The organism is Nocardia abscessus NBRC 100374 (genome assembly GCF_000308455.1).
Taxonomy (GTDB): domain Bacteria; phylum Actinomycetota; class Actinomycetes; order Mycobacteriales; family Mycobacteriaceae; genus Nocardia; species Nocardia abscessus.
The window spans coordinates 1-57,671 of sequence record NZ_BAFP01000025.1; the positions used below are offsets into that span (position 1 = coordinate 1).

The window sequence follows — 57,671 nt, forward strand, 5'->3', positions numbered from 1 at the left end:
CCTGTCCACGGCAGTGTTCCGGGCACCGAGCTCACCGGTGGAACAGGCGGTAGCCGACGTCTACGCCGGCCTGCTCGGCGCCACCGACATCGGCCTCGACGACGACTTCTTCGCCCTCGGCGGCAACTCGCTGCTGGCCACCCGGGTGGTCGCGCGGATCAACGAAGCACTCGATGCCGATCTGGCCGTGCGGGAATTGTTCGCCGCCCCGACCGTGGCCGCGCTGGCCGCCCGCGTGGTGCCCGGCGCCGGCGGCGGGCGCCGCCCACTACTGGAACGCGCCGAACGCGGCGAACCGATCCCGCTGTCGCTGGCCCAGCAACGCATGTGGGTGCTCAACCAATTCGACCCCGCCTCCCCCGCCTACAACATCCCCATGGCGATCCGGTTGAGCGGCGCACTGGATGTCTCCGCGCTGCGGTATGCGCTGGCCGACGTCCTCGAACGCCACGAATCGCTGCGCACCCGCTACCCCGCCGGCGGACCCGGCGGGCTCCCGTTCCAAGAAATCCTCACCGTCGCCCAAGCCATGCCCGCCGGGCTGGAAGTCACCATCACCGACGACCCGATCACCCGGATCACCGAACTGATGTCCACCGGCTTCGACGTCACCGAACACGTCCCGGTGCGGGCGCTGCTGCTGGAAACCAGCCCCGAAGAACACCTCCTGGCGGTGGTCGCCCACCACATCGCCGCCGACGGCGCCTCCATGGCACCCCTGGCCCGCGACCTGGTCACCGCCTACCTCGCCCGCATCGGCGGCAACTCCCCCCGCTGGGCGCCCCTGGAAGTGCAATACGCCGACTACGCCATCTGGCAACGCCAAGTGATCGGCACCGACGACGACCCCACCTCCGTCGCCGCCCGCCAACTCACCTACTGGCGCAGCCAACTCGACGGACTGTCCGGCGAACTGGAACTGCCCCTCGACCGCCCCCGCCCCGCCGTGGCCAGCATGCGCGGCGCCAACACCGGCTTCGCGGTCTCCCCCGACATCCACCACGCCCTCACCACCCTGGCCCGCGAACACAACTGCACCCTGTTCATGGTCGTCCACGCCGCCCTGGCCGTCCTGCTGGCACGACTGTCCGGCGAGGCGGACGTCGCGATCGGCACCCCCATCGCCGGACGCGGCGAACGCGCCCTCGACGACCTGGTCGGCATGTTCGTCAACACCCTCACCCTGCGCACCCGCGTCGACGCCGCGATGCCGTTCACCGCCCTGGTCGACCGCGCCCGCGAAACCGACCTGGCCGCCTTCGCCAACGCCGACATCCCCTTCGAACGCGTCGTGGAAGTCCTCACCCCCGCCCGCGCCACCACCCACAACCCCCTGTTCGGGGTCGTCCTGTCATTCCAGAACAACGAACAACCCACCCTGCAACTGCCCGGCCTCACCATCACCACCCTCGACACCGGCACCGTCGCCGCCAAATTCGACCTCCAAGTCAACATCCACCCCCACCACCACCCCGACGGCACCCCCGGCGAACTCGACACCATCATTACCTACGCCACCGACCTGTTCGACGAACCCACCATCCACACCCTCGGCCACCGCCTCCAACGCATCCTCACCACCATCGCCACCAACCCCCACACCCTCATCGGCGACATCGACATCCTCGACCAAGCCGAGCGGGAGCTCGTCACCACCACAGCGAAACCCGCCGCCCCGACGCCATCGAGCACAACCGCGGCAACCGCACTGACTCAGGCACTGGTGGCCGCGGTCGAGGACGATCCCGATGCCCCCGCCATCGTGTCCGGCGGCGAGGAGCTGACCTACCACGACCTCGAGACTCGCTCGTCGCGGTTGGCGCGGGTGCTCATCGCGCGCGGCTGCGGACCCGGCGCGGGCGTGGCGGTGCGGCTGGACCGTGGGACCGAAGCGGTCGTCGCCACCTGGGCCGTACTCAAGGCAGGCGCCGCGGTGGTGCCGGTCGACGCACTCGACGCGGCACTGCCGGACGAGCTGGAGATCAAGGTCGGTCTCACGGTGGGCAGCACCCGGTCCAGTGACGCACCCGACTGGCTCGCCCTCGACGACCCCGCCGTGGTCGCCGAGATCGCCGCCGAATCACCCCGCCCGGTCACCTACGCCCACCGCACCGGTGCGTTGCGCGGCGGCGACCCGGCGTTCGTCGGCGCGCGGACTCTCAGCTACGACGATCTCGCCACCGCAGCCGAGGAACTGCGCACCCGCGCCGAACTCACCTACGAGTCCAGCATCCTGCACCAGGGTGACCCGAAATCCTCTGCCACCCTGATCGAACTGGTCGCCTGCGGGACCGTCGGCGCGGCGATCGTCCTGGACGGCGACGGTGAAGTGCTGGAAGACGAATGCGTGACCGGTTGATCGCGCACCGGCATGGAGATCGCGCATCGGATGGGGCGGGTGGGTCGATGTCGTTCAGGCAGTGGCACTGTCGGGGTCGGCGAGCAAGTCGAGGGCGATGTCGACGATGAGGTCCTCTTGCCCGCCGACCAGTCCCCGGCGTCCCACCTCGAGCAGGATCGTCCGCACATCGATGCCGTAGCGCCGCGACGCCGCTTCGGCGTGCCGCAGGAAGGACGAGTAGACCCCGGCATATCCGAGCGTGAGAGTTTCCCGGTCGACGCGCACCGGGCGATCCTGCAGCGGCCGCACCAGATCGTCGGCGGCGTCTTGCAAGGCGAACAGATCACAGTTGTGCTTCCAGCCGTGCAGGTCGGCGACGGCCACGAACGGTTCGATCGGGCAGTTACCCGCTCCGGCGCCGTGCCCGGCGAGCGAGGCGTCGACGCGGGTGACGCCTTCTTCGACCGCGACAACGGAATTGGCCACCGCCAGGGAGAGATTCTCGTGCGCGTGGATGCCGATCTCGGTGCTCGGATCGAGCACCTGGCGGTAGGCGCGGACACGGTCACGGACACCGTCCATGGTCAACCGGCCGCCGGAATCGGTGACGTAGACGCACTGCGCCCCATACGATTCCATCAGCCCGGCTTGTTCTGCCAGGCGAGCCGGTTCGGCCATGTGCGACATCATCAGGAATCCGGAGACGTCCATGCCGAGTTCCCGTGCGGTGGCGATGTGCTGGGCGGACACATCGGCTTCGGTGCAGTGGGTGGCCACCCGCACCGACCGCACGCCCAGCCGGTAGGCCTGCTCCAGTTCTCTGATGGTGCCGATGCCGGGCAACAACAGCGTGGTCAGCCGAGCGTGCGTGAGGTTGGCGGCCGCGGCTTCGATCCATTCCCAGTCGGTGTTACTGCCCGGGCCGTAGTTCAAGCTACCTCCGGCGAGGCCGTCCCCGTGGGCGACTTCGATACCGTCGACCCCCGCGGCGTCGAGCGCCGCCACGATCCGGCCGACGTCCTCGGGAGTGATGCGGTGACGCACCGCGTGCATGCCGTCGCGGAGCGTGACGTCTTGGATGAACAGTTGTCCGGTCATCGGAGAGCTTCCTGTCCTGCCGGTGCGGCGGCGATCGTGTCGGCGATGGATTCGGCGTAGCGCACCGCGGCCGAGGTCATGATGTCGAGGTTGCCCGCGTATGCGGGCAGGTAGTGCGCGGCGCCTTCGACTTCGAGGAATACCGTCACCTGATGGGTCGGCGCGGCCACCGCGCCCGCGCCGAGCAGGGTGTGCACGGGTTGGTCCTGCGGCACGGCGGTGATCTGGACCTGTTGCTTGAGCCGGTAGCCGGGCACGTAGGCGGCCACGTGCGTGACCATTCGCTCGACGGATTCCCGAATCGCGTCGTGGGTGGCCGAATCCGGGGCTGTGACCAGGCACAGCACCGTATCGCGCATGATCAGCGGCGGGTCCGCCGGATTGAGGATGATGACGGCCTTGCCGCGGCGGGCGCCGCCGACCGTTTCGATCGCGTGCGCGGTGGTCTCGGTGAACTCGTCGATATTGGCGCGGGTACCGGGGCCCGCGGATTTCGACGCTATGGACGCGACGATCTCGGCGTAGGGCACAGGGGCGACGCGGGAGATGGCGGCGACGATCGGGATGGTCGCTTGCCCGCCGCAGGTGACCATGTTGACGTTGCGGGCATGCCGGTGTTCGTCGAGGTTCACCGCCGGTACCACGAACGGGCCGAGAGCGGCCGGGGTCAGATCGATCAGGCGCTTACCGAGCGGTTCGAGCAGCGCGGCGTGGGCGGCGTGGGCCTTGGCGGAAGTCGCGTCGAAGACCACGTCGATCTGGTCGAAGTTCGGCAGCTCCAGCAACCCTCGGACGCCGTCGGCCGTGGTCGGGACGCCGAGCCTGCGGGCGCGGGCGAGGCCGTCGGATTCGGGGTCGATGCCGACCATCACGCCCATCTCCAGCACCTCGGAGTGCCGGATCACCTTGATCATCAGATCGGTGCCGATGTTTCCTGATCCGATGACCGCGACTTTGAGCGTGGCGGGGCTGGGATTCATGGGTCTCACTCCTGGATGAAGGTCGCGGTCACCGAGCCGAGGCCGGTGATGTCCGCGGTGACGGTTCCCGGGGCCTCGATCGGGGCCATCGGTCCGAGCGCTCCGGAGAGCACGATCTGGCCTGCCCGCAGCGGCCGGCCGAACTCCCGCGTTGTCCGTGCCAGCCAGGCCAGCGCATGCAGCGGGTCGCCGAGACACGCGGCGCCGGTTCCGGTCGACACCCCGACGCCGTCGATCGCCATCTGCATCCGCACCGAAACGGGGGCGAAGGAATCGAGGGTGCGGCGCTCGGTCCCGAGGACGAACAGGCCGCTGGAAGCGTTGTCGGCGACGGTGTCACCGAACGTGATATCCCAGCCTGCGATGCGGCTGTCGACGATCTCGAGCGCGGCCACGGCATAGTCGACCGCGCCGCGAATCTGCTGCGCGTCGAGCGGGCCATCGGCCAGGTCCTGGGCCAGCACGAACGCGATCTCGGCTTCCACCTTCGGTTGCAGCAGCCTGCTCAGCGGCACGGGCGTGCCCTGCCGGTAGTGCATGTCGTCGAACAACACTCCGAAATCCGGTTGGTCGACGCCGAGCTGCCGCTGCACCGCAGGGGAGGTCAAGCCGATCTTGCGTCCGACGACCTCGGCGCCCGCCGCGATGCGCTCGACGGTCAGCCGCTCCTGCACCGCGTACGCGGCGGCCACGTCGTCGGCGCCGATCAGATCGCGTACCGGGGCGCACGGCGTGCCGGAGCGGGCGGCGGCGCTGAGCAGGTCGGCGGCAAGCGCGGTGGCGTCTGCTGCCGCGGCGCGTCGGTCGAGGCCGGAAGGTGTTGGCATATGCAGTCCCGAGATTCGTGAGGAGGGGCGAGGCAGTGGTCTCACTGTCGCCGCGGGTGGGAGGGGCCCGCCAGCATTACGTTCCACTGAGTCGAACGCTGCCGGTAGAGTTGGTGCGGACCGAAAGGGTGGAGGCCGACGATGTCAGCTGCGTCCACAGGTCGTCCGGTAGACGGTTCGACCGTGCTGGGAAAGATCATGGCGGTGCTCGAGGCGTTCGCGATCGATGACAGCGCGTTGAGTCTGGCCGAGCTCGGGCGGCGGACCCGCATCCCGAAGGGCACCTTGCACCGGGTCCTCGCCGACATGGTGGCGGTGCGACTGCTGGACCGGACCGAGGCCGGGTATCGGCTCGGGGGACACCTGTTCGAACTGGGAATGCGCGCGTCGGTCGAGCGGAGTTTGCTCGAGGTGGCCATCCCGTTCCTGGAGGAGCTGAACGCGCGTATCCACGAGACCGTGCATCTGGGCGTTCTCGACGGCACGGATGTCGTGTACCTGACGAAGATCGGCGGACGCAGGCAGGCCAGCGCCCCGTCCCGGATCGGGGGCCGGATGCCGGTGCACTGCACGGCAATCGGCAAGGTGCTGCTGGCCAACGCCGATGCCGCGCTCCGTGACCAGGTACTGGCCGGACCGCTCCGTCGCTACACCCCGCGCACGATGATCCTACCGGGCACGCTGCGCAACCAGCTCGATCGGATCGCGGCCGAAGGCGTGGCGTTCGAATTCGAGGAATCGACTCGCGGTCTGGTGTGCGTGGCCGCCCCCGTCCGCGACGCGGACCGGGTAGTGGCCGCGATCAGCGTGGCAGGCCCGTCCCACCGGTTCCACCCCGACGCCCACGCGGCGTCGGTCCGCGCGGCCGCCGACGGGATCGGACTCACCCTCACCCGGCGGGCCCGGCTGCTCACCACACCCACCGCCTGAAACCGTCGGGTATCCGTCGCGGAATCTTTGCCCGCATCGCGCGACGCTCGCAAGAAAGCCCCCACAGGCAGGGACAAGCACGACAGCACTCTAGTTCGCTAGGGGTTCCCAGAAGGTATATCCTTCTGTTACATTACCGATGCGGAGCCTATATAAACGGGTTTGCTCCTGGTCCGAACGACAACGCTGTCACCGGACATCCGCCCCGACAATGACGTCGGAGGTCGACAACGACGTCGGCCATGCAATGGACGCACACCCGCCGGATACCGTTTCAGCCCGTCCTCCGTGGCATCGCTCGCGAACAGTTCGGTCGACACCGGGTCATCGGAAAGCCGCACCGATGTCCCGGTCGTGTCGGGCTGCGCGGCACGGAAAGGGCTGGAACAATCCTGGGCGACCGCCGACCCGATCGGATATTGAGCCAGAGGAACCCATCGACATGCCGATCAACTTCTTGAGCGGGCTCGATTTGATCGCCGCGCTCGACGTGCGCAATGTCGAAGCCCATCTCGCCGATGCCGTCGAGGGCTGCACTGCGTGCGCCACCACCTCCCGGCCGGGAGCCGGGTGCCCGGCAGGCATCGCCGCCCGGATCCGCACCGACGCCGCGGTGGGCACGGCACCGTCTTCGCTGACGGCGATCGAGATCATCGACAAACTCCTCGCGCTGCGCCGGTCACCGGAACCCGAAGGTTCCGGCGCGTAACGCGCGTACACAGCCCGTCTCGCCGGGACTGAACACCATAACGCCGCAGCCCCAACAGCTCATCGAGGCACTGCGCAGGCCCGATGCTCGGCGCGCACCGAAGCGCACATCGCCGAGAGCACCGACTACGTGATCGAGATGCTCGAGAAGCGTGACCTGTGGCCCAGGAGGGGTGGCAGCGTGAATCCCGCGACCGGTCGGACCGCACGCCTCGGTGTGTCGTACTCCACGCCTGTGCAGCGCACCGCAACTGGGAGGGCTGGGGTCAACCGGATGTCGCGGCCTGGTTTCAGGGGAATCGGTGACCCATCACATCCGCCCACCATGCGCTCGTAGAGCTGGACTCCGGCCAGATGATCCGGTCCGGGTCTTCGTCGTCGGTGATGGGCACGTTCGCTTCCTCGATCACAATGCATTCCTCTGCGCCGTACATCCTCGAGAAGAGGCACCTCGTTCTCGTGCGGCGCGATCTATGTCGCGCCGTCGTTCGAGCGGCAGGGGCGCCCCGATGGGTACCGGCACGACCGCGCTGTCGAGCCGATACGTGCGGCGTATACCACGCACGACCGCAAACAAACCGTTCTTTCGGTACTCACTTCGCGGATCTACCGGGCGCTTCTCGGTCGCGCACCTCCGTGTGCGTCCGGACGCGCGGCCGCTCGGCTGTGTCTACGCCTGCTCCGGCGACTCGACGGAGACCGGCTCGTCGCGGACCCACGCATCGGTCTGGGTGAGCCAGAACAGGTAGGCCAGAGCGGGTAGCACGGTGACCGCGGCGACGGCGACGACGGCGAGCAGTCCGAGCAGGGTCGCTCGTGCGCCCGCGGCATCGGCGATGAGCATCTGGTCGACGAGGATCCACGGCGTCTGCGCCACCGCCCACCCGATGACGATCGCGGCGACCGCGGCCGCCGCGGGGACCCGCGCCCACCCGTAGCGGCGACGGTAGACCAGGACCAGGGTGAGCACGCCCGCGGCGGCCGAGAGCGCGATCAGGGGCAGAGCGCGCCCGAGAAGTCCGGCACCGAGGGTCGGTGCGTCGTGCCGGATCGGCGCGATCGCCGCGATCGCGACCGCACCGGTCACGCCGCCGACGACCAGCGTGCGGGAACGCAGGTAGTCGGCGAGTGCGTGGTCACCCGAACGCGCGGCGTCGGCGGTGAGGAAGACCCCGGCCAGGAAGGCGGACGTTCCCACGGCCAATGTGCCGCCCAGAAGGGAGGTCGGATTCAGCCACGACCGCACCACGTCGCCGTAACCCTCGGCGGGCACCCGGCCGGAGGCGATCGCGCCGACGGCGGTCCCGAAGAAGAACGGCGTGATGAGCGACGCACCAGCGAACAACGCGCCGAACAGGCGCGCCTGGCCCAGTGTCGCGGAGTACTTGCGGAACGCGAAGTTCGCCCCGCGCAACACGATTCCGAGCAGAGCCAGACTCATCGGAATGAACAGGGTGGTCATGACGGCCGCGAACACCGTCGGGTAGGCCGTCCAGAGGAACACCAGGATGTAGATCAGCCAGACGTGATTGGCTTCCCACACCGGGCCGATGCTGTGGTCGATGAGCACCCGCAGGCGGCTGCCGCGCCGGGGGCCGCCCGCGGTCAGATCCCAGAAGCCGGAGCCGAAGTCCGCGCCACCGAACAGCGCGTACAGCACCACCCCGGTGAACATCGCCGTCGCGACCACGTCCGAGAGATCCATCGGTCACGGCTTTCCGACGCTGCGGGCGCGCTGCGCCTGGTCGACCGGCGATGCTCCGGGCCCATAGGGGGCGGTGATGGTCGCGGCTCCGGCGCGCCAGCGGCGGGCCATGGAACGCAGGACGACGATCGCACCCACCGTCATCCCGACATACACCAGCAACACGCTGATATAGCTCCACCACAGGCCGCCGCTCGAGCTGGCGGCGTCGGTAGTGCGCAGCACCTGCCACACCGTCCACGGCTGGCGTCCCACCTCGGTGGCGATCCAGCCGCATTCGAGCGCGAGAACCGCCAAGGGCCCGGCGGCTACCGCCGCCCACAGGAACCAGCGCGAGTCCAGTAGGTCGCGTCGCCGCCAGCGCAGCAACCAGAACACGAGCACCATGAGCGCGAGCAGGGTGCCGATGACGACCATCGTCTGGAAGGCGAGGTGGGTGATGTTGACCGGTGGCCGATCCCCGAGGGGGACCGAGTCCAAACCGGGTACAGGGGCGGTCAGCGAGTTGCGGGCGATGATGGACCCCAGGCGGGGAATCTCGAGCGCTCCCCTGATCTCACCGTCGACCAGTACGCCGCCCAGCCGCAGCGGGGCAGGCCCTTCGGTGGTGGTGGCCAGTTCGAACGCGGCCAACTTCGCCGGTTGCGTATCGTGCACCCGCATTCCGAGAACGTGCCCGATGAGAGGTTGTGCGAGGGCGGCGACCGTAGCGAAGACGAAGGGGACCGTGAAACCCAGCCGATGGTGGTCATCGCGCCGTCCCCGCAGCAGACCGGCCGCGTAGACACCGGCCACCAGGAATCCGACGAGCATGAACGCCCCGACCCACATGTGCGCGAACTGCAGGTAGACGCCGTCGTTGAACATCGCCCGCCACGGATCGACATCGGTCACCTCGCCGTCGACGAGCCGGAATCCGGTCGGATTGTTCATCCACGCGTTGACGCTGATCACACAGAACGTGCCGACCACCCCCGCGACGCCCATCGGGACGAGCATCGCGAGGTGTCGGCGCGGCGGCATGCGACCCCATCCGTAGAGGTAGATGCCCAGGAAGATCGCTTCGATGAAGAAGGAAAGCCCTTCGAAGGCGAACGGCAAGCCCAGCACGTCGCCGTAGCGGCCCATCAGCCCCGGCCACAGCAAGCCCATTTCGAAACTGAGCACCGTTCCGGAGACCGCGCCGATGGCGAACAGGATCGCCGATACCGTCGCCCACCGCTTGGCCAGCCCCAGCGCGACGGGGTCGTCGCGGACGATGCCACGACGATGCACGACGTAGATCATGGCGGGAAACGCCACCCCGAAACAGGCCAGCACGATGTGCCAACCCAGTGAGAATGCCATCTGCTGGCGCGCGGGCAGCAGACCGGGCGGCTCCGCTGCCGACGCTTGGTAGAGCGCGACGAGCGTGCTCGACACCATGCCGGCCCCTTCCCACGGTCTCGGGAGCCGGATGCCTGCGCACTCCGGCCTTTCGCGTGGTATCCCCCATTTGCACCGCACCAACCAGGCAAGTCGCCCAGGATCAGGCATCGGCCGGTCGCGCCCAGCGGTCCCGGTCGTGGGCAAGATCAGGCGTCGTCGTATACGGGCGACCCCACATGTGCGGCCGCGGTATGCCCACCCGAACACATGCTGCCCCTCGGCTGCGCCGTCCGGATTCCGACCGGTCGGGTCCGGAGGGCCGGAATCCCCGGCCCGCCCGACCGGCGGATCGTTCTATCTCGGGCCGCCGAACCGGGGATAGCCACGGGCGTCGACCGGGACGTCTGCGCCGAGACCATCGACGTCGCCACCACGATTGCCGGGCACCTACGGCGATCGATCCGACACTTTGCCCCATCACGTCCTGCGGTACCGAAGCAGTCCGGCGCGTCAGGCCCCCGAAGTGATGCGCCAAGCGTTGCGTTCGCGGATGTTCAGGATGAGACCGGCGATATTCCACGCGTCGTCCGCACCGCAGTGGTGACGGCCCTCCAAGGGCAGCCCGGCGATGTGCAGCGCTCCGGCCATCCCTTGACGGCGATTCAACCCGTAAGCCTCTGAAAATAGCTGCTTGGCATTGGTATGCCGCTGCCCGAAGGGATATTCGACGCCGGTGGCGGCGCACTGCCGTTCGAGCTGTTTGCGGTCGTAGTCACCCCAGCTCGCCCACGGCCGCAGCCCGGCCGAGTGCTCGCGCGCCAGCAAGCGGCACGCATCGACGAACTCCATGCCGGTGTCGACCTCGGCCTGCGTGAGTCCGGTGAGTTCGGTGCAGAACTCGCTGACCGTCGACCGGGCAGGCCGAACCAGGATACGGTGCTTGCCGATCCGCTCTCCCGCGTCGAAATCGACCACAGTCAATCCGATCTCGATGATCTCACTGACCGCGCCCGCGGGAACCTTCCCCGCCCAGCACGTCGCCTCGACATCGACCACATTCAGCAGTCCGGAAAACCCGTTCACACGCTGAGCGTATGGACCGAAGCATCGGGCTCAAACCGTTTTGGCTCGTGATTCTCAAACACTCTTCCGGCGGCACTCATGGTGTCGCCAGAGCGGGTGGCCACACCGCTGGTTCGATATTCGCGGGCTTCCCTTCGCCGCCTTCGCTCCAGTCGAATTCGGGCGGCGGTGGGCCCCACTGCCGTGGTTCGGTGAAAATGACTCGTTCGGAGCCGAAGTCGACTAGGGCGAAGCTGGTCCGTCCCGCGAACCCAACTTGTGCGAACGAGGCGTTGCCGGTGAAGGTCGCCCCGTGAAACCAGGCGGGCCCGGTGAAGCGCGCACTACGGAACGAGGTGGTTTCGGTGAACGTTGCCCCCCGGAACAATGCTTCGCTGCCGAACGCCGCCTTTTCGAACGAGGAGTCTCCGGTGAAGGTCGCCCCGTAAAACCAGGTATCTCCGGTGAAGGTCGCCCCGCTGAACGAGGCAGCTTTGGTGAAGGTCGCCTCGTGAAACGAGCTGCCACGGCTGAAGGTCGCCCCTTGAAACCAGGCACCGCCGGTAAAGGTCACCCTGTCGAGCCGTGCGTCGCTGGTGAAGGTCGCCCCGCCGAACGCGGCGTCGCCGGCGAAGATCGCCTCGTGGAACCAGGTCCAGGAACTGTTGTCGAAGGAGGCTCCGTGGAACCAGGCGTTGCCGGTGAAGGTCACACTGCGAAACGAGGTGGTTCCGCCGAAAGTTGCCCCGCGGAACAATGCGTCGTTGCTCAACATCGCCTTGTCGAAGGAGGTGTCACTGCTGAACGTCGCCTCGCTGAAGGAGGCGTCGCCGATGAAGATCGCCTCACTGAACGACGTGTCGCCGCTGAACGTCGCCTCACTGAACGACGTGTCGCCGCTGAACGTCGCCTCACTGAACGACGTGTTGCCGTTGAAGGTCGCCTTGTGGAACCACGTGTCGCCGGTAAAGGTCGTCTTGTGGAACCAGGCGGTTCCAGCGAAGGTCGCCCCGCTGAACTGGGCGCCACCGATAAAGGTGGCGTGGTCGAATCGAGCGATGCCAGAGATCGTGACGTTGTCGAAGCCTACGACTTCCAGATGCGCGGTGCGGAAGTCGAAATTGCTGGCCGACCAGGCGTACTCGGACTCAGGCTGCAGATGCTCTGCGATCACACGCACGATGGTCGTGCGGACTTCACGATCGTTCTGCCGATATTCGAAATGTTGTTCGTTCTCGGGGCCGGACCGCTCTCCGGCCGGATATTTGCGGATGTCCTTGGTCTGGTGGTTACCGCCGAGTGCCGGACTGTACGGCAGCCGAAGGTAGCCGCACAACACGTCGATGCATTGCTGGCGGCGAGGGCCGTCGGTTTCGTCGGCAACGCCCGCCATGGCGTACACCCCGGCGATGCGCACCGCAACATCGGTCGCGCCGAGCTGGGCGGCCGCGGCACCGAAGCGTTCCACGAATTTGCTCTGCTCGAGATCGCGTTGCCGCCTGTAAGCGATCACCAATGCGACCACACCACCGACCCCCGCGACAACAGTCAGTGCCACTCGAGTGACGTCGATCCGAGCTGCGCCCTTCGCATCATCGATAGGCGTGATCAATCGCAGAAAGCTGTAGGCCACACACGCCACGATGAGCCCGCCGATTAGGGCGTAGCGGATAGCAGCGAATAAGCTGATTTGCCCCGCGCGGCGACCGAACGCCGACAATCTGGTCTTATTCCTCCGCGTCCAGGGCACAGTGGAACTGGTACGTCTCTGTGCGCCGATAGCGCTCATCCACCCGAGCATCGCTCGATTGTGCTCGAAGCCACGCTGTCGCGTGCGATACTGCGCAGTTTCGCCAACGTCACCGGAGGCGGTATCGTCGCGATGAAACGGCCGAGGCAGATTTAGAGATCTCGACAGTCGGAAGGTCACCAGGTCAGGACGGGTTTGACGACCGTGCCGTCACGCTGCTGGGCGAGCGCAAAATTGATGTCGGTGTGCGGGTATCTGGTGATTAGCCGATCGATCGGGAAGCGGCCGGCGGCATGCAAGTCCAGCAGGTGGGGGATGAAGGTCGCGGGCAACGCGTCGCCTTCGAGGCAACCCCGAATCACTTTGCCGCCCAATACGATGTCGCGCAGGTCGATCGGAGGGACTCCGGCACCGAGACCGACCGCGACCACGGTGCCGCCGATCGCGACTCCGGCGGCCGCCGCGGCGAGCACCTTCGCCGATCCCGTGGTGTCGAGTGCGTGGGTCGCCCCGCCGTCGGTCAGCTTGCGAACCGCGGGCACGATGTCGTCGACCGCCGGATCCAGGGCCGCGGTGGCGCCGAGTTCGCGCGCCAATGCCCGCCGGAACGGTGACGGCTCGATCACGACCACTTCGGCGACCTCGGATGCCAGCGCCGCCAGCACACCGGCCATGCCGACCGCGCCCGCACCGTAGATCGCGACCCGGGCATCCCGGTCCGGCGTCAACACATTGAGCACCGCTCCGGCGCCGGTCAGGAACCCGCAGCCCAACGGAGCCACAACCGCCGGATCGACCTCGGTGTCCACGACCACCGTGTTGTCGACCGTGGTCAATGCGTACGCGGCGAAGCTGGATTGGCCGAAGAACCCGTCCCGCACCGGCGTTCCCGCCACGGTGACCCGGCGCGTCCGGTCCGCCCGGGCGCCGAACTGGTTGAGTTCCACCGCGCGCACGCAATACGCCGGGCGAGCCGCTCGGCAATTCCGGCACGTACCGCAGTGCCGGAAAGTCAGCACGACGCGGTCGCCGGGCCGCACGCCGGTCACCGCCGCGCCGACAGCCTCCACCACTCCGGCGCCCTCGTGCCCGAGCAGCACGGGATGGTCGGCGCCCCCTGCCGCACGGGTGATCAGGTCGGTGTGGCAGATGCCGGTGGCTTGTACCCGCACCAAAATCTCGTCGTCGCGGGGCTCATCGATCTCGACGGCTTCGATGGTGAACGGCGCGGCAGGATCGCGGGAGAGCACCGCGGTGGTGGTCACCATCGCTCAGATCCGCTCGAGTAGGAAGTAGAAGTGCTCACCATCGACCAGCACCACCTCGGGCCGGCCGTTCATGATGCCCATCAGCGTGTTGTCGTCGAGCCATTTGAAGTGGTCGAAGACCGGGCGACTGTCGTAGACCATGGTGGCGGTCACCTCGCCGCGGAATTCGATGTTCCACAGCGTCGCTTCCCCGCCACCGCCGAGTTCGACATTGGAGAACAGCGACCCGTCCTCGGCGCGGCAGATCAACGGCTTCGCATCGAGCAGGCTGTGAAAAGTCTTGCCGTACCAGCGATTCACCGTCAGCGCTTTGCGCAGCGGATGCTCGGTCGGGAACGCCGCCCCCTTCCACTCGCCCAGGACGTCCTCGGCACGCGCGACCGGCAACTCGGCCCACAGCGCATCCAGCTCGGCCGCCGACACCCCGGTCTCCCGCTCGGCGAGATCCCGCCATCCACTCCGTACAGAGCCCATATCCATCCTCGTTCCCGACGCGGTTCCAGAACCTTTTGGTTCGGAAACTCTATATCCGAACCAAAAGGTTCGGCAAGATAGGATGCCGCCATGCGCGCAGCAGGTCAGGCCACCCGGGAACGAATCCTCGTCGCCGCGAAGGCGGAGTTCGCCCGGTACGGCATCGCCGGTGCGCGGATCAACCGGATCGCCGAGGCGGCCAAAGCGAGCAAAGACCGGCTCTACGCGTATTTCGCAGGCAAGGACGAGCTCTATGCCGCGGTCACCGAGGAATGGGTCACCCAAACCACCGACGAAACCGCCCTCGACGCCGCCGACCTGCCCGGTTACGTGGGCAGGCTGTTCGATCACTACATCGCGCACCCCGACAACGCCCGGCTGCAGGCCTGGGCCGAGATCGAACAGACCCACAATCCCGCCGCCGAAGACGCCATCCGCCGCATCATCGCCGGAAAACTCGCCGAGATCCGCCACGGACAGGACCGAGGCTTGATCACGGAGGCGTTCCAGCCCATCACTCTGATCGTCATGTTGACCGATCTCGCCCGCACGGCGGCCATGCACGCCACCCGCACCGACCACCACAACATCACCGAACGCCGTGCCGCCACCGTCCTCGCCGCCCGCCGACTGGTCAGCCCGGACGCACCCCGCACCGAAGACCGTCGCTGACTTCGCCGGGGCTTGCCGACTCCACCCACAAGGTGGTGGGCTAGTAGAGCGTCACATCACCCACGCCCGTAGCGCTCGCAGCGTGAGAGGAAGGCGGTCCAGCAGGTAATCGCGCGGATGCCCGGCCGAAGGCGGGGCCGAGACGACGATGGAGCAACGCATGGACGAGACCGAACGCGCACCGCGGCTCACGGCGTTCCCGCGCATCGATGACTACGGGTTCATCTCCGATTGCGAAGTCACCGCCCTCATCGCCCCGAGCGGAGCCATCGAGTGGATGTGTCTACCGAGGATGGACTCCCCCAGTGTCTTCGCTGCGATCCTCGATCGCTCCGCCGGCTCGTTCCGGTTCGCTCCTGCCGACTTCATGGTGCCCACCGACCGTCGCTACATCCCCGGCACCATGGTCATGGAGACGAGCTGGCGCAGCGGCGACGGGTGGGCGACGGTGCGGGATGTCTTGCTGGTCGGGCCGTGGCGGCACCAGACTCCGGGCCGCAGCGCCCATCGGCGCACCCCCACGGACTACGACGCCGAGCACATCCTGCTGCGGACGGTGCACTGCGAGACCGGCCAGATCCATTTCAATCTCGATTGTCAACCGGCCTTCGACTACGGCAGATATCGCGCGCGTTGGGACTACCTCGCCAGTTATTACCTCGCACAGGCCAGCGCCGACGGGACCGATCTGCAACTGACGTTGAGCACCGACATGCGCTTGGGGCTGGAAGGTACGCATGCGGTCGCCCGCACCCTGCTGAAGACGGGCGACACCCGCTTCTGCGCGCTCTCCTGGGGCACTCGCGACGCCCCCAGCGACGTCGACGAAGCCGACGAGCGCCTGGTGCGCACGATTCATCACTGGCGGCACTGGCTGGCGGGCGGGCGCTTTCCGGACCATCCGTGGACCGCGGAGCTCACCCGCAGCGCCCTGACCCTCAAGGGACTGACCTTCGCACCGACCGGCGCGGTCGCCGCCGCCGCCACCACATCACTGCCCGAAACCCCGGGTGGACAACGCAATTGGGACTATCGCTATTCGTGGATCCGCGACTCCGCCTTCGCGTTGTGGGGCCTGTACACCCTGGGCTTCAGCTGGGAGGCGAACGACTTCTTCTCCTACATCCTCGACTTGACCGAGGAAGCCAGGGACATGCAGATCGTCTACGGCATCGGGGGCGAAACCGACCTCACCGAACACACCCTCCCGCATCTGCGCGGGTACGACAACGCGGGACCGGTGCGCACCGGTAACGACGCGTTCCGGCAACGCCAGCACGACGTGTGGGGTGCGGCGCTGGACGCGGTCTACCTCTACGCACGCCACCAGGACCAAATCGATGCACGCGCCTGGCCGCTGCTGGGCCGCGCGGTCAAGAGCGCCCTCACCTACTGGCGCGAACCAGACCACGGCATCTGGGAGGTTCGCGGGGAACCCCAGCACTTCACTTCCAGCAAAGTCATGTGCTGGGTCGCCGCCGATCGCGGAGCCCGGCTGGCTCGCATCCAGCAGGATTTCGACCGCGCACATCGCTGGCAACAGGCCGCCGACGAAATCCACGCCGACATCTGTGCACATGCGGTCGACTCTCGGCGCGTGTTCACCCAGTACTACGGCAGCACGGCGCTGGACGCTTCGACCCTGCTCATCCCACTGGTTCGTTTCCTGCCGCCGGACGACGACCGGGTACGCAACACCGTGCTGGCCATCGCGGAAGAACTGACCGAAGACGGCCTCGTCTTGCGCTACCGCGTCGGCGAGACCGACGACGGCTGCACCGGGGAGGAAGGCGCTTTCACGATCTGCTCGTTCTGGCTGGTCTCGGCGCTGTCGGAGATCGGCGAGAAGAGACGGGCCAAACAGCTGTGCGAGAAGCTGCTCGGCTACGCAAGCCCCCTCGGCCTGTACGCCGAGGAGATCGATCCCCGAACCGGACGGCACTGGGGCAACTACCCCCAGGCGTTCACCCACCTCGCCCTGATCAACGCCGTGATGCACGTCATCCAAGACGAACAGGCGATCCTGCGGCAGGCGCTCGGCGGTGAGTCGATCGCCCCACGACTCGACGATGCGCCACTGACCCGGGGATACATCCACCGGTGACGAAAACCGCTGGAAACAGTACTATCACGTCCGACTGTTAACAGGACTAAGGATTTCATTGAAGGGCTCGACGATAGCGATGCTAGGCATCGCTGCGACCGCGGCGCTCGGCATGACCAGCGCCCCCGCGACCGCTGACCCGGTAGCGGACAAATCTCGCGTCATCGACACCGAGGACGGCTGGGAGCTGCGGATCAGCAAGACCGCGGAAGACGTCCAACGCGTGCCCAATCTGGCCGCGACCCCGTTCACCCGGGAAGGGTTCGTCACGTTGTCGGCGGCGGCCGATATCAGTGGCGAAGGCCGGGAGGCCGTGAACTCGGGGACGTTACAGCTGGGATACCAGATCGGTTGCCAAGCCGATGTCTCCAACGGCCTCACGGTGGGCCTGTCGGCGGCGATCGGCCCGAACGCCATGGTGACCGTCGCCCCCTCGCCCGGCCTCGCGGTCGGTGGCAGCGCGCTGGCGCTGCCGAACATGTCGACGACCATCAAGCCCGGCACCATCAGCAGCATCACGTTCGGTACGAAAGCGCTCGCGGGCACGCACGGGTCGATCTCCGTCGATCAGATACAGATCAAGATCGATGCGTGTGCCGGCGCGGTCAGCCTGCGTTCGTTCGCGATCGTGTCGATTTCCACGGCCACGGCGGACAATTCGGTCGCCGTCTACGGTGACCCGATATGGCTGTGATCCAGATGCGGGCATGGCGGCGTTGGATCGCACCGGCCGGTGTGTCGATTTCACTGATCGTCGCCGCCGCGACCGCCTCCGCCGAACCCATTGTTCCGGCGGGTCCACCGCCGACCTGCGGAGAGGCGCCGGGCGGGCCCGCATCTCCCGGGTGCGGCACCGACAAGCCCACACCCGGGTCCCGCGGGCCTGCGGCGCCGCCACCAGCTCTGCCGTTGCAGATGCTGGCGCCCCCGCCTGCGCGGTCGGCGCCCAGCACCAATACACCCGCCGGCGCGCTGGTTCCGCCCACGCCCGGGCCGGGCAGCGGCACACCGATCGTGCCGGCCAGGTAGACGAGCCGGGGGCGGCGATCCGCCCCCGCGTGTAACCGCACCCGCAACCGACCCGAGCGCACTTCGCGCGAGGATCATCCGCGCGCGGCGCGCCGCTCAGCGCGTATCGAGCGAATTGCGTTCAGTCGCAGGCGATGTCGACCTCGCCGCACTCGCCGACCGATCGTCCTGCCGCGCTGCCCAGATGATCAGTATCCCGGCGATGACGCCGACGAAGTACGGGGACGGCACCAGAAGGATGCCACCCAGCAAACACCACACCGCCAGGCCCCAGCCGATCCAGGCGGGCACGGCCACCCCGCGGTCGGCCAGGTGCCAGATCAGCAGACCGAGGAGCATCAGCGGCACGGCGAAACTTCCCGGCCCGGCCCAGAAGGTGAGCTTGTTCTGCAGGGACTCCACCGTCGCCGCACCGGAAAGCTCGAGCGGGACCGCAGCCCAGATCCCCCGATCCACCCAGCCGGTGATCTCCTCCCAAGCGCCGAGCGCCAGCAGAAGTAGGTGCCCTGTGCCCAGCACGAGCATGAGGCCGCTTGCCCAGCGGAGCAATCGCTTTGTGGAGTTCATTGTGACCTTCCGGTTCCTCTGCCGCCCCGGCTGTCGCAGTTTCGCCGGGCGCGGTGCCGCTTTTTATACGGTGCCGTACAGTTGATCCGTACGGTACCGTACAAATACGGCGCGATCAATGGAGGTGACCCGATTCCGGCCATACCCCGCACAACACGAGCCCGCTGGATCGAGGCCGGACTCGAAGCCCTGGCCCGGGGAGGGCCCGACGCCGTCCGCGTCGAAACGCTCGCCGCCGAGCTCGGCGTCACGAAGGGAGGGTTCTACGGGCACTTCGACGGCCGTCCCACGGTGCTCGCCGAAATGCTCGACGAATGGGAACGTCGCTGCACGACCGAAGTCATCGCCCAGGCCGACGCCGAGGGCACCGATGCGGCCGACCGGATCCGTCGCGCGGGACGCCTGACCTTCGCGGAGGACCTGCACCGGATCGATCTCGCGGTCCGGGCCTGGGCCCGCCACGACGAGTCCGTCGCCGCTCGCCTGCGGCGTATCGACAACGAACGGATGGCGTTTCTGCGCAGGATGTTCGGGGCTTTCATCACCGACCCCGACGAGATCGAGGCACGCAGCACGCTGACCTTCGCCCTCGCGATCGGCCGCCACTTCATCGCCGCCGACCACCCCGGGTACACCACACGCGAAGCCATCCAGCTCGCCGGAGAACACCTTCTGCGTCCGCCACAGTGAAAGTCTTCCGCAGAGGAGTCGCCCGACGCCCACGGACGGGAACGGCGCTGTCTGCTTCCACGTGACGGTCGGGCTCGGACTCACTACCAGTTCCCGATGGCGAAGGTGTTTCCGATAGCTCGAGCTGATCTCAATCGTTGACGCACCGCGACCGGCAGAGGTGGCGCCGCGCGCTCGACTCGATATACGACCGCAGCCAGGAGTTATCCGTCGCCCGAGAACGGCGTACCGCCCAACCGTCCGAACTCCGCAATCCCCCGGCGAGCCATCGTCGCGCCGCATCGCACCGGTTCGCGCGTTGCACGACACGACATTCGCGCATGCACAGAAACGGGAGACGATGGCACCGAACCCACTGCATCTCGGCGTCGCGCTCGACGGAGCGGGCTGGCATCCGGCCGCGTGGCGGGAGCCGAACTCCCGGCCCGCGGAGCTGTTCAGCCCCGGCTACTGGACCGACCTGGTGCGGATAGCCGAGCGTGGACTGCTCGATTTCGTCAGCATCGACGACAGCCTCCGCATCCCCGGCGGATGGCACGCACAGACCGACGACGCCGTCGACCAGGTGCGGGCCAGGATCGATGCCCACTTGATCGCCGCGCTGGTCGCCCCGGTCACCCGGCACATCGGCCTCATCCCGACCGTGACGACCACGCACACCGAGCCTTTCCACGTCTCCAAGGCGATCGCCACCCTGGATTACACCTCGCGTGGCCGGTCGGGCTGGCAGGCAAGAGTGTCCGGAACCGCCGAGGAGGCAGCCCATTTCGGACGCCGCGAACTGCGCGACCTCACCCCCGGCGAAATCGCGCAGGCGGTCGCGTCCGGCACTTTTCCCGGCCATGTCCGCGACCTGTTCGACGAAGCCGCCGACGCGGTCGAGGTGGTGCGGCGGCTGTGGGACAGCTGGGAGGACGACGCCGAGATCCGTGACGTGGCCACCCGCCGCTTCATCGATCGCGACAAACTGCACTACATCGACTTCGAGGGCCGCTTCTTCAGCGTCCGAGGCCCGTCGATCACACCGCGTCCGCCCCAAGGGCAGCCGGTGGTGGCGGCGCTGGCGCACGCCCCGCTGGTCTACGAATTCGCCGCCCGCGGCGCGGATCTGGTGTTCGTGACGCCACCTCGCGAGACCGGTCCGTCCGCCGTCCTGGAGCAGGTCGCGGCCGCGGCGGCACGAGTGGAGCGCGACGGCGAGCCGCTACGGGTCTTCGCCGATCTGACCGTTTTCCTCGACACCGACCAGGAGACCGGTCCGCAGCGCCTGACGCGGTTGAGCGAAATCGCGGGGAGCGAGTTCGATGCCGACGCGGCAATTTTCGCGGGCAGCGCCGATGAGCTCGCCGAACTGCTCACCGACTGGAGCGGGCAGGGACTCGACGGATTCCGATTGCGGCCCGGTGTAGCGGTCGATGACCTGGTAGCTATCACCGACCGGCTCGTCCCGGCACTGCAACACCGCGGCGTATTCCGCTCCGGCTATCCGGACGGTTCGCTGCGCGCACTGCTCGGTTTGCCCACCGACGTTCCCAACCGTTACGCGACTGCCTGAGCGAGGTCACCTTATGAGCACCCCCCGTAAGCAGGTCATCCTGGGCGCCTACCTCGGCGGCGTCAACCATCACACCGCCTGGTGGCATCCCGAGGCGGGCAGTCAGATCGATTTCAGCAGTTTCGAACACACCGCGCGCACCGCCGAACGCGGCAAATTCGATTTCTTCTTCCTCGCCGAAGGGCTCATCCTGCGGGAGCGCGCGGGCAAGATCTTCGACCAGGACATCATCGGCCGCCCGGACACCCTCACCGTCTTGGCCTCGATCGCCGCCGTCACCGAGCATCTGGGGCTCGCGGGCACGATCAACACCACCTTCAACGAGCCCTACGAGCTGGCCCGGCAGTTCGCGAGCCTCGATCACCTGTCCGGCGGCCGGGCCGCCTGGAACGTGGTGACCTCCTTCGACGCTTTCACCGGACAGAACTTCCGGCGCGGCGGATTCCTCGATCCGGCCGACCGGTACGCGCGGGCCGAGGAGACACTGAACGCCGTTCGCGCACTGTGGGATTCGTGGGACGCCGCGGACATCGCCGCCGACAAGGGCTCCGGACGGTTCCTCGCCCGGCCGGACGCGGGCGCGTTCGCCTTCCACGGCAGCCAGTTCGACATCTCCGGTCGTTTCACCGTGCCGCGCAGCCCGCAGGGCAGGCCGGTGATCCTGCAGGCCGGTGTGTCACCCCAAGGACGCGCGTTCGCCGCGGCGAATGCCGACGCCATCTTCTCCCCGTACGGCAAGCAGCCGGAGGCCGCGGACTTCTACCGCGACATCAAATCGCGCGCGGTGGCGGCGGGACGCGCGGCCGACGACATCAAGATCCTGCCCTCGGCGAGCTTCGTTCTCGGTGACACCGAGGCCGAGGCGATCGAGAAGTATCACGCCATCCGCGATGAACAGGTCACCGGCCAGACCGCGCTGATTCTGCTGGAACAGATCTGGAACCGTGACTTGTCCGGCTACGACCCGGAGGGCCCGGTACCCGATATCGACCCCGATCCCGATGCTCCGCCGATCATTCAGGGCCGCGCCTTCGTCCACCAGGATCGCTTCGCCACTGCCGAACGTCTGCGCCAGGTCGCCGAGGCGAAGAAACTCGGTTTGCGTGAGGTGGTGATCGACCAGTTCGAACGCGGCGCCCTGGTCGGAACTCCCAGCCGGATCGCCGAGCAGATCGACGCATTCGTCCAGGACGACGGCTCCGACGGGTTCATCCTCGGATCACATCTGGTGCCCTGGGGTCTGGACGAATTCGTCGACAAGGTGGTGCCGCTGCTGCAAGAGCGCGGCGTGCTGCGCACCGAATACACCGGGACCACGCTGCGCGACAATCTCGGTCTCCCGAACGTGCGGTCGACGGTGGCGGCTCGCACCTGAGTTCCGCCGCCTGCCGAACAGCGGAGACCACTCGTGTTGTCCGGTGCGGGCGTCGCTTTTCGGCACGGGCGGCGGCGGGCCCGATCACGGGGTGCCGTGGCGCCTGCCGAGCTCGCTCAGAGTCTCGAGTGCGTCCTCGAGCGAGCGGACGTAGAGCACCTCAGCGACCCGCAACTGCACCGGTCCTACCGGTACTGCAGGCAGCTCAACGCGCGCCACGGAAAGACCTTCTTCCTGGCGACCCGATTGCTCGCACCGGATCAACGCCCCGCCGTGCACGCCTTGTACGGATTCGCGCGCCGAGCCGACGACATCCTCGACGAATTCGACCCGCGCCGCGGCACCGCCGAAAGAGCCCAGGAGCTGGATGCCCTCGCCGGGCACTTCCGCGAACGCCGGGCCACCGCCGACGCCGTTCTGCCCGCGGTTGTCGATACCGCCGATCGCTATGGGATACCAGCGGTCCTGTTCGATGCTTTCCTCGCATCGATGCGGATGGATCTGAGCGTCGATCGCATCGAGGACAGCGATTTCGCCGTGTTCGACCGTCGCGCCACCGTGCCGAACCGGCGGCGAGCGCAGGTCGGTATCACCGGGCTCGTCAAGGCATGGTGGGCGCGCCGAGTGGATCGGTGACGGTTCCGGCGGGGACGTGGCGAGTCCTGTTGCCCCGCTCGCGAAGTACATTGTGCGCCAGCGCGAGAGATAACCATCAGTATCCTGATGTCGTGATTACGCTCAGGAAAGAAGACGGCGCCGCAGACCTCGCAGGTATCTCGAAGTTGAGTGTGGGGGTGAGCTGGGATCCGTCCTCCGGCACGAGCGGCGGGGCACTCGGCTGGGCGCGCCGCAAAAAAGGTGTGGATCTCGATCTGATCGCCGTCCTCATGCAGGGCAACGAGCCGGTGCGCTTCGCTGGGCTCGATTCGCTGGATCCCTTGGGCAACGGCTCGGTCGCGCACACCGGCGACGAGCAGACCGGCGCCGCTTCCGGTGACGACGAGACCATCCACGTGACCTTCGGCGACGTGCCCACCGCGATCGACGCGATCATCTTCGTCGCCGCCGCCTTCAAGAAGGGCACCTCCTTCGAGAAGGCGAACAACATCTCCTTCCGGATCTACGACGCGTCCGGCGGCAACAGCCAGCAAGTCGCCGATATCTGGCCCTCACTGCTCGGCACCGACAACGCCAATGCGGTCGCCCGCGCCTTCCGCAACGGCAACCAGTGGCAGCTGGAAGTCCTCAACCGCCAAGGAAAGATCAAGCAGGGCGACATGCAGGCGCTACTGCGCTTCGCCATGCAGTAGCGACAATGCCTGCGGCGGCAACGATTGTCCACGTCGTCGAATCGCCCTGATCCGCGGATTTCGACAATCGCCGGACGGGCTTGGTTACCCTGGGCCCATGCGATCTCGGTTCCGTCGGTACGTCCTGGCCGCGCTCGCCGCCGCGGCATCCACACTGCTGCTGGCCACCCAGTCCCCGGCCACCCCGCTGATCCAGCCGGTCGCGGGTCCGGCGCCGCTGGGCTCGGACTTCCTCTGGGGCGTGTCCACCTCGGGATTCCAGTCCGAAGGCCATGCGCCCGACAGCAATTGGACGCGGTACGTCGCCGGTACCCCGGGCTACGACGAGCTTCGCGATTCGGTCGACTTCTACGACCGTTACGCCTCGGACATCCGGCTCGCCGCCGATCTCGGCGTGCAGGTGTTCCGGATCGGGATCGAATGGGCCCGACTGCAACCCGCCCCTGGGGTGTGGGACGAGAGCGCATTTCGCTTCTACGATGCGGTCATCGCGAGCGTCGAGCAGGCCGGGATGCGCCCCATGATCACGCTGGATCACTGGGTCTACCCCGGCTGGGCCGTCGACCGCGGCGGTTGGCGCAATCCGCGGATGGTCGAGGACTGGCTGGCCAACATGCGCAACGTCGTCGACCGCTACGCCTCCCGCAATCCGCTGTGGGTCACCGTGAACGAGCCCGTCGCCTACATCATGCACGAGGTGCGCCGAGGCGCCGCGGATGCCGGAGAGATGCTGGAACGGGTCGCGCAGGCACACAATGTCATCTACGACTACATCCACCAGAAGCAGCCGGGCGCCCAGGTGACCAGCAATGTCGGCTATGTGGCCGGCTCCGAGGCCCAGGTCAACGGTCCGTTGGTCGACCGCATCGGCGACCGGCTCGACTACGTGGGCGTCGACTACTACTTCGCCTACGATCCGGCCCAGTCGCTGATCGAGTCCATCATGCGGGCCAGCGGCTCGGCGATGCCGAACCTGCCGGGGCCGCAGATCTGGGACCTGCCGCTGCGCACCGAGGGCATCTACTATGCGCTGCAATTCTATTCGCGCCGATTCCCGGGCAAGCCGCTCTACATCGTCGAGAACGGCATGCCCACGGAGAACGGCCGTCCACGCGCCGACGGCTACACCCGCGGCGATCACCTGCGCGACACCGTCTATTGGCTGCAACGCGCCAAGGCCGACGGTATGAACGTCATGGGCTACAACTACTGGAGCCTCACCGACAACTACGAATGGGGCAGCTACACCCCACGATTCGGCCTCTACACCGTGGACGTGCGCACCGACCCCGCTCTGACCCGCCGCCCCACCGACGCCGTCGGCGCCTACACCCAGATCATCGGCGCGGGCGGAGTCCCCGACAACTACCGTCCCACCCGCGGCCCGGCCATCTGCTTGTTCGTCGATCCCCCGGCCAGCTGCCTCTCCCCGGTAGCGGATAGATAGCCGCTGGTCCGTCGCCGGTGCGCACCGGGTCCTCGCGCTCCGGTCGGCGCCCTAAGGCGTGCGCCATTTCTCGTCGGCCAGCAGGGTGCTGGCCTGTGGGCCCATGAGGAGCATGCCGCCGTCCACGACGTAGGACGCGCCGGTGATATAGCTCGCCGCCGGTGTGGCCAGGAACGCCACTACGGCGGCGACCTCCTTGGCGTGACCGGTTCGCCCCAGCGGTACGCCGGGGCGGTGCTGCTCCCGCGGATCGGCGTCTTCCTGACCGGTCATCGGCGTCGAGATCTCGCCCGGCGCCACCGAATTGACTGTGATGTCGTGCTCGGCGAGTTCCAGTGCCAGCACTTTCGTCAGTGCCCCGAGGCCCGCTTTGGCGGCACAGTACGGCGCCGCGCCGACCCGCGGCGCGTGTTCGTGCACGCTGGTGATGTTGATGATCCGGCCACCGCCCCCCGCGGCGATCATGTGTTCGGCGGCGCGCCGCGCGCAGAGAAACGGTCCGTCGAGATCGACCGACAGCACGTGCCGCCAGACGTCGAAGTCCATGTCCATCACCTTCTGAGCCGATCCGGTGCCTGCGCAGTTCACCAGCACGTCGAGACCGCCCAATTCCTCGGCGAGTTCATCGATGACCGGCGCGGCGGTCGACGGATCCGACAAGTCGAGGCGGCGCACGGCGGCGGTCCTGCCCTGCTCGCGCACCTGCGCCGCAGTGTCCTGCGCACCCTGCTCGTCGCCGCGGAACGTCAGCCCGACATCGGTCCCGCCCGCGGCGAGTGCGACCGCGATCGCCGCACCGATGCCGGAGTCTCCCCCGGTGACCACCGCTCGCCGCGGAGTGCCTGCCCGATCTTCCGGAAGTGGAGCTGTAGTAGCCATGCTCCGCGACTACCCGGCCGGGCACAGGCCACACCCGGGCACCGTCCTCACCACGGATCCGGCCGCCGCGCCCGGAACGTCCTCCCGACGTTACGACCTCCGATTCCGGGTACCCGCCCTGGAACGAGCCGAGAGGAGGCCGGACATGACGGTGGATACTCCGCTGGGCCCAACCCGGTCCGAGCGGCGTGCCGGATGAAGGTGGTCGTCACGGGCGCCAGCGGCAACGTCGGCACGGCGTTGCTGCGCACGCTGCGTGCGGACGATTGCGAGATTGTGGGAATCGCCCGCCGCACGCCGGATCTCGCATACGAACCCTATTCGGCCGCCCGGTGGATAGCCTGCGATATCGGGACCGACGATGCGGTCGAGACGCTGCGTGCCGCCTGTGCGGGCGCCGACGCCCTCGTGCATCTGGCGTGGGCGATCCATCCGCGGCGCGAAGACCCGCCGATGCGCAGGACCAACCTGATCGGCACCGAGAACGTGCTGCATGCCGTGGCGGAAACGGCGGTGCCCCATCTCGTCGCCGCCTCCTCGTGCGCCGCCTACGCGCCGGCCGAGCGGTGGCGGCGGGTATCCGAAGAATGGCGAACATTCGGGGTGCCCGGCAGTGCCTACAGCATCGCGAAGGCGGAGTTGGAGACGCGATTGAACCGTTTCGAGGCCGACCACCCCGAAATCCGCACGGCGCGCATTCGGCCGTGCGGCATAGCTGGGGGCGAGGCGGCCGCCGAACTGGGCGACTGGATTCTGCCGCCGTGGTTGCCACGGCGGCTGCTCGGCGGGCGTCTGCTGCCCGTACCGCTGTGGCGTGAGTTCCGGCTGCAATTGGTGCACAGCTGCGATGTGGCTTCGGCGATTCGGCGAATAGTCCGCCGCCGCGCGGAGGGAGCGTTCAACCTTTCCGCCGAACCGTGCCTACGGGCGGACGCGCTCGCGGCGATATTCGGGGGTTTCCACCTACCGGTGCCACGACGAGTGCTCGATGCGGACGCCTGGCCGGGATGGTGGACCGGGCTCGCGCCCTTGCACCCCGCGTGGCTCGAACTTGCCGACCGCACCTCGCTGGTCGACTCCGCGAAGGCGCGGCGTGAGCTCGGCTGGGTTCCGCGTCACGGCGCGGGCGAGGTCTGCGCGGAACTGGTGTCCGCGCTGAGTGCCGGGCAGACCGGCCACAGCCCGCCCCTGGCGCCCGCCCGGCGGGTTCGGGTCGGCCATCCGTCCCACCAAAGCCAACGCCCACCCGGGAAGCACCGGCGTGACTGCGGGTGACGGTCCCCCGTGGCACTTCGTGTCGTTGCGAACGACCCGCTACCGGAGCCCGTATCGTCGCCACGGAATCGAGTAACGCATCTCTTTCTCGTCCTGCGCTGGACAAGGCATGAAAGCCGCGCTGGAGGAACGGCCGGCCATACTGGTAAGGAGAGCGATGTTCACACACAACAAGGATCTCCAGTTCGAGGTTCGCGTGGACCGTCCCGATCCGCGTTTCGCGGCCCTGCTGCAAGAACAGTTCGGCGGCGCCAACGGCGAATTGAAGGCCGCCATGCAATATTTCAACCAGGCGTTTCTGCTGCGTGGCAAACATCCGAAAACCTACGACCTGTTCATGGACATCGCCACCGAGGAATTGAGTCACCTCGAGATCGTCGGCGCCATGATCACCATGTTGCTCGACGGGCTCAACGACGATTTGAAGCAAGCCAGCGAGCGGTGCGACTGGATGCCGGTCGTGGCGACGTCCGAGGGACGCGACCAGGTGATCCATCAGGTCGCGGCGAATCCGCTGTACTTCGCGCTGAGCGGCGGCGGGCCCGTCGTGACGAACGCCGCGGGCGTGCCGTGGTCGGGCTCGTATGTCGACGCCAACGGGGAACCCTCGGTCGACCTGCGTAGCAATCTCGCGGCCGAGTCACGCGCCAAGATCGTCTACGAGTATCTCAAGCAGTTCACCGACGATCCCGGTGTGCAGGACACACTGTCGTTCTTGATGACCCGCGAGATCGCGCATTTCCAGCAGTTCACCGCGGCGTTGAACGAATTGCCGGTCAACTTCCCGCCGGGCGCCCTGCCCGGCGACGATCGCTTCCAGAACGTCGCGTTCAACATGTCCAACGGCGCCGCGAGCGCCCGCGGCCCGTGGAACGAGGGACAGGGCCCCTGGCCCGCGGGGACGGAATGGCGCTACATCGACAATCCGGTCACCGAATGGCTCGATTCCGACGATCGCGTGAATCACGGGGCCGAGAACAACCCCGAAGGCGAGCCCGCGGTCCACGGCAGCAAACCGTTCACCCACGAATCGCATATACCGGACTGACCATCGCGGCCTGATCTCGGCCCAGGCGCTCAGCGGGCGGCGCGCGGCAGTAAGGGCCGCGCGCCGCGGGCATCGATGGGCTGTCGCGACAGGCCGAAAGCTACGAGCCTCGCGGCGCTGTCGACAGCGATTCCGCAAACCCTGCCGACGACTCGTCAGGTACGGCCGATGCGGCGATGGGGGCGGGATAGATCGAGGTCGGCACGCTGTGGCGCCACGGGCGATGGATTTCCGACCCCGGCAGCGCAGCCAGTTCCGGTATCCAGCGCCGTACGTAGTTTCCCTCGGGGTCGTACCGTTCGCCGGTGCCCGCGGCTCCCGGATCGAGCCGCCCCACCTGCTGCCAGGTGAAGCGATTGCTCGCGGCATCGGCGTCGAGCAGCCAGCGGCGGAAGTGGTCGGCGCCGACGCGCCAATCCACCCGCAGCGTCGTGGTCAGGAAACTGGCGGCGATGACCCGGGCTCGTTGCGGCATCCATCCTTGTGCGGCCAGTTGCCGCATGCCCGCGTCGACGATCGGATATCCGGTGCGGCCGTCGCGCCAGGCGCGGACCACGACCGGATCGTGGGCCTGCGGCCCGCGGTGGCGATCATCCGACCGCGCGATATCGGCGCGGGCGGCGAGGAACTGGAGATGGAAGTCGCGCCGCGCGAGCAGGCGGACGAAAGCGCGGCCGTCGGTAGTGGCCATATCGGCACGGTGCACCATTTCGGCCGCGGAAAGGCAGCCGAAATGCAGGTACGGCGACAGCCGGGAGAATCCCTCGCGCGTGAGGTCGCCACGGGCCCGGCCGCGTGCTTGTCCCTCGCCTGCGGTGCAGCCCCGCCACAGGGCACGACCCGTGATCTCGCCGCCGACGGCCAGCTGCGGTGACACCGCCCCATCGCCGAGTTCGTCGAATCTCGGAACCGGATCACTGTCGATACGCGGGACGAGCAACTCCGCCGGCTTGTCGAGCGGCAGCCGCTTCGGAGCCTCCAGCCACCGGCGGAAGTACGTCGCGAAGTCCGGAGCCTTGCCGCTCCGGCCATGCGGGGCGCAATCGATGGCATCCACGGCCGTGATGGTGGCGGGATGAATGTGCAGCAGGCAGCTGCGCCGGTCCAGCCGCTCGCGCAGCGCCCGCAGCCGGCATCGGCCGTACCAGGTGGCGTCTTCGGCGACATGGACACTGTCGGCGTGCACCTGCGCCACCACCCGATCCACCGCCTCGACATAATCCCCGTGCCGGATCACCAGTTGCCCTCCCGCACAGCGCAGTTCGGCATCGAGTTCGGCCAGCGCGGCGGACAGGAACCGGAGTTGATTGCCGGCGGGGCGGGCGCTGCCGACCATGCGGTCGTCGACCACGAAGAGCGGAACCACCGCAGCGCCCTCGTGCACGGCGGCCGACAGGGCCGGATTGTCGTTGACACGCAGGTCACGGGTGAAAAGTGCGAGTGTTACGGCCATTCAATGGTCATTTTCGACGACTGGCATCCATCGAGCGGATCGACGACGGCGTTATCGGACATTCGGCTGCGGTGACCACGCCGAGGTTGGGTATCGGAGTAACGAACTTTACGCCAATGCTGATGGACGGCAGCTGTCATGTCAAGCGGGGGGGCGGCTACGCCGTGCGCCGGGCTCAGCGCTCGCGGAAAAGATCGGTCAGCCACGGTTCCAGGTCGGCGCTGAGCGCGGTCAGGTCCGGCTCGTCCGACTCGTCGAGCGCATCGGCGGTGAGTTGACGCACCGCGTACACGACGCCCAGGTAAGCGGTGACCGACAGCGCCGGTAGCCGTTTCCCGCCCGCGCCGCGCACCAGACCGCGGATGTATTCGGCGAACAGTCGCAGCGCCTTACGTCTGCGCCTGCGGACGGCAGGGCCCAGCGCCTCGATCTCCACCTGGTAGGCGCGGGCGACGACCAGGTCGTTCTGCAAAGTGCGCAGGTACTGGCCGAGCGCGTCGCCCACGATGGCGCGGCGGTCTCGGCGCATGATCTCCGCCGCGGTCAGCTGGGTCAGCAGCACTTGGATGAAGCGGTCGTAGCCCGCGAATACGCATTCGTCCTTGTTGGCGAACGCCTCGTAGAAGGCCGCCAAGGAGACTCCGGCCCGTTTCGCGATATCGGTGGGGCCGAACCCGGCGTAGCCGCGAGCGGCCAGCAGTTCGGTCACGGCGGCGAGCAGCCGCTCCCGCTGCGCGGCCATCACCTGCTCCCGCGCCAGGTTGTGCCTGCCACGCGGCAATGCCTCCGGAAGTGTGAAGAACACGCCGTTTCGCACCGGCACGATCGGTGCGTCAGCGTCGGCGGGCGCGGCGGACACCCCTGCAGACTACCGAGCGACCCGGCCCCGGCCACGCGTCGAGGTCCCGGACAGCTGCTCTGGGGCGCGGTATCCCGATTCCGGGTATGGGCGCCGCAGCAGTGGGTAGCCGCAGCACATGGAGATCTTCCGCCGCGCCGGAATGCTCGGCACCCACATAGGGCAACTGCCCAAGGAGGTCGACCCGCCGAAGTCGCCCGCCGAGGCGTCGAGTCTTTGCTGAGCGACCGGCCGCGAGTCAGCGGCCGTTGAGTCCTGTACGGGGATCGACCCAGTCGCGAGAGGTCAGAGGAAGGCAAACCACCTGTGAAGCGAATCCCTACCGCGGCAGGAACGGATGTCCGGGCCGCGGCCCCGCGGGCCGAGCAGGCGGTGGAAGCCGCCCGCGCGGCATTGGCCCGCGACGGCGTCCACCTCATGCCCGCTACCATCACGACCTCGAGTCTCGGCATGGCGCCAGCAGACTGGGACCACTTCCGCCGGCATTGGGACGAGTTGAGCGCGGACATCTACGCCGGGGCCCGAGGCACGTGCAGGCTGCGCCGTTACGGGAAGTTCTCGCTCACCGACCCAGCCGGGCGGATCGAGCTGCTGCCGCAGGAGTCCTTCGTGCAGCCGGAGAACAGCAATCCGCTCTACGTGGACGTGGACCGCAGGTTCGAGCCCCTGACCGATGGCTTCATGGCCGATCCCGTGTTCCGGGCGGTGCTGCGGCTGCTCGCGCGGTTGGCGACGGCACTGGACGACCCGTCGAAGTGGAGTGCGAAGGTGCATCCCTTTCGAGTCGTCGCATCGGCGGACGCGAACGGCCTGCCGACCCCGGAAGGCCGCCACCGCGACGGTGTCACTCTGGTGTCGTCGCTTCTGGTCGGCAGGCAGAACGCTGTCGGCGGTGCGAGTTCGGTGTTCGACTCGAACGAAAGACGGCTGCTGCGCACCACGCTCAGCAGGCCGGGAGCCCTGCTGCTCGGCGACGACCGCCGCACCCTGCACAACGTCTCGCCGGTGCATCCGATGGACCCGAGCCGCCCCGCCTATCGCGATGTTCTGGTGGTGACCTTCGCGCCGGGCTGAGGCGGCCGGGCTCGATCAGCCGTTCTCGGGCCATCGGCCGTGACGTGGCCCGGGCTCGCTCCCCGGCCCGGGCCACGCGCGACGATCAGCCGAGCGGCAACTCCAGGCAGCAGGGGGCGCCCTGCGGTGAACTGATGGTGATCCGCGAGCCGACCGTGTTGGCGCTGGAATAGAGGAAATCCATGCCGTCGACGACCAGCATCAACCGGTGACCGTCCAGCAGGTCGTAGGCGGCCGCCTGCAACTCCCAGGAGACGGTGGCGGGCATTTCCGACTCGACGGTTTTCGGCTCGTGCGTGATGATCCGCGCCGAACCGTCTTCATCGACGTCGAGCAGGTAGGCCATCACCGTCGCGGACTCGCCGGTGCTGTCGACGGTCAGCTGCAACCGGGGGATTCCGCGAATCTGCCGGGCTACGCCACCTCGCGCCGCGAGCAGCGGCCCGGTCGACCAGACCAGGGCATGGCTGCGATCGATCTCGCTCGTCCGGTAGATCTTGGGATTTCCTGCCCACTCCTCCTGGCCGGTCGTCATGAGCTTGTCCATGGCGACGACCTCGGCCTCCTCGCCCACCGTGAACTCACGCTGCCAGCCGGCCGTGACGTCGGTGATCAGCGCACCGTCGCCGCCCTCGCGCGTATCGGTCAAGATCAGTGTTTCGGTGTCGGTGGTGACGTCGGCCCACGAGGCCTTCTCCTCGCGCCGCGCGGGTTCGACGATCACGTTCTGGCCGTCCCCGGCTGCCGGAGTGGTCACGTAGGTGAACATGACCTGGTTGCTGATCTCCGGCCACGTGTCGACCCCGTTTTCCTCGTCTTTGAGGTAGTGGTCGAGCCAGGCATACGCCTCGCGCAGCGGTTCGTTCGGTCCCGCGCCGGGCATGGGTGGAGCGATCAGGCCGGGGCCTTCCGGCGCCGCGTGATCGCCGATCCACATGTTCAGCCGTTTGGGTCGCGGGAGCTTCTCGAAGGTCTCCAGAACCTGGTTCACCGGGAAAAGCCCCTCGTGCCAGGTGTTGGAGAAGAAGGTCGGGATTTCGCGGGAACCGACGTATTGTTCCGGCGCTCGTTCGGTGCCCCATTCGACGACCGGCTTCATATCTGTGCCCTCGTCGAATTTCGCCAGGATCTCCAGCGTCGCCTCGTCGAATTTGTCCTCCTTGGCGCCGCCGGTCAGGCCGATCAGCGCCTCAACGGCCCTGACGTGCCGGGTGGCATTGTCGTACAGACTGGTAGCCAGGTTGCCCCACGTGCTCAGAGCGACGACGACGTCGACCCGCTCGTCGTGCGCGGCCACGAGCTGGCTGATGCCCGAGCCGTACGACTCACCCATGAAGGCGATCCCGCTGGGGTCGAGCGCGTCGATCGCGTAGGTGAGCACCTCCGAGCCGTCCTCCCAGTCCCGTAGACCGGCGACATCGATCTTGCCTTCGGAAGTGCCGAACCACGGCAAGTTCGTTCCCGGTATGGCGGTCCAGCCGATACCGCGTGGTGTGTAGGCCAGTACGTGATAACCCTTCAGCGCGAGCGTGAGATAGGCGTACTCGAACAACGGCCATCCGACGGGCGTCCACCCGGCCGGAACGACCACCAGCGGGCACGGGCTGCTCGTTGTCTGCCGCAGCATGTGCGCCGACAGCCCGGTCCCGTCCTCTGTCTCGATGCGCGGAAACGTCGGCACGGCGACGTTCAGCGCCCGGCTCACCAGGTCGTCCACGTCATCGGGCACCAGGCCCTTGCCGCTCCGCTTCTGCAGGGCGCTCACCAAGTTCGACGCGAACTGCACCGCCTCCGGGCGGACCTGCCCCTGAGCGTCCCAGGGCCCCTCGACGGCGATCCGAGCGAGCTGTTCGGACGTTGTCCCGACGATCGAATCTCCTTGCGACATACGCGTCATCGATCCTTCCTGCCAGTTAACTGCGGAATAGCGGACGGCAGCAGCTTGGCACAGAATGTGATCGATCGGGTGGAGATCAGACGATGTGTTCTCCATTCGAAATAGGCGGATGAACAGCGGAAACGTTGGAACTTTCGACCAATGGGCGCACGGGTCACCGGCTCGGCGCATCATGTTTGCCAATGACCTCGGCCGCGCGATTCACGTGGGGTGGCGCTGCTCCGCGAGGACGACATCTCTGCCAGGTCGGACCGCTGCAATCTGTCGCGGGGCGCGCCGCGCGCTGCTAGCTTCCCGGCGTGGATCACTTCTCACGCTCTTGGGCAGCGTTGCGCGCGGCGGTCGCCGACCTTTCGGACGAGGATTTCGCACAGCGGTCCGGCTGTACCGGCTGGCTCGTGCGAGACCTGGTGTGCCATCTGATCATCGACGCTCAGGACATCCTGATCACTCTCGTGACGCCCGCCGAAGCCGAACCGACGCGCGACGCGGTGACCTACTGGGAAGTCGCCGACACGGCGCCGACCGGCGCCGACCCGCTCGACGCGCTGATCGTGCGGCTCGCCGCCGCCTACCAGGAGCCGAGGTTGCTGAAGATCCACTTCGAGGACGTCGGCTCCGCCGCCGGGCGCGCGGCCGAACTCGCCGACCCCGGTCTCCGGGTCGGCACGCGCGACGAGGTCCTCACCGCGGGCGACTACCTCTGCGCGTACGTGCTGGAGAGCACCCTGCACCATCTCGACCTGATCGCGCACCTCCCGGTCGTGGACGAGCCGCCTGCGGAGGGACTCGCCCGGTCCCGGGAGATGCTGGAGAAGATCGCCGGGGCGCCGTTCCCCGCCTCGTTCACCGACACCGACGCGCTGCTGGTCGGCACCGGACGACGGGCACCGACCGACTCGGAGAAGGCCGAACTGGACGAGCTGGCCGCGCGACTCCCGTTCGTCCTCGGGTGAGCGAGCCTTACTGCTGTTCGCCACCCAATTTGACCGGCACCGACAGCGGGCCGATGGTGAAGAAGGACGGCGAGTACGGGATTTCCTTCGGGTCGATGGCGAGTTCCAGTTGCGGCAGCCGCCGATACAGGGAAGCCAGTGCGAGCCTTCCCTCCAGACGGGCCAGCCCGGCGCCGATGCAGTAACGCGGCCCGTGGCCGAACCCGAGGTGCCCGCCATGCTGCTCGCGGGTGATGTCGAACTCGTTCGCGGTCTCGCCGTACTCCGCCGGGTCGATCCCACACGCCTGGTAGGCCACGCCGACCGCGCTGCCCTTGGGAACGGTCACACCCGCCACGGTGACCTCCGTCAGCGTGAACCGCCAACTGGTCATCATCACCGAATGACGGTATCGGACAGTCTCTTCCACGACATCGGCCCAGCGGTCCTCGGCCTTGGCCAGCGCGAGCTGGTCCGGATGCTGTGACAACGCCAGAATCGCGTAACCGAGCATGTGCACCGTGGTCTCGTGGCCGGCGACCAGCATGATCCACAGAACGGCGACCAATTCTTCGGCCGTGAGCTTGTCGCCTTCGTCGCGGGCATGCACCAGCCCCGAGGTCAGATCATCGCCGGGTTCGCTCTGCTTGCGGTCCGCCAGTTCGTACAGGTACAGCATCAGCGCGTTCTGCGTCGCGAACGCCTCTTCCGGCGGGGTGGTGTGCGCCAGGAGCGTCGCGGTCCACCGCCGCAGCCGATCCCGTTCCGGCTCCGGCACGCCGAACAGTTCGCAGATCACCGCCATCGGCAGCGCCTCGGTGAAGGTGGGCACCAGGTCGACACCGTCGCCCGCGGCGACGACCTCCTCCAGCAGCCCGTCGATGATCTGCTGGATGCGCGGCTCCAGCGCCTGTACCCGGCCCGGGGTGAACGCCTTGCTGATCAGGCCACGAAGCCGCCGATGGTCGGCGCCGTCCTTGGTGGACAGGTGATCGCCCTGCACGATGGCGCGCAGGGGCCAGTCCTCCGGAATGGAACCGTCGTACAGGGCGGGCCAGTGCTTGGGGTCTCTGGCGAACGTCTTGTTGTCCCCGGCCAGGATCTCGCGCACCGCCTCGTGCGTCAGCGCCAGGTAGGCGGGCACGCCGCCGGGGAACTCCACCTCGACCACCGGCGCGATCTCCCGGAGCCGGATGCAGGTGTCCAGCAGATCCTCGTTCGGGGCGGGGAATGCGGGCAGGCTGGTTGTCATGGGAATTCCCTTCTGCGCGTGAGCCCTCCAACCGTCGTGGCGACGGTCGTTGCACGAGTATCACGGCGAGTTCGGCGGCTCGGCCCGGCAACCGCCGAATCCTGCCTCCAACCAGAACTCGACTGTCGGAAAACGAAATCCGGAACCTGTCGAACTGCCCATCCCCCGTGGTCAGCCTGTGACGGCACGTCGACCGGAAGGGACCGACCCGCTGGAACGGGCCGATCGCCGCCGTGGCGGTTAGGGTGGCGCTGTTCGGGGTTTTTTCGTGAACCGGCCGGGAGGAAGTTGTGGAACTGAAGACGGCGGTGGGACGCACCGTGCGGGCAGTGAACGGCGGGGTCGTCGCCCTCCTCGACGTGCCGCTGCTCGGGCGGTTGCTCGGCAAGGGATTCGTCGTGGTCACGTATGTGGGGCGGCGGTCAGGGCGGACGTTCAGCACACCGGTCAACTACTGGCGCAAGGGAGACGAGCTCGTCATCGGAGTCGCCTTGCCGGACAAGAAGACTTGGTGGCGGAACTTTCTGGACGAGGGCGGCCCCATCACGCTGCAGCTGAACGGCGCGCAGCGGCGCGGGCACGCGGTAGCGCAGCGCGACGAACGCGGCCGCGTCTTCGTGAAGGTGCGTCTCGACGGCGCGAGCTGATCTCCCGAGTGCGTCGACACCATCGCGACGAGCGACTAGACGCTTGCGGACGGCTTCAGCTGGGCGATGATCGCGGCTCCCATCCAGCGGCGTAGATACCGCCGCAGATCATCCTCGCCGCGGGGTGGGTTGCCCGGGGAAATGAAGAACGACTGCATCGTTCGCAGAACGTATTCGACGAGTTCGTGCAGCGACTCGTCGTCGTACCCGTACCGCTCCCAGTCGACGTCGAAGCGTTTGATCATCGTCATTCCGAAGGCTTGCGCCTCCTCGGAGGTGAGGCTCTCGGGGTGGACGTTCGAGTAGGTGCTCGACAGCAGGATGCCGAGATGGGGTGTCCGACGCACGTCGGCCAGGGTGAACACCACCGCCTCGGTCATCGCTTCCACCGCGTCCTCGATGCCGCTGACGTGCCGTGCCAGCCGATCGAGGAAACCGTCGACCGAAGCCATGGCCGCGGCCGTCATCAGCGCATCGGCACTGGGGAAGTATCGGTAGACCGTCTGACGGATGACGCCCAGCGACTCCGCGACGTCGGCGATGCTGATCTCCGAACCGGTCCGGCCGATCAGCTCGACGGCGGCGGCGACTATGCGACGAGACGCTTCCTCGTCGTCTTTCGGCGGACTTCCGCCCCACCCGCGCCTTCCTGCCACTGCCCGCTTCCTCGACTTGCCGCCTGTCGCTTGCGAACCCCCTGATGGAGGGCCTGACGACCATCCGGACCAAGGGCTCGACGGTAGCACAGGGCGGGTCCGGCACCCGCTCCGCGGATCGGACATCGATTCTGATCATACACAAACGTTGTTCTGTGTATGATCACGTCCAACGCGGCTCGGCGGCATCCGGGCGATGCCGCCGGACCGGTTCGATTCCGAAAGACGAGGTACAGCCCAGTGACCGATCTTCAAGTCCGGAAGATGCGCTTCGCATTCGCCGACTACGACGTGCCGTTCTTGTGGAACGAGGAGAATCCGGCCTTCTCGTCCATGGCCAATGCGGTGTCCTTCCTGGCGATCGGCTTCGAGAAGATGATCGTCAACATGATTCGCGAGGCCATGCCTCTGATCACGGATCCGGCGGTCGCGGAGGAAGCCGACGCGTTCGTGCGGCAGGAGGGACAGCACTCCACCGCCCATCGCCAGCACGCCAACGGTTTGATCCGGCGATACCCGGGGTTGCAGGAGACGCTCAACGAGGTGATCGCGGAATTCGACCGCCTCACGGTGCACACTTCGGTCGAATACCGGCTGGCCTACACCGCCGATCTGGAGGCGACCTTCACGCCGGTGTTCAAACTGATGCTCGACAACGACTCGACCCTGTTCCGGCCGGGAGACGACCGGGTCGCTTCGCTGTTCATCTGGCATTTCGTCGAAGAAGTCGAGCATCGCAGTTCCGCGCTGATCATCTTCGACTCCGTCGTCGGAAGCGACGTGTACCGAATGCGCATGGCTCCGTCCATCTTCCGGCACGTGCTGAAAGTGATCAGGGTGGCCTGCGCGGGCTTCAACGAGCACGTCCCGCTGGAGGAGCGGAAGGTCGACGCGTTGTCGATGTTCGCGTCCTACCGGCGTAGGCAGAAGCTACGCACGTGGTTGCCGTTTCTGCATGCGGAGGACCACGGCCCGATGCCGCGCGCGTTCGATCATCTCCCCCTTCGTGAGCAGCTCGTCGCATTGGCAGGCGTCATTCGCAGTCAGTTGCCCAAGCACAACCCGGACCACGAGAAACTGCCCGCCCTCGCCGACGTGTGGTTCCAGCGCTACGAGGCCGGATACGACGTCTCGCACTGGTACACCGCCGACCCGGTCGCACCCTAGGAGCCGGACCCATGGCAGATCATTGCGCACCGACTTTCGATCAGCTCGCGACGGCGCTCGGCTTCTCGTGCGAGGAGGCAGGCGGCCTCGTCGAGGTGCGGAACCCCTTCGCGTTGGAGAACTGGACGCTGCCCGTCCTCGAGGTCACGATCGTCCTCGGCGCGGTACTCGCGCTGGTCTACGCGATCGTGCGGTTGCGCCGCCACGGAGATCCCACCAACCTGGTGCTCTGGTTCGGCGCGACCGCGTACCTGTTCATCATCGAACCACCGCTGTACTTTCCCGCGGCCTTCGGCATAGACGCGCACGTCGACACGATGTTCGCGCACAACTTGTTCACCGTGGAATTTCTCTGGGGCCGATTACCGCTCTACATCATCGCGATCTACCCGTTCATGGCGACCCTGGCCTTCGAAACGGTCAGGATACTCGGAGTCTTCCGGCGGTACGGCGTTCTCGTCGGCGCCGCTTGCGTGGGCTTCGTCCACCATGCCTTCTATGAGATCTTCGACCACCTCGGCCCGCAGTTGCGCTGGTGGGAATGGTCGGTCGACAATCCGATGAATCAGCCGATGTTCGATTCGGTACCGCTTCCGAGCGTGGTCGTCTTCGCGGCCCTGTGGCCGATGTCGCTCGCGTTGTGCGTCCAATGGTTCGTCGGCCGCCACGTCGACCAGGGGCAAACCTTCGCCGGAACGCAATTGGTCTGGCGCACGGTCGTCATCGGCGTGCTCGCCTCGCTGGGCACAGCCGTGTTGCCCATCCCCGCAACGGTGTTCGGCATGGGTAGTACCACCGTGCGCGGCGTCCTCTACGCCGCCGAACTGGTCGTCGTCAGCATTGTCGCCGTCCTCGTCCTCACCCGCCAATGGCTCCGGCTGCGGCGGGGCGCCTCGGACACCGCGCCCTATACGAACGACTTCGTCCGCGTTTACAGCGTGGTGTATCTGGGCGTGATGGCTCTTCTCTGGGTGACCGCGTTGCCCGATTTCTTCGGCGCTGTCGACGGCACGACGAGCGAGGGAGACCCCATCGGAAATCTCTGGTACACACTCGCCTGCTTCGCCGTCGCTGTCTTGTGCGTGATCGCCGTATTCACGGTGCCGCGGAGAAAGACAGCGGAAAACGCTGTTCCTCCCGCTCCGGAGACAGCCGCGAGCCCCACGGCGTAGCGGGTCGGCGGTTGGTCGAAGCTGCCGGTAACGAGGGGCGCGGCCGCCGTGGTGCGCGGTCGAGCGGATCGTAGTGTGACGCCCGGCTCGGTCGGGATTTTCCGAGCCGTCGCAGGGGTTGTACGTGGGGCCGATATGAGGAGGTCATGTGGCACGGGAGTACAACCGGAATCCTGCGGCGGTCGCCGCCCTGTCGCCTGAGCAGTACCACGTCACTCAGGAGAACGGGACCGAGCGGACGTTCACGGGCGAGTACTGGGACAACCACGAGCCGGGTATCTACGTGGACGTGGTGTCCGGTGAGCCGTTGTTCGCCTCGGTGGACAAGTTCGACAGCGGCTCGGGATGGCCGAGTTTCACCCGACCGATCGATGCCGCGAACGTGGTCGAGAAGCGGGACTTCAGTCATCTGATGATCCGCACCGAGGTGCGTTCGGCGCACGGTGACAGCCATCTCGGGCATGTGTTCACCGACGGCCCCCGCGAGGCGGGCGGCCTGCGGTACTGCATCAATTCGAAAGCGCTGCGGTTCATTCACCTCGACGACCTCGAGGCGGAAGGGTACGGGCAGTACAGGACTCTCTTCGCGAAGGAGGAGGCGTGAGCGACACGCGTAGGGCCGTTCTGGCCGGTGGATGCTTCTGGGGCATGCAGGACCTGATCCGGAAGCAGCCAGGTGTGGTGTCGACACGCGTCGGCTACACGGGCGGCCGCAACGACCACCCCACGTATCGCAACCACCCAGGGCATGCGGAGGCCGTGGAGATCGTCTACGACCCGGCGCGGACGGACTACCGGGCACTGCTGGAATTCTTCTTCCAGATCCACGATCCGACGACGAAGGACCGCCAGGGCAACGACATCGGGACCAGCTACCGTTCGGCGATCTTCTATCTCGATGACGACCAGAAACGTATCGCCCTGGACACCATCGCCGACGTGGATGCCTCGGGCCTGTGGCCGGGCACGGTGGTCACCGAGGTGACCCCGGCGAGCGAGTTCTGGGATGCCGAGCCGGAGCATCAGGACTACCTGCTGCGCTATCCCGACGGCTATACCTGCCACTTCCCCCGCCCGGGGTGGAAGCTGCCGAAGCGGCAGGCCACCGCGCAGTAGCACCCGGCGGCCTCGGTGGGGTGCGCGCCGGCCACCCCGCCGAGCTGTCGGAGCGCACAGCAAGCGGCTGCGCCACCACACCAGGTGGCGCAGCCGTCGCGTTCCGGGGGCACTCGCTCGGGACCGGTTCCTCCGAGAGGTCCGATGAGTTTCCGGCGCGGGAGACGTCGACAGTGGCATGACGACCCACTTGCTCGAGACACCCGGCGCCGATATCGCCTACGACGTCCACGGCCCGCTGCCCACCGTCGCGGGACGCCCACCGCTGCTCATGATCGGCCAGCCGATGGACGCCGGCGGTTTCCGGGCGCTGGCCGCGCACTTCCCCGATCGCACGGTGATCACCTACGACCCGCGCGGACTCGGTCGCAGTACCCGGAAAGACGGCGCCGTCGACCATACGCCCGAGGTGCAGGCGCAGGACGTGCACGCCGTGATCGAGGAGCTCGGCGCCGGACCGGTGGAGATGTTCGCCAGCAGCGGCGGCGCGGTCACCGCGCTCGCGCTCGTGGCCGCCTATCCCGGCGATGTGGTCACGCTGGTGGCGCACGAGCCGCCGCTCATCCCGGTGCTCCCCGACGCCGCGGCAGCCGAGCGCGCCCGCGCAGGCGTACGCGACGCTTACGAGGCCAAGGGCTTCGGCGCAGGCATGGCGGCCTTCATCGCGATGACGTCGTGGCAAGGGGAATTCACCGACGACTACTTCGCCCTGCCCGCCGCGGACCCCGCGCTGTTCGGGATGCCGTCCGAGGACGACGGTTCCCGGGACGACCCGCTGCTGTCCGACCGGTCCTGGGCGGTCAGCGGCTATCGGCCCGACGTGGCCGCGCTGGCCGCGGCGCCGACTCGTGTCGTGATCGCCGTGGGCGAGGAGTCCGCGGGCACGTTCACCGGACGCACTGCTGCCGCGACCGCTGAGCTGCTCGGTCAGCGGTCGACCGTGTTCCCCAGCCACCACGGCGGCTTCCTCGACGGAGAGTTCGGGTACGCCGGCCGGCCGGAAGCCTTCGCGCACAAGTTGCGCGAGGTACTCGACGGGAACATCTGAGTCCATCGACTCCAGCCCTACCCAACGGCGGCCACTACGGCGGCCCTCGGGTGGGGCTGGTGATCGGAGACGCCGTCCGGCCGGGCGACGGGCCGGAACTACTTGCGTCAGAGGGTTTCTCGATCCACTATCCGCCGACCTCGGCTCCCCGCTATGGGGAGTAGGCGCGATCGGGGGCCTATATGATCGTCGGCGCCTGGATGTCCGGACATTCATGCCAGTCGACCTGAGGTAGGCAGATGACGCGCGGTGGCACAAAGGTTCTCGATGTGGTGGGTAGCCGTCGGATGGCGGTGGCGGCATTGGCCACCATCACCGGCTTCTACTATCTGTTCGTCGCGTTCACCAACTGCGTGGACACCGACACCAACCGCAACGGCGTGGCCGCTGTGCTGTCGATGAAAGCGACGATCCACCATCCGGGCACGGACTGGCGCGCGATCACCAACGGCAATGTCGCGCTCGTCGCCTACATCCTGGTGGTGATCTGGGAGTTCCTGATCGCTTTCGTGCTGCTGGCCGCGGGGGGCGTGTGGGGCCGGGTGCTGACCGGACGGCCGCGCCGGCTGCGAGCCGGTCTCGATGTGGCAGTGAAACTGTCGAGCCTGGGCTGGACCATGGCGGTGCTGCTGTTCGCGGGCGGGTTCCTGACCGTCGGCGGCGAATGGTTCCGCATGTGGGCCAACGACGACGTGAACGCGTCGTCCGCCGCGCTGCAGAATTTCCTCATCGCGGGCGTCGGCCTGATTCTCGTGCACCTACCGGACTCGCGGCCCGGCCCCGCCGCCGAAACTATCGCGCCGCCAACGGAATCGAAGTAGGCGCAAGGCGATTTCCGCGATGATCCACGGCGCGAGCGTCAGCGACCGTTGCGATCGAGTTCGTTCAGCTGCTTCTGAAGACGTTCGAGGGCCGCGCGGATCTCGTCGATCTGCGCGTTGAGTTCGGCGATCTTCGCCTGATCCTGCGGCGCGGCGTCCGCCGGCGGTTGCGCCGTCTGCGGCCCGGTCGGCTGTTGACTCGGTGGCAGCGGAACGCCGGGACCACCGCCGGGCGGCGTGGCGAGCCTGCCGGTCCCCGGGCCGAACACCTGGTCGAGCGCCTCGGCGAGAGTCGGCGCGTAGCCCACGAGGACGCCGCCGGTACCTGGTTCGCGGTAGCTCACCAGCACCCGCGCCAGCTGCGGGAACGTCGAGGCGTTCGGTGTCGTCGAGATCCGCTCGGTGAACAGCGGCTCGACGTAGAGCACGCCCCCGTCGGCGATCGGCAGGGTGAGCAGATTGCCGTATTGGATCCGGTTCGACCGCTCTAGCAGGGTCCGCTCGGATGCCACTCTGGTGTCGGAGATCATCGAGTTCTGGATCTGTTGCGGCCCCTGGGTGAGCGTGTCGGTGGGCAGCTGCAAGACGCTGAGTTTGCCGTAGTTCTCGGGGTCGGAGTGGGCGGATATGTAGGCGGAGAGGAATTCCCTGTTGTACCCGACCATCGCGCTGGACAACCGGAACGACGGCTCGGCGGTGCCCTGGTCGCCGAGCAGGACGTAGAACGGGGGCTGGTGCGGGTTGGTTTCCACCGTGGGGTCGCTGGGCACCGACCAGAAAGCATTGGTGGTGAAGAATTCTCGCGGTTCGTCCACGTGGTATTTGGCGAGCATCTCGCGCTGGATCGTGAACAGGTCCTCCGGGTAGCGGAAGTGGGCGCGCAGCTCCGGGGGGATCGACTCCTCGGGTTCGACCGTGCCGGGGAAGACCTTCATCCACGCCGCCAGTACCGGGTCCTGCCGGTCGATCCGATAGAGGGTGACGGTGCCGTCGTACGCGTCGACCGTGGCTTTGACGGAATTCCGCACGTAGGACACCTCGTGCGGGGAACGGCGGGTATCGTCGCCCGGCGCGAGCGCCTCGAGCGAGCTGTGCTTGGCGTAGGGGTAGCCGTCGACGGCGGTGTAGGCGTCGACGATCCAGACGATCCGTCCGTCCACCACCGCCGGGTAGGGGTTGTTGTCGGTGGTCAACCACGGCGCGACCAGTTCGACGCGATGGCGCGGATCGCGATTGAAGATGATCTTCGACTCCGGACCGATCGCCTTGGAGAAGATGATGTTGCGTTCGGTGTAGGTCACGGCGAAGGCGAGCCGGTTGAGCCAATTCCCGATCGATACGCCCCCTGCGCCGGTGTAGGTGTACTTGGTGGAATCGGTGTCGTACTCCCGGGGCTCGGTGCCGCCGCCGACGATGGCGTAGTCCGGGTCGGCGCTCGCGATCACTTCCCCGAAGTAGACACGAGGCTGGTCCACCCGGATCACTTGGTTCCCCGCCGCTCGCGAGGCGATGTCGCCGACCGCGTAGATGGGATATCCGCTGTTGCTGCTGGCGGCATCACCGGCGGCCTCACGGACAGCCGCGTTGACGCGGTTGGCGGGTGCGGCGACGAACCCGTTCCCGTGGGTGTAGACGGTGTGCCGGTTGACCCAGTGGCGCTGGTTGCCGCTCAGCGCGCTCGGGGTCAGCTCGCGCGCCGCGACCACGTAGTCGCGCAGTTCCCCACCGACGCGGTACCGATCCAGGTCCAGATGCGGCGGGAAGCTGTAGAAGTTCTTCAGCTGTTGCTGCTGGGTGAATGTTCGCGACAGTACGTTCGGATCCAGAAGACGCATATTCGCGATCGTCGTGGCGTCCGCCGGTACCTCGGTCGGCGGCTTGGTGCCGACTCCGGAATACGGCTGGTAATCGACCCGGTCGCTGCCTATCGCGTACGCCTGCCGGGTAGCCGCGATGTTGCGTTCGATATAGACGCGCTCCATGTCGGCGGCGTTCGGGCGGACGGAGAACTGCTCGACGGCTAATGGCCAGACAGCTCCCACCAGGATCGATGACAGCAGCAGAAGCGCGGCGGCCATCGCCGGAATGCGCAGGTCGCGCACGACGACGGCGGCGAACACCGCCACGGCGCAGATGACCGCGATCGCGAAGAGGATCAAGCGGGCGGGCAGCACGGCGTTGATGTCGGTATAGCCCGGGCCCGCGAAAGTGGGCTCCTTGCTGCGGCTGGCGAGCAACGAGTACCGGTCGAGCCAGTAGGCGACGGCCTTCAAGACGATGAACGTGCCGGCCAGTACCGCCAGCTGCACACGGGCCGCGTGTGTCAGGCCGCCCGCTTTCCCGGACAGACGTAGCCCGCCGAACAGGTAGTGCGTCGCGAGGCAGGCGAGGAACGCGAGCACGACGGCCACGAACAGCCAATTGACGACGAGCCGGTAGAACGGCAGATCGAAGACGAAGAACCCGACGTCGTGCCCGAACTGGGGGTCGGACACCCCGAAGGACCCGCCGTGGAGGAACAGCTGGACTCTCATCCAGCTCGATTGCGCGATCAAACCGCAGAGGAGGCCGAGCGTGACGGCGATGCCCACCCCGAATCGCCGCCGCCGCCGCAGCACCACTGCCCGATACGGCCGGAGACTGTCTTCCTCCCCGGCATCGGGGACGAACGACGGACGGAACGCGAAGGCAAGCCATATCGCCGCCAGAACGGCACCGCCGATGAGCAGGCCGACGGCGAGGAACAGCGACAGGCGCGTGAGCAGCGCGGTGAGCCAGACACCGCGGAATCCGACCTCACCGAACCACAGCCAGCTGACATAGGCCCTGATCAGGCGGGGAACGATCAGCATCGACACGACGAACACCGTGGCGGCGATCACCAGCACCCGAGTGCTGCGATGCAACCGCCGCAGGCTGGGGCCGTCGCGTGCGCTCATTTCCCACTTCCGTGGCTGCCGCCCGGCCGAATACAGGTACGGCCGACGCGAAACCGCTAATCCCGATACTACCGGGGTGGGCGCGACCGCTCGGCTCCGTTTCCGGAGCGTTCGATCAGCTCCCACAGATAGGCCACGTGGGCGGCCATGTCCACGGCCGGGTCGTACAACCACTGCGTCTGCAGGCCGTCGAGCAGGGCCATGGTGATGACGGCGAAGCGGTCCGCGTCGAGATCAGCGGGCAGGCGGCCGGATTCGCGGAGGTCGGCGACGGCGCCGGTGAGTGCGTCGCGGGCGGTGCGGTAGCGGTCGCGGAAGTAGTCGTGGGCGGGGTGCTCGGGACGGGTGGCCTCGGCGGAGAAGCGGGCGTAGAGCTCGACCAGGCCGGGCACGTCCGTATTGTGCCGGATCAGGCGGATCAGCGCTGCGGGCAGATCGGACGGCACGGCGGGGGCGGTGAAGGTAGCGCGGTCGGTCTCGTCGCGCCGCGCCAGGATGGCGGCGAAAAGCTGCTCTTTGCTGCCGAAGTAGTGCAGCAAACCGGTTTGGCTCAGGCCGACGGACTCGGCGAGTTCGCGCACGGTGGTCCGGCTGTATCCCACACGCGCCACGATCTCGAGCGCCGCCTCGAGGATCTCCTCCCGTTTGGCGATCCCTTTCGAATACGCGCCGCGCCGAACCACGCCGCGACTGTACTCGGATCGCCCCCGCCACGAAAACCGAATGGCATACTGTTTTCGGTAACGGTTTCGACCCGAGGAGCTGCGATGACGAGCGAGCCCGACCTCACCGACCTCGCGCCGGAGGACCGCGCGGCGCTCGGCAGCGGCGCCGACTTCTGGACCACGAAGGCGATCGGTCCAGTCGCCTCGGTCACCATGACCGATGGCCCGCACGGTGTGCGCAGGCAGCCCGGCGCGACCGATCATCTCGGGCTGGCCGCGAGCCTGCCCGCCACCTGCTTCCCGCCCGCGGTCGGCCTCGCGCAGAGCTGGGATACCGAGCTGGTGCGGCGGGTGGGTGCAGCGCTCGGCCGGGAGGCCCGCACGCTGGGCGTCGATGTGCTGCTGGGGCCGGGCGTCAACATCAAGCGGGATCCGCGCGGCGGGCGTAATTTCGAGTACTACTCGGAGGATCCGCTGCTCACCGGCCTGCTCGGCGCGGCATGGGTGACCGGTCTGCAGGGCACCGGAGTGGGCGCCTCGCTCAAGCACTTCGCCGCCAACAACGCCGAGCACGATCGGATGCGTGCGAGTTCCGACATCGACCCGCGCCCGCTGCGCGAGATCTACCTGCGCGCGTTCTCCCACATCGTGCGTACCGCGCAGCCGTGGACGGTGATGTGCTCCTATAACCGGATCAACGGTGTGCACGCCGCGCAGAATCGCTGGCTGCTCACCGACGTGCTGCGCGGCGAATGGGGATTCGACGGTGCGGTGGTCTCCGACTGGGGCGCGGTGGCCGACCGGCCCGCCTCCGTGACGGCCGGGCTGGATCTGGAGATGCCGGGCGGCAGCGGCGTCTCCGACGCACAAGTGGTGGCGGCCATGGCCGAGGGCACCCTCGACCCGGCGGACGTCGGCCGCGCCGCGCGGAACGTGGCGAGGCTGGCGGCGAGGGTGGTGGCCGGACGGGAGCTCGGCGATGCCCTGGACAACGTCGGCGACCACCATCGGCTGGCCCGCGAGATCGCCGCGCGCTGTGTCGTCCTGCTGCGCAACGACCGTGACCTCCTGCCGCTCGCTCCGGGGCGCTCGCTGGCGGTGATCGGCGAATTCGCGGTGGAACCGCGATACCAGGGCGGCGGCAGCTCGCACGTCACCCCGACCCGGCTCGATGTGCCGCTCGAGGAGATCCGCGCGCTGTCCGGCGACGGGACCGTTTCCTACAGCCGGGGATTCACCACGAGCGACACCGAGGCGGACAACGACGCGCTGCGCGCCGAAGCCGTCGCCGCCGCCGAGGACGCGGACGTGGCCGTGCTCTTCCTGGGCCTGGCGGCCACCCAGGAATCCGAGGGGTTCGACCGGGAACACCTCGAACTGCCCGCCGAGCAGCTGGACCTGCTTGACGCGGTGGTGCGGGCACAACCGGACACCGTGGTGGTGCTCGCGCACGGCGGAGTGGTTCGTCTGGCTCCGGTGGCGGCGCCCGCGATCCTGGACGGCGGTCTGCTCGGCCAGGCCGGCGGCGGCGCACTCGCCGACGTGCTGTTCGGCGTCGTGAATCCGTCGGGTCGGCTCGCGGAAACAGTGCCGGTACGGCTGCAGGACACCCCGGCCTACTTGAACTTCCCCGGTGAGAACTCGCACGTGCGTTACGGCGAGGGCCTTTACGTGGGCTACCGCTGGTACGACAGCCGGGACATGGACGTGACCTACCCGTTCGGGCACGGTCTGTCCTACACCACATTCGGCTACACCGATCTGGCGCTCGCGGCGGACGCGGCGGGAATCACGGTGCGTGTGCTGGTCACCAACACCGGTTCCCGCGCAGGTCGCGAGGTGGTGCAGGTGTACACGGCGGTGCCCGGCTCCTCCGTCACACGTCCGGCTCGGGAGCTGAAGGGCGTCGCGGTCACCGCCGAACTCGAACCCGGTGCGAGCGAAGAGGTCTCGATTCTTCTGGCCCGCGACGACCTGGCCTACTGGGAGACCCGCGCCGGCCGCTGGGTGGTGGAGGGCGGTAGCTACCAGGTCTGGGCGGGCGCCTCGAGCCGGGATCTGCGCCGCACCGGACAGGTCGACCTCGCCGGAGACGAACTGCGGATCCCGATCACGGCGGAGTCGACCCTCGGTGAGGCGCTGGCCGATCCGACGACGGCGGCCGCGCTGGCCGAGATATTCGGCGGCATGTCCGAAAGTATGGGCGACGCAACGGCACTCGGCGTGGACATGATGCGGATGATCGCCTCCATCCCGCTGAACCGCCTCACCGGTTTCGGTGTCGACCCCGGAAAACTGGACGCGCTACTGGCCGCCGCCGACTGACTATCGATCCATCCTTATCCGGCGACGGCGGGCACACCGGCAATCGGTGCGCTCTCGGCAGGCGCTGTGGCCCGGTGCAGTCCGCGGCGGTCGTAGGCGAAGGTGGCCGTCGCGCCGAGGAGCAGGCCGATTCCGAGGCCGAGCAGCGTCATCCACAGCCCCTGACCGAAACCGGCCGCGGCGCGGGCGTCGAAGAACAGGATGGCGCGCACGGCCAGGTAGATCTGGTGCATCGGTTCGAAAGCGGCCAGGTGCGCGATATAGGGGGGCGTCGCTTCCAGCGGCACCGTGGCGGCCGAGGACGGCAGGCCGAGTACCACGAACAGGATCAGGTTGACCAGCAATCCGGCGGTGCCGAAGGTGGCCAAGACGGCCAGCGCGGTCACGCCGACGGCGACGATGGCCAGCGTTCCGAACAGCCACAACAGCAGCGGGCTGCCCAGCGGAACGCTCAGTGCCGCTGCCACGGCCAGGAATATTCCGGACAGGATCGGCGCCGCGGTGCCGATGACCGCCCACTTCAGCAGCAGGGTCCGGAAGCGGGAGATGCCGGTGGCGGGCGGGTGTACGAACCACGGGCCGTACTCGGTAGGTGTGAAACCGAGGACCGAATCGACGAGCGTGTGGATGATCATGGCGCCGGTGAATCCGGCCAGCAGCAGGATCAGGGTGTAGAAGAACGCGACGAGACCTTGCCCGGCGCCGTCGTCCATGGGGCGATACGGCGCGGTGACGATCTGTACGGGGTCGGCGAGCATCAGGCGGGCAGCGCCACTGAGTTCGACCGGCGCACCCGGCCCCGCCGCGAGGGCGGAGTCCACCTGGTCGGTCAGGTTCTTGCCGACGGTCTCGTTCACCTGGTTCAGCGCGCGGTCCGCGATGCGCTGCATGATGCCGGTGGTGTACGGGCCGATCCGGGGGTTGGTGTGGACGGTGATCAGCGGCCGCTCGATCTGCCCGGGGACCACGGCGGACGCGCCGAGGATCGCCAGCCGCTTGGTGAAGTCGGAGGGAATGACGATGGCGCCGTAGACCTCGCCGTGCTGTAACTGCTTGCGCGCCTCGGCGATACCGACGACGCGCAGGTCGATCTTCTCCTCCGGGATGCCGGCGGCCAGCGCGTCGGCGACCTGGGCGCCGACGTTCGCCGGCTTGCCGTCGAGCGTGTCGCCGACGTCCTGGTTCACCAAGGCCACTGGGAAGTCGTGCAGGTTCTTCTCGGTATTGCCGGCGTAGCCGAGATACATGGTGGCAAGCAGTGCCGCGAAGACCATGAGCACTGCGATCGGGGCGGTGAAGGTCCGAACCGTCATGCGAGCTAATGTAGTCACTGCCTACAAAGTAGGCAATGACTACATTTTGTTATCCTGCAAACACCATGCCGATCACCCGAAGCCGGTCCTATCACCACGGCGACCTGCGCGCCGAGTTGCTGCAGCGGGCCGAGGCGACACTGCGCGAGTCCGGCGTCGACGGCTTGTCGCTGCGTCGGCTGGCGCGTGACGTCGGAGTCAGCCACGCCGCCCCCACCCGGCACTTCAAGGACAAGCAGGCATTGCTGGACGCCATCGCGGTATCCGGATTCCAGCGGCTCGCCGCCGCCTTGGAGCAGACCGCGGCCGCGGGCTCCATCGACGGCCACATCCGGGCGCTGGCCCGGACCTATCTCCGCTTCGCGACCGAGAACCCGGCGCTCGTCGCGTTGATGTTCGCGCGCAGGCACAGCCCGGCGGCCGGCGACGCGATGTCCCAGGTGGTGGACGCCGCGTTCGCGACCCCCGTCGCGCTCATCGCCGAAGCCCAGCAACTCGGCGAGGTGATCGAGGGCGACCCGCGCCGCATCGCGCTCTCCGCGGTCGCGACGCTACAGGGCCTGGCCACCTTCGTCGGCTCCGGCGTGATCGCTGCGGAGACCGCCGAGGAACTTTTGGACGAGACCATCACGCACATGATCGACGGCCTGCGCCCGAGGTGATCCCGTCTCGACAGGTCGCCTGCCACCGCTAGGCGCGGCGCCTTCGGCGTCAGTACGCGATGAACAGGATCTCGTCGCGTGAGTAGTCGTGTCCGGGATGGTTCTCGGCCAGATGGGCCTGTGTCTTCTCCACGAGATCGTCCTCGTCGGTTCCGACGATCGATTCTCCGCAGGGGCAGTTCAGTCTCCGCTTCATCAGCGTCCTTCCTACTCGAATCGACAGTCTAGGCCCAGCGACGCCGATCGAGCGGCGCGGACCGCATCTCGGGGAAGCCCTGCGGGTCAGCCGCGTGACCATTCGTGGCCCCAGTAGCTGTCGGCGGTGATCTCCTCGGCACTGTAGGTGGATTCGTCGACCAAGGCGCCCTCGGTGCCGTATTCGAGATCCCAGCCGCCGGGAGTGCGGACGTAGAAGGAGATCATCTTGTCGTTGGTGTGCCTGCCCAGGGTCGAGGACAGCGGGTAGCCCGCGCGCATGACGCGGTCGAGCGCCCGGCCGACGGCGTCGAGCTCGTCGACCTCGACCATGATGTGCACCAGGCCCGGGCCGTCGGATCGGGTGCCGGGGATCAGGGCGAGGCTGTGGTGGCGCTGGTTGACCCCCAGGAATCGAACGCGCACCGGGGCGACGCCGGGCGGGGTCGGCACCCGGAACGAGCCACGGGGCAGGAATCCGAGAACCTCGCAGTAGAAACGGTTCGCCTCCGCCAGATCGGGTACCGGCAGCACTACATGGCCGAGCCCCAGTCCCTCCGTGACGAAACGATGCCCGTGCGCGGTGACGACCGGGCTGTGATCGAGCACCGGACCGTGGAAGACCTCCACGGTGAACCCGGCGGGGTCGGTGAAAGTAAAGGCTTCTTCCACGCGCAGTGCGTCGACCTGTTCCTGGCCGAGGGGTGTGACCGTGACGCCCGCCTGTTCCAGCGTTTCCCGCAGCCGGGCGAGCGCGCGATAGTCGCGCACCTCCCAGCCGACGGCCAGCACTCGATCCCGCTGCGCGGGAACGAGTTCGAAGCGGTAGGCGTGCTCGTCCATCCGCAGGTACACGCTGTCCGGATTCGGTCCGGTGGCCTGCGCGAAGCCCATCACGTCGAAGGCGAAGGCGCGCCAGGCCGCCACGTCGGCGATGGCGACTCGGACGTAACCGAGCGAGGCTATGTCAGCCATTGTTCGTCGTACTCCTCAGGAATAGGTGACTTGCACCGTGTCGGTGACCGGGACCGCCTGGCAGGCCAGCACGTAGCCCTCGGTCAGGTCGGCGTCGTCGAGAACTTCGTTGTGCCGCATCCGGACCTGCCCCGCGACGACCCGGCAGGTGCAGGCGCTGCACGCGCCCTCGCGGCAGGAGTAGGGCGCCGCGAGCCCGTTGGCCAGCAGCACGTCGAGCAAGACCCGGTGGCGTGGCCAGGGCAGTACGCGTGTCTCGCCGTCGAGTTCGACTTCCACCGCGGCGCTGTCGGCCGGGTCGGTCACCTGCGGCGTATCGGCCTCGAACGGGTTGCCGTTCAGCGACACGAATTTCTCGACGTGCACGCGCTTGCGGTCGGCGCCCAGCCCGGTGAGGGCGGCGCAGACGGCGTCCATGAACGGGCCTGGGCCACAGACGAACGCCTCGCGATCCGACCACGGCCCCGCCAGCGCCGCCAGCCGCGCGCGGGTCGGCAGCCCTTGCAGGGTCTCCAGCCAGTGCACCACGAGCAAGCGGTCAGGATGCCGGGCCGAGAGATCGGCGAGTTCGGCGGCGAAGATCACCGACCGCTCGTCCCGGTTGGCGTAGATCAGCGTGCAATGCCCCGCCCCTGCCGCCAGCACCGATTTCAGGATCGACAGCACCGGCGTGATCCCACTGCCCGCCGCGACCAGCAGCAGGTCGTCGTCGAGCGACGTGGGGGTGAAGACACCGGCGGGTGGCAGCACGTCGACGGTCGTACCTGCCACGGCGTTGTCGCACAACCAATTCGATCCGTAGCCACCGGGCGTCCGCTTGACGGTGATCTTCAACGGCCCACCCTCGTGCGGCGCGCTGGACAACGAGTAGCAGCGGCTCACCGAGCCCGTCAGCTCACTCGGTATCCGCAACGTCAGGAACTGGCCGGGGCGATATTCGATCGAATTCGACTGCTCCGCCCCCGGTTCCAGCTCGAGCGACATCGCATCGTCGGTTTCCCTGATCACCCGCGTCACACGCAGGCTCAGGATTCCGCCGGGAACGGCGGCAGGCGCCGGCGGCACGGCCGCTTCGACCCGATCCACTGTCGTGTCTCCTCTCCGGTCGTCCACGGCTGTCGCGTGCTCCGCGCTCACGGCACGTCCCCGTCCCGCGTGCTGACCTCGAGGCGTCCGCCCGCGACGGCGGCATCGATGCTGTCGCGCAGCGCCGCACACGTCCGCTTCCGCGCGCTGTCCACCCCGGCGAACTCGGCGCACGCCGCCACCGCGGCGCCGCTCCACTGGACACTGGTGTGCTGCGGGCTGAACTTCTCGACCAGCACACAGGTTGCGCAGGTGCGGCAGGTGATTCGTTCCATACCGATACCGCTCAGGCTCCGGCGGCGGCGCGCTCGGCGAGATTCGCGGCGACCTCCGCCTCCCACGCCGTGACCGCCCGGGTGGTGTCGACCTCGAATTCGAAGCGGTCGGTCATCTTCGGGTCGATCTCGGCCACGTCGGTGTAGAACTGCTCGTACCAGCGGCGCAGCTGGTAGACCGGTCCGTCCTCCTCGCACAGCAGCGGATTGTCGATGCGGGTCTTGCGCTGCCAGATCGCGGCGTCCTGTTCGAAGCCGCGCCCCAGACCGCCCGCGAACTTCGCCGCGATCTCCTCCGCCTGCTCGGGTGGCACGCCGTGCGGCTTCTTCACGATCGCGCCGTACTGCAGCACGAATTTCGTGGGCGAAACCGGATAGTGGCAGTTGATGAGGATGCCCTCGACCGTCAGGCCCGCGCTCTCGCTGCGCAGGTGGTCGATCATGTAGGAGGGGCCGTAGTAGGAGGCATCCGAGTGCAGAAGGTTCTTGCCGCCCAGCGCCTTCGCGGTCTCCCCCATCATGTCCTCGCGCGAGACCGACGTCATGTACTGGCTGGCGATGTGGCCTTCGAAGACGTTCTTGAAATAGGTGGGGAACCCGAAGTGCACGTAGAAGAAGTGCGCCATGTCCACCACGTTGTCGATGACCTCGCGGCAGTTGGCGCCGTCGATCGCCATGGTGTTCCAGGTCCAGTCGGTCCACTCGTCGCTGAACGCGCCCTCGATGCGCGGGATGGTGACCCGTTCCTGCGGCGGATTGCCTTCCGGGTCGTTCCACACGAACAGTTGCTTGTTCTGCTCCAACGTCGGCCACGAGCGGGTCCGCGCCCGGGGCGGCACGCGGCGGCCGTAGGGGATGCCGGTGCAGCGGCCGTTGGCGCCCCAACGCCAGTCGTGGAACGGGCAGGCGATGGAGTCTCCTTTGATCCGGCCGTCTCCGAGGTTTCCGCCCATATGCCTGCAGTAGGCGTCCAGTACGGAGAGCTCTCCGCCCGAGCCGGCGAAGACCACCAGTTCGGTGCCGAAGATCTCAACGGTGTGCGGTTTCCCGTCCCGGAAGTCCGCCGCGAGTCCCAGGCAGTGCCAGCCGCGCGCGTACCGGGCCGGCGGAGCGCCCGCGTCGATCACTCGAATCTCGGGGTCGGTAGTCATCGGTTCCTCCACAATTCGCGCACGTTTGTCGCCTCGATATTTCGGTTCGGAATGCCGGCGCGGAAATGTGCAGTCCCACTGGCCGGGAGGCGCTCAGGCCCCATCGAGCCGCCCGAACGCGGAGCGGTAGAACAGCAGCGGCGGGGCCTCCCGATGCTCCGACAGCGCCGTGACGCGCGCGATCACGATGGTGTGGTCACCGCCGTCGCCCTCCTGCTCCAGATCGCAGTCCAGCCAGGCCATGGTTCCGGCCAGCCGCGGCGACCCGTTCGGGGAAGGCGCCCAGTCGACGCCCGCGAACTTGTCGGCGCCGCTGCGCGCCAGCTGCCTGCAGATCTCCTGCTGGTCGTGGGCCAGGATGTTGACGCAGAACCGGCCGACCGTGCGGATACGCGGCCAAGACGTGGACGTGCGCGCGGGACAGAAGCACACCGCCGGCGGCTGCAGCGACAGCGCCGAGAACGACTGGCAGGTGAAGCCGACCGGCCCCTCCTCCGAGCGCGCGGTAATCACCGTGACGCCCGTGCAGAAGCGACCGAGCACGGCCTTGAAGTCGCGCACGTCCAGCGACGATCCGTCCATCTCGAGCACCGGTTCCATCGGGCCTCCTATTTCTATCAGGCATATACCTGATAGCTATGACACCAGGCGGCGCCCGGCGGGCGTCAAGATCGGTGTCCGGTCACCGAGATGGAGATCCGTAGAAGCTACGTAGTTCTCCCGATTCGGCCCGGTCGCGAACCCGCCACTGTGATGGGAGACACAAACGATCGAGCACCTGATGCCCGGTCGACGTTGACCGAATCCGACCGACGGAGGTTCCGATGACCGTCACCCTGCTGCCCGACGCGCAGCCGAGCGCCAGCCGCGGCCCGCACCGCGCCCGCACCGAGGCAGCCGATCCGGGCGCCGCCGACGTGCCGGTGTCGATGATCGAGCGGATGACCCTCATCCTGGACGCGTTCGACGCCGCCACCCCGACGCTGACCTTGCTCGGCCTGGTGGAGCGCACCGGCCTGCCGCGGTCGACGGTGCATCGGATCCTCGACCAGATGATCCGGCTGCGCTGGCTGGCCCACACGTCCGGCGGGTACCGGCTGGGCATGCGCACCCTGGAACTGGGTGGGCTCACCGCCGATCACAACGAGATCCGCGACGCCGTCAGCCCGCTGCTGCACGAGCTGTGTCAGCGCACCGGCATGGTCGGACATCTGGCGGTGCTCGACGGACGCGAGGTCGTCTACCTGGACAAGGCCGGTGGCCGTTTGGCGGCGATGCTGCCGACCCGCCTCGGCGGCCGCATGCCCGCGCACTGCACCGCACTCGGGAAGGCGATGCTGGCCACCTTGGAGCCGAATATCGCCGAAGCCGCGTTCCATTCCCGCCTGCCCCGACTGACCGCGCACACCATCACCGAACCCGACGCGCTGCACCGCACCCTGGCCCAGATCCGGCTGCGGCAGGGCGTGGCGCTGGACCGCGAGGAATCGATGGACGGAATCGCCTGCGTCGCAGCGTCGATGCGCGGTCGGGGCACCGCTCCCGCGGCCCTGTCGCTGTCCGGGCGGGCGGACGCGATGAGCTTCGACAAGCTGGCGCGGGTGCTGCTCGAGATCTCCCACGAGGCCGGCCGGGCGCTGTTCGGGCGCCGGGCGCGCTGGCGCTAGTTCGAAATCCGACGATGACCGGGCGGTACAGTCCGACGATGACCGATGGCGTGACACCCGCGGTGCCCGATCTGCCGACCACCGCGTGGGCCGTGCTCGGAATGCTCTCGCACGCCGACGAACTCTCCGGCTACGACCTGAAGAAGTGGGCCGACTGGAGTCTGCAGTTCTTCTACTGGAGCCCGTCGTTCAGCCAGATCTACGCCGAACTCAAACGGTTGGAGAAGCACGGCTACGCCACCTCCCGCACGGTGGTGCACGAGGACGGTGTGCGCGGCAAGCGGATGTACGCCATCACGCCGGAAGGCCGTGCGGCCGCCGCGAACTGGGTCAACCACGCGCCGGTCGAGGCGCCGGTGCTCAAGCACAGCGTGATGCTGCGGGCGTGGCTCGGCAACCTCGCCGAGCCCGACCGGATGCGCGAGATCCTCACCGAGCACATCGCCTACGCCGAGAAGATGCGCAGGCGGGCCGAGGCCGACGCGCAGGGCGCCGAGGCGAATCCGGACTGGGCCTATCCGGAACTGGTGCTGCGCTGGTGCGTGCGGCACTACGAGGCGGAGCGCGATTTCGCCAGGGAGCTGCTCGCGGACATCGATCGCCTCACTGAGTGAGACGCCGCCTGGTTGTTCCCGCCCCGTCATATTTCGATTAGGCATATGGAGGTGGCGGATGATGACCGGTGAACTGGACACGGTGCCTGCCGCGGTCGCGGCGATCGCGAGCGGGGGTATGGCGCTCGTCGTGGACGACGAGGACCGCGAGAACGAAGGCGATCTGGTGCTCGCCGCGGAGCAGGCGACCGCGGCGAACATCGGGTTCCTGGTGCGGCACACCAGCGGCGTCCTGTGCGTTCCCATGGCAGGCAGCGACCTGGACCGGCTCGAACTGCCACCGATGACGGCGGTGAATCAAGATCCGAAGGGCACCGCCTACACGGTTTCCGTGGACGCCGCGGCGGGCATCGGCACCGGCATATCGGCCGCCGACCGCGCACACACCATGCGCCTGCTCGCCGATCCCGCCACCACGGCCGGGGATCTCACTCGCCCCGGGCACGTGTTCCCGCTTCGGGCGCACCCGGCGGGCGTGCTGGGCAGGCCGGGCCATACCGAAGCCGCGGTCGATCTGGTGCGGCTGGCAGGTCTACGCCCGGCCGGAGTCATCGCCGAGGTGGTGCGCGACGACGGGTCGATGGCCCGGCTGCCCGAGCTGCTGACCATGGCCCGGGTGCACGGCATCCCTATCATCTCCATCGCCGATCTGATCGGCTACCGCCACCGGCTCGAGTCGGGCGTCGTCCGGATCGTCGAGACCCGCCTGCCCACCCGTTTCGGCGAGTTCCGGCTGATCGGCTACCGGGACGAGACGAACCACGCCGAACATCTCGCACTCGTCTTCGGCGCGCCCGGCGACCGGGACGTGCTCACCCGGGTGCACTCGGAATGCCTCACCGGCGATGCGTTCGGCTCGCTGCGCTGCGACTGCGGCGAGCAGTTGGACGCCGCTCTCGAGGCCGTGGCCGCCGAGGGCCGCGGGGTCGTGATCTACCTGCGCGGGCAGGAGGGACGCGGCGTCGGCCTGCTGAACAAGCTGCGCGCCTACGAGCTCCAGGACGAGGGCGCCGACACGGTCGACGCGAATCTGCGGCTCGGGCTGCCCGTCGATGCTCGCCGCTACGACGCCGCCGCGCGGATCCTGGCCGATCTGGGCGTGCGGTCGGTCCGCTTGCTCAGCAACAACCCGGCCAAGCAAGCCGGGCTGACCGAGTACGGCATCGCCGTCGAGACGCGAATACCGTTGCAGGCCAGACCGACCGAGCACAACGTGCGCTATCTGCGCGCCAAGCGCGACCGCAT

At 67.8% G+C, this 57,671-nt stretch carries 53 protein-coding genes and 1 pseudogene (1 of these 54 running past the window's edge); 29 read left to right on the top strand and 25 right to left on the bottom strand.

Features of this window, described 5'->3' with window-relative positions:
- A partial coding sequence (locus ON19_RS03905; protein ID WP_157229581.1) for a condensation domain-containing protein occupies positions 1-2,359 on the top strand: 2,359 nt, incomplete at its 5' end.
- Positions 2,360-2,413: 54 nt separating this feature from the next.
- Here ON19_RS03905 and dmpG read toward each other — a convergent pair.
- The 3 genes from dmpG to ON19_RS03920 are packed head-to-tail and all read right to left on the bottom strand — an operon-like array spanning position 2,414 to position 5,246.
- Positions 2,414-3,439 (bottom strand): 4-hydroxy-2-oxovalerate aldolase, encoded by a 1,026-nt coding sequence (gene dmpG / locus ON19_RS03910; RefSeq protein ID WP_043686915.1) that lies wholly within the window; start codon positions 3,437-3,439, stop codon positions 2,414-2,416.
- Positions 3,436-4,419: an acetaldehyde dehydrogenase (acetylating) gene (locus ON19_RS03915; protein WP_043686918.1), complete on the bottom strand. Its 984-nt coding sequence runs from the start codon at positions 4,417-4,419 to the stop codon at positions 3,436-3,438. Before ON19_RS03915 ends, dmpG begins: the two co-directional genes overlap by 4 nt.
- Positions 4,420-4,424: 5 nt before the next feature.
- A complete protein-coding gene (locus ON19_RS03920; protein ID WP_043686922.1) occupies positions 4,425-5,246 on the bottom strand; it encodes a 2-keto-4-pentenoate hydratase in 822 nt (273 codons plus the stop codon).
- A gap of 141 nt (positions 5,247-5,387) precedes the next feature.
- Between ON19_RS03920 and ON19_RS03925 the strand changes: the two genes are divergently transcribed.
- On the top strand, positions 5,388-6,176 hold the full coding sequence (locus tag ON19_RS03925) for an IclR family transcriptional regulator (protein ID WP_043686925.1): 789 nt from the start codon (positions 5,388-5,390) through the stop codon (positions 6,174-6,176).
- 442 nt (positions 6,177-6,618) lie between these two features.
- Positions 6,619-6,885 carry a hypothetical protein gene (locus ON19_RS03930; RefSeq protein WP_043686928.1) on the top strand — a complete coding sequence of 89 codons (267 nt, stop codon included), beginning with the start codon at positions 6,619-6,621 and terminating at the stop codon, positions 6,883-6,885.
- A 669-nt stretch (positions 6,886-7,554) separates the two neighbouring features.
- Here the strand turns inward: ON19_RS03930 and ON19_RS03935 are convergent.
- The 6 genes from ON19_RS03935 to ON19_RS03960 form a co-directional block, all read right to left on the bottom strand.
- Positions 7,555-8,589 (bottom strand): cytochrome d ubiquinol oxidase subunit II, encoded by a 1,035-nt coding sequence (locus ON19_RS03935; protein ID WP_043686932.1) that lies wholly within the window; start codon positions 8,587-8,589, stop codon positions 7,555-7,557.
- 3 nt (positions 8,590-8,592) lie between these two features.
- Entirely contained in the window at positions 8,593-10,014 is a 1,422-nt protein-coding gene (locus tag ON19_RS03940; RefSeq protein WP_043686935.1) for a cytochrome ubiquinol oxidase subunit I, read from the bottom strand.
- A 453-nt stretch (positions 10,015-10,467) separates the two neighbouring features.
- Positions 10,468-11,040 carry a 3'-5' exonuclease gene (locus ON19_RS03945; RefSeq protein WP_043686939.1) on the bottom strand — a complete coding sequence of 191 codons (573 nt, stop codon included), beginning with the start codon at positions 11,038-11,040 and terminating at the stop codon, positions 10,468-10,470.
- Positions 11,041-11,116: 76 nt separating this feature from the next.
- Complete coding sequence (locus tag ON19_RS38675; protein ID WP_051168503.1) at positions 11,117-12,652, bottom strand: pentapeptide repeat-containing protein; 1,536 nt, start codon at positions 12,650-12,652, stop codon at positions 11,117-11,119.
- 293 nt (positions 12,653-12,945) lie between these two features.
- Positions 12,946-14,034 (bottom strand): NAD(P)-dependent alcohol dehydrogenase, encoded by a 1,089-nt coding sequence (locus tag ON19_RS03955; RefSeq protein WP_174377664.1) that lies wholly within the window; start codon positions 14,032-14,034, stop codon positions 12,946-12,948.
- A 6-nt stretch (positions 14,035-14,040) separates the two neighbouring features.
- Positions 14,041-14,517, bottom strand: a complete 477-nt coding sequence (locus ON19_RS03960; protein ID WP_043686945.1) for a DUF4334 domain-containing protein — start codon at positions 14,515-14,517, stop codon at positions 14,041-14,043.
- A gap of 84 nt (positions 14,518-14,601) precedes the next feature.
- Between ON19_RS03960 and ON19_RS03965 the strand changes: the two genes are divergently transcribed.
- The 4 genes from ON19_RS03965 to ON19_RS41630 all read left to right on the top strand — a co-directional run bounded on the left by ON19_RS03965 (position 14,602) and on the right by ON19_RS41630 (position 18,316).
- On the top strand, positions 14,602-15,183 hold the full coding sequence (locus ON19_RS03965) for a TetR family transcriptional regulator (protein WP_043686948.1): 582 nt from the start codon (positions 14,602-14,604) through the stop codon (positions 15,181-15,183).
- A gap of 148 nt (positions 15,184-15,331) precedes the next feature.
- Entirely contained in the window at positions 15,332-17,287 is a 1,956-nt protein-coding gene (locus ON19_RS03970; RefSeq protein ID WP_083899123.1) for a glycoside hydrolase family 15 protein, read from the top strand.
- Between the two features lie 79 nt (positions 17,288-17,366).
- Entirely contained in the window at positions 17,367-17,981 is a 615-nt protein-coding gene (locus ON19_RS03975; protein WP_063709387.1) for an MspA family porin, read from the top strand.
- On the top strand, positions 17,972-18,316 hold the full coding sequence (locus ON19_RS41630) for a hypothetical protein (protein ID WP_157229582.1): 345 nt from the start codon (positions 17,972-17,974) through the stop codon (positions 18,314-18,316). Before ON19_RS03975 ends, ON19_RS41630 begins: the two co-directional genes overlap by 10 nt.
- 96 nt (positions 18,317-18,412) lie before the next feature.
- On the opposite strand, the gene ON19_RS03980 is transcribed toward ON19_RS41630, so the two are convergent.
- Positions 18,413-18,883, bottom strand: coding sequence for a DUF6463 family protein (locus ON19_RS03980; protein ID WP_043686954.1), 471 nt, complete (start codon positions 18,881-18,883; stop codon positions 18,413-18,415).
- Between the two features lie 81 nt (positions 18,884-18,964).
- Here ON19_RS03980 and ON19_RS03985 point away from each other — a divergent pair, with 81 nt between their 5' ends.
- The 6 genes and pseudogenes from ON19_RS03985 (at position 18,965) to ON19_RS04010 (ending at position 25,260) form a co-directional block, all read left to right on the top strand.
- Complete coding sequence (locus ON19_RS03985; protein WP_083899124.1) at positions 18,965-19,573, top strand: TetR/AcrR family transcriptional regulator; 609 nt, start codon at positions 18,965-18,967, stop codon at positions 19,571-19,573.
- A gap of 340 nt (positions 19,574-19,913) precedes the next feature.
- Positions 19,914-21,128 carry an LLM class flavin-dependent oxidoreductase gene (locus ON19_RS03990; protein ID WP_043686957.1) on the top strand — a complete coding sequence of 405 codons (1,215 nt, stop codon included), beginning with the start codon at positions 19,914-19,916 and terminating at the stop codon, positions 21,126-21,128.
- 13 nt (positions 21,129-21,141) lie between these two features.
- Entirely contained in the window at positions 21,142-22,503 is a 1,362-nt protein-coding gene (locus ON19_RS03995; protein ID WP_043686960.1) for an NtaA/DmoA family FMN-dependent monooxygenase, read from the top strand.
- Positions 22,504-22,677: 174 nt separating this feature from the next.
- Positions 22,678-23,028: pseudogene (locus ON19_RS04000) on the top strand (phytoene/squalene synthase family protein); the annotation flags it as partial.
- 203 nt (positions 23,029-23,231) lie between these two features.
- Entirely contained in the window at positions 23,232-23,813 is a 582-nt protein-coding gene (locus ON19_RS04005; RefSeq protein ID WP_043686962.1) for a TerD family protein, read from the top strand.
- A gap of 97 nt (positions 23,814-23,910) precedes the next feature.
- Complete coding sequence (locus ON19_RS04010) at positions 23,911-25,260, top strand: family 1 glycosylhydrolase (RefSeq protein ID WP_043686964.1); 1,350 nt, start codon at positions 23,911-23,913, stop codon at positions 25,258-25,260.
- 51 nt (positions 25,261-25,311) lie between these two features.
- Here the strand turns inward: ON19_RS04010 and ON19_RS04015 are convergent, their stop codons facing one another.
- Positions 25,312-26,139, bottom strand: a complete 828-nt coding sequence (locus ON19_RS04015; RefSeq protein ID WP_051168505.1) for an SDR family oxidoreductase — start codon at positions 26,137-26,139, stop codon at positions 25,312-25,314.
- A 195-nt stretch (positions 26,140-26,334) separates the two neighbouring features.
- Here ON19_RS04015 and ON19_RS04020 point away from each other — a divergent pair, with 195 nt between their 5' ends.
- Together ON19_RS04020 and ON19_RS04025 are read left to right on the top strand one after the other, a co-directional pair.
- On the top strand, positions 26,335-27,414 hold the full coding sequence (locus ON19_RS04020; RefSeq protein ID WP_043686966.1) for an NAD-dependent epimerase/dehydratase family protein: 1,080 nt from the start codon (positions 26,335-26,337) through the stop codon (positions 27,412-27,414).
- Between the two features lie 157 nt (positions 27,415-27,571).
- Complete coding sequence (locus tag ON19_RS04025; RefSeq protein ID WP_043686968.1) at positions 27,572-28,462, top strand: manganese catalase family protein; 891 nt, start codon at positions 27,572-27,574, stop codon at positions 28,460-28,462.
- A gap of 100 nt (positions 28,463-28,562) precedes the next feature.
- Here the strand turns inward: ON19_RS04025 and ON19_RS04030 are convergent, their stop codons facing one another.
- Together ON19_RS04030 and ON19_RS04035 are read right to left on the bottom strand one after the other, a co-directional pair.
- Positions 28,563-29,915 (bottom strand): FAD-binding domain-containing protein, encoded by a 1,353-nt coding sequence (locus ON19_RS04030; RefSeq protein ID WP_063709388.1) that lies wholly within the window; start codon positions 29,913-29,915, stop codon positions 28,563-28,565.
- Positions 29,916-30,090: 175 nt separating this feature from the next.
- Positions 30,091-30,774 carry a TetR/AcrR family transcriptional regulator gene (locus tag ON19_RS04035; protein WP_051168506.1) on the bottom strand — a complete coding sequence of 228 codons (684 nt, stop codon included), beginning with the start codon at positions 30,772-30,774 and terminating at the stop codon, positions 30,091-30,093.
- A gap of 417 nt (positions 30,775-31,191) precedes the next feature.
- Here ON19_RS04035 and ON19_RS04040 point away from each other — a divergent pair, with 417 nt between their 5' ends.
- Entirely contained in the window at positions 31,192-31,848 is a 657-nt protein-coding gene (locus ON19_RS04040) for a 2OG-Fe dioxygenase family protein (protein WP_051168519.1), read from the top strand.
- A gap of 85 nt (positions 31,849-31,933) precedes the next feature.
- Here ON19_RS04040 and ON19_RS04045 read toward each other — a convergent pair whose 3' ends face one another.
- Positions 31,934-33,841, bottom strand: coding sequence for an alpha/beta fold hydrolase (locus tag ON19_RS04045; RefSeq protein WP_218006369.1), 1,908 nt, complete (start codon positions 33,839-33,841; stop codon positions 31,934-31,936).
- Positions 33,842-34,044: 203 nt separating this feature from the next.
- Between ON19_RS04045 and ON19_RS04050 the strand changes: the two genes are divergently transcribed.
- On the top strand, positions 34,045-34,701 hold the full coding sequence (locus tag ON19_RS04050; protein WP_043686970.1) for a maleylpyruvate isomerase N-terminal domain-containing protein: 657 nt from the start codon (positions 34,045-34,047) through the stop codon (positions 34,699-34,701).
- 7 nt (positions 34,702-34,708) lie between these two features.
- On the opposite strand, the gene ON19_RS04055 is transcribed toward ON19_RS04050, so the two are convergent.
- Entirely contained in the window at positions 34,709-35,932 is a 1,224-nt protein-coding gene (locus ON19_RS04055) for a cytochrome P450 family protein (protein WP_051168507.1), read from the bottom strand.
- Between the two features lie 296 nt (positions 35,933-36,228).
- On the opposite strand from ON19_RS04055, the gene ON19_RS04060 reads away from it, so the two are divergent.
- Positions 36,229-36,579 carry a nitroreductase/quinone reductase family protein gene (locus ON19_RS04060; protein ID WP_043687141.1) on the top strand — a complete coding sequence of 117 codons (351 nt, stop codon included), beginning with the start codon at positions 36,229-36,231 and terminating at the stop codon, positions 36,577-36,579.
- A 35-nt stretch (positions 36,580-36,614) separates the two neighbouring features.
- Here ON19_RS04060 and ON19_RS04065 read toward each other — a convergent pair whose 3' ends face one another.
- Positions 36,615-37,235, bottom strand: a complete 621-nt coding sequence (locus tag ON19_RS04065; RefSeq protein WP_043686972.1) for a TetR/AcrR family transcriptional regulator — start codon at positions 37,233-37,235, stop codon at positions 36,615-36,617.
- Positions 37,236-37,475: 240 nt separating this feature from the next.
- Here ON19_RS04065 and ON19_RS04070 point away from each other — a divergent pair, with 240 nt between their 5' ends.
- The 6 genes from ON19_RS04070 to ON19_RS04095 all read left to right on the top strand — a co-directional run bounded on the left by ON19_RS04070 (position 37,476) and on the right by ON19_RS04095 (position 42,559).
- A complete protein-coding gene (locus ON19_RS04070; RefSeq protein WP_043686976.1) occupies positions 37,476-38,402 on the top strand; it encodes a metal-dependent hydrolase in 927 nt (308 codons plus the stop codon).
- Positions 38,403-38,413: 11 nt separating this feature from the next.
- Entirely contained in the window at positions 38,414-39,574 is a 1,161-nt protein-coding gene (locus tag ON19_RS04075; protein WP_043686980.1) for a hypothetical protein, read from the top strand.
- A gap of 148 nt (positions 39,575-39,722) precedes the next feature.
- Positions 39,723-40,178: a peptide-methionine (R)-S-oxide reductase MsrB gene (msrB, locus tag ON19_RS04080; protein ID WP_043686984.1), complete on the top strand. Its 456-nt coding sequence runs from the start codon at positions 39,723-39,725 to the stop codon at positions 40,176-40,178.
- Complete coding sequence (gene msrA / locus ON19_RS04085) at positions 40,175-40,690, top strand: peptide-methionine (S)-S-oxide reductase MsrA (protein WP_043686988.1); 516 nt, start codon at positions 40,175-40,177, stop codon at positions 40,688-40,690. Before msrB ends, msrA begins: the two co-directional genes overlap by 4 nt.
- A 178-nt stretch (positions 40,691-40,868) precedes the next feature.
- Positions 40,869-41,738: an alpha/beta fold hydrolase gene (locus ON19_RS04090; RefSeq protein ID WP_043686992.1), complete on the top strand. Its 870-nt coding sequence runs from the start codon at positions 40,869-40,871 to the stop codon at positions 41,736-41,738.
- A gap of 269 nt (positions 41,739-42,007) precedes the next feature.
- Positions 42,008-42,559, top strand: coding sequence for a DUF2165 domain-containing protein (locus tag ON19_RS04095; RefSeq protein WP_218006370.1), 552 nt, complete (start codon positions 42,008-42,010; stop codon positions 42,557-42,559).
- A gap of 38 nt (positions 42,560-42,597) precedes the next feature.
- On the opposite strand, the gene ON19_RS04100 is transcribed toward ON19_RS04095, so the two are convergent.
- The gene (locus ON19_RS04100; RefSeq protein ID WP_043686995.1) at positions 42,598-45,498 is read right to left on the bottom strand and encodes a UPF0182 family protein; all 2,901 of its coding nucleotides are present in this window, start codon (positions 45,496-45,498) and stop codon (positions 42,598-42,600) included.
- Between the two features lie 68 nt (positions 45,499-45,566).
- Positions 45,567-46,181, bottom strand: a complete 615-nt coding sequence (locus ON19_RS04105) for a TetR/AcrR family transcriptional regulator (protein WP_174377663.1) — start codon at positions 46,179-46,181, stop codon at positions 45,567-45,569.
- 84 nt (positions 46,182-46,265) lie between these two features.
- Between ON19_RS04105 and ON19_RS04110 the strand changes: the two genes are divergently transcribed.
- Positions 46,266-48,488 (top strand): glycoside hydrolase family 3 C-terminal domain-containing protein, encoded by a 2,223-nt coding sequence (locus ON19_RS04110; protein WP_043686998.1) that lies wholly within the window; start codon positions 46,266-46,268, stop codon positions 48,486-48,488.
- A gap of 14 nt (positions 48,489-48,502) precedes the next feature.
- Here the strand turns inward: ON19_RS04110 and ON19_RS04115 are convergent, their stop codons facing one another.
- On the bottom strand, positions 48,503-49,801 hold the full coding sequence (locus ON19_RS04115; RefSeq protein ID WP_051168509.1) for a YhgE/Pip domain-containing protein: 1,299 nt from the start codon (positions 49,799-49,801) through the stop codon (positions 48,503-48,505).
- Between the two features lie 65 nt (positions 49,802-49,866).
- Between ON19_RS04115 and ON19_RS04120 the strand changes: the two genes are divergently transcribed.
- A complete protein-coding gene (locus ON19_RS04120; RefSeq protein ID WP_043687003.1) occupies positions 49,867-50,463 on the top strand; it encodes a TetR/AcrR family transcriptional regulator in 597 nt (198 codons plus the stop codon).
- Positions 50,464-50,512: 49 nt separating this feature from the next.
- Here ON19_RS04120 and ON19_RS39665 read toward each other — a convergent pair whose 3' ends face one another.
- The 6 genes from ON19_RS39665 to ON19_RS04145 all read right to left on the bottom strand — a co-directional run bounded on the left by ON19_RS39665 (position 50,513) and on the right by ON19_RS04145 (position 54,745).
- Positions 50,513-50,659, bottom strand: coding sequence for a DUF1059 domain-containing protein (locus ON19_RS39665; protein ID WP_063709390.1), 147 nt, complete (start codon positions 50,657-50,659; stop codon positions 50,513-50,515).
- 86 nt (positions 50,660-50,745) lie between these two features.
- The gene (locus ON19_RS04125; protein WP_043687006.1) at positions 50,746-51,633 is read right to left on the bottom strand and encodes a VOC family protein; all 888 of its coding nucleotides are present in this window, start codon (positions 51,631-51,633) and stop codon (positions 50,746-50,748) included.
- 15 nt (positions 51,634-51,648) lie between these two features.
- Complete coding sequence (locus tag ON19_RS04130; RefSeq protein WP_051168520.1) at positions 51,649-52,617, bottom strand: 2Fe-2S iron-sulfur cluster-binding protein; 969 nt, start codon at positions 52,615-52,617, stop codon at positions 51,649-51,651.
- A 149-nt stretch (positions 52,618-52,766) separates the two neighbouring features.
- Positions 52,767-52,994: a hypothetical protein gene (locus ON19_RS04135; protein WP_043687009.1), complete on the bottom strand. Its 228-nt coding sequence runs from the start codon at positions 52,992-52,994 to the stop codon at positions 52,767-52,769.
- A gap of 11 nt (positions 52,995-53,005) precedes the next feature.
- Entirely contained in the window at positions 53,006-54,145 is a 1,140-nt protein-coding gene (locus tag ON19_RS04140) for a 3-ketosteroid-9-alpha-monooxygenase, oxygenase component (RefSeq protein ID WP_043687151.1), read from the bottom strand.
- 93 nt (positions 54,146-54,238) lie between these two features.
- Entirely contained in the window at positions 54,239-54,745 is a 507-nt protein-coding gene (locus tag ON19_RS04145; protein WP_227954737.1) for a flavin reductase family protein, read from the bottom strand.
- Between the two features lie 224 nt (positions 54,746-54,969).
- Here ON19_RS04145 and ON19_RS04150 point away from each other — a divergent pair, with 224 nt between their 5' ends.
- The 3 genes from ON19_RS04150 to ON19_RS04160 form a co-directional block, all read left to right on the top strand.
- A complete protein-coding gene (locus ON19_RS04150; protein ID WP_083899125.1) occupies positions 54,970-55,812 on the top strand; it encodes an IclR family transcriptional regulator in 843 nt (280 codons plus the stop codon).
- Between the two features lie 38 nt (positions 55,813-55,850).
- On the top strand, positions 55,851-56,426 hold the full coding sequence (locus ON19_RS04155) for a PadR family transcriptional regulator (RefSeq protein WP_043687012.1): 576 nt from the start codon (positions 55,851-55,853) through the stop codon (positions 56,424-56,426).
- Between the two features lie 61 nt (positions 56,427-56,487).
- Positions 56,488-57,671, top strand: partial view of a bifunctional 3,4-dihydroxy-2-butanone-4-phosphate synthase/GTP cyclohydrolase II gene (locus ON19_RS04160; protein ID WP_051168522.1) — the 5' portion only. Its footprint extends 46 nt past the window's final position; only the first 1,184 of its 1,230 coding nucleotides appear in the window; the start codon lies at positions 56,488-56,490; the stop codon falls past the right edge of the window.

Coding starts and splice junctions, on each gene's coding strand:
- dmpG (WP_043686915.1), bottom strand. CDS start 3,439: ATGACCGGACAACTGTTCATCCAAGACGTCACGCTCCGCGACGGCATG.
- ON19_RS03915 (WP_043686918.1), bottom strand. CDS start 4,419: ATGAATCCCAGCCCCGCCACGCTCAAAGTCGCGGTCATCGGATCAGGA.
- ON19_RS03920 (WP_043686922.1), bottom strand. CDS start 5,246: ATGCCAACACCTTCCGGCCTCGACCGACGCGCCGCGGCAGCAGACGCC.
- ON19_RS03925 (WP_043686925.1), top strand. CDS start 5,388: ATGTCAGCTGCGTCCACAGGTCGTCCGGTAGACGGTTCGACCGTGCTG.
- ON19_RS03930 (WP_043686928.1), top strand. CDS start 6,619: ATGCCGATCAACTTCTTGAGCGGGCTCGATTTGATCGCCGCGCTCGAC.
- ON19_RS03935 (WP_043686932.1), bottom strand. CDS start 8,589: ATGGATCTCTCGGACGTGGTCGCGACGGCGATGTTCACCGGGGTGGTG.
- ON19_RS03940 (WP_043686935.1), bottom strand. CDS start 10,014: ATGGTGTCGAGCACGCTCGTCGCGCTCTACCAAGCGTCGGCAGCGGAG.
- ON19_RS03960 (WP_043686945.1), bottom strand. CDS start 14,517: ATGGATATGGGCTCTGTACGGAGTGGATGGCGGGATCTCGCCGAGCGG.
- ON19_RS03965 (WP_043686948.1), top strand. CDS start 14,602: ATGCGCGCAGCAGGTCAGGCCACCCGGGAACGAATCCTCGTCGCCGCG.
- ON19_RS03970 (WP_083899123.1), top strand. CDS start 15,332: ATGGAGCAACGCATGGACGAGACCGAACGCGCACCGCGGCTCACGGCG.
- ON19_RS03975 (WP_063709387.1), top strand. CDS start 17,367: ATGCTAGGCATCGCTGCGACCGCGGCGCTCGGCATGACCAGCGCCCCC.
- ON19_RS41630 (WP_157229582.1), top strand. CDS start 17,972: ATGGCTGTGATCCAGATGCGGGCATGGCGGCGTTGGATCGCACCGGCC.
- ON19_RS03980 (WP_043686954.1), bottom strand. CDS start 18,883: ATGAACTCCACAAAGCGATTGCTCCGCTGGGCAAGCGGCCTCATGCTC.
- ON19_RS03990 (WP_043686957.1), top strand. CDS start 19,914: ATGGCACCGAACCCACTGCATCTCGGCGTCGCGCTCGACGGAGCGGGC.
- ON19_RS03995 (WP_043686960.1), top strand. CDS start 21,142: ATGAGCACCCCCCGTAAGCAGGTCATCCTGGGCGCCTACCTCGGCGGC.
- ON19_RS04010 (WP_043686964.1), top strand. CDS start 23,911: ATGCGATCTCGGTTCCGTCGGTACGTCCTGGCCGCGCTCGCCGCCGCG.
- ON19_RS04015 (WP_051168505.1), bottom strand. CDS start 26,139: ATGGCTACTACAGCTCCACTTCCGGAAGATCGGGCAGGCACTCCGCGG.
- ON19_RS04020 (WP_043686966.1), top strand. CDS start 26,335: ATGAAGGTGGTCGTCACGGGCGCCAGCGGCAACGTCGGCACGGCGTTG.
- ON19_RS04025 (WP_043686968.1), top strand. CDS start 27,572: ATGTTCACACACAACAAGGATCTCCAGTTCGAGGTTCGCGTGGACCGT.
- ON19_RS04030 (WP_063709388.1), bottom strand. CDS start 29,915: ATGGCCGTAACACTCGCACTTTTCACCCGTGACCTGCGTGTCAACGAC.
- ON19_RS04040 (WP_051168519.1), top strand. CDS start 31,192: ATGCCCGCTACCATCACGACCTCGAGTCTCGGCATGGCGCCAGCAGAC.
- ON19_RS04045 (WP_218006369.1), bottom strand. CDS start 33,841: ATGGAGAACACATCGTCTGATCTCCACCCGATCGATCACATTCTGTGC.
- ON19_RS04055 (WP_051168507.1), bottom strand. CDS start 35,932: ATGACAACCAGCCTGCCCGCATTCCCCGCCCCGAACGAGGATCTGCTG.
- ON19_RS04075 (WP_043686980.1), top strand. CDS start 38,414: ATGGCAGATCATTGCGCACCGACTTTCGATCAGCTCGCGACGGCGCTC.
- ON19_RS04090 (WP_043686992.1), top strand. CDS start 40,869: ATGACGACCCACTTGCTCGAGACACCCGGCGCCGATATCGCCTACGAC.
- ON19_RS04100 (WP_043686995.1), bottom strand. CDS start 45,498: ATGAGCGCACGCGACGGCCCCAGCCTGCGGCGGTTGCATCGCAGCACT.
- ON19_RS04110 (WP_043686998.1), top strand. CDS start 46,266: ATGACGAGCGAGCCCGACCTCACCGACCTCGCGCCGGAGGACCGCGCG.
- ON19_RS04115 (WP_051168509.1), bottom strand. CDS start 49,801: ATGACGGTTCGGACCTTCACCGCCCCGATCGCAGTGCTCATGGTCTTC.
- ON19_RS04120 (WP_043687003.1), top strand. CDS start 49,867: ATGCCGATCACCCGAAGCCGGTCCTATCACCACGGCGACCTGCGCGCC.
- ON19_RS39665 (WP_063709390.1), bottom strand. CDS start 50,659: ATGAAGCGGAGACTGAACTGCCCCTGCGGAGAATCGATCGTCGGAACC.
- ON19_RS04125 (WP_043687006.1), bottom strand. CDS start 51,633: ATGGCTGACATAGCCTCGCTCGGTTACGTCCGAGTCGCCATCGCCGAC.
- ON19_RS04130 (WP_051168520.1), bottom strand. CDS start 52,617: ATGTCGCTCGAGCTGGAACCGGGGGCGGAGCAGTCGAATTCGATCGAA.
- ON19_RS04135 (WP_043687009.1), bottom strand. CDS start 52,994: ATGGAACGAATCACCTGCCGCACCTGCGCAACCTGTGTGCTGGTCGAG.
- ON19_RS04140 (WP_043687151.1), bottom strand. CDS start 54,145: ATGACTACCGACCCCGAGATTCGAGTGATCGACGCGGGCGCTCCGCCG.
- ON19_RS04145 (WP_227954737.1), bottom strand. CDS start 54,745: ATGGAACCGGTGCTCGAGATGGACGGATCGTCGCTGGACGTGCGCGAC.
- ON19_RS04150 (WP_083899125.1), top strand. CDS start 54,970: ATGACCGTCACCCTGCTGCCCGACGCGCAGCCGAGCGCCAGCCGCGGC.
- ON19_RS04155 (WP_043687012.1), top strand. CDS start 55,851: ATGACCGATGGCGTGACACCCGCGGTGCCCGATCTGCCGACCACCGCG.